The sequence below is a fragment of the Nonomuraea sp. NPDC048901 genome (assembly GCF_040649695.1).
Lineage (GTDB): Bacteria > Actinomycetota > Actinomycetes > Streptosporangiales > Streptosporangiaceae > Nonomuraea.
On the sequence record NZ_JBEZFW010000002.1, the window covers coordinates 56,980 to 112,705 of the forward strand.

53 protein-coding genes, 2 tRNA genes and 1 pseudogene (1 of these 56 cut by a window edge) are annotated in these 55,726 nt (G+C 69.3%); 33 read left to right on the forward strand and 23 right to left on the reverse strand.

Features of this window, described 5'->3' with window-relative positions; genetic code table 11:
- The 5 genes from AB0C30_RS05325 to AB0C30_RS05345 all read left to right on the forward strand — a co-directional run.
- A protein-coding gene (locus AB0C30_RS05325) for a hypothetical protein (protein ID WP_357939861.1) crosses the window boundary here: on the forward strand, positions 1-77 show its final stretch. Its footprint begins 286 nt before the window's first position; 77 of the gene's 363 nt are visible here — the last part of the coding sequence; its start codon lies off the left edge, out of view; it ends in the stop codon at positions 75-77.
- Entirely contained in the window at positions 74-454 is a 381-nt protein-coding gene (locus AB0C30_RS05330; RefSeq protein WP_357939863.1) for a hypothetical protein, read from the forward strand. The genes AB0C30_RS05325 and AB0C30_RS05330 overlap by 4 nt, the downstream gene beginning before the upstream one ends.
- A gap of 29 nt (positions 455-483) precedes the next feature.
- A complete protein-coding gene (locus tag AB0C30_RS05335; RefSeq protein WP_357939865.1) occupies positions 484-1,170 on the forward strand; it encodes an SRPBCC family protein in 687 nt (228 codons plus the stop codon).
- Positions 1,171-1,295: 125 nt separating this feature from the next.
- Positions 1,296-2,543: an MFS transporter gene (locus AB0C30_RS05340; protein ID WP_357939866.1), complete on the forward strand. Its 1,248-nt coding sequence runs from the start codon at positions 1,296-1,298 to the stop codon at positions 2,541-2,543.
- Positions 2,540-3,361 (forward strand): metal-dependent hydrolase, encoded by an 822-nt coding sequence (locus AB0C30_RS05345; protein WP_357939868.1) that lies wholly within the window; start codon positions 2,540-2,542, stop codon positions 3,359-3,361. Before AB0C30_RS05340 ends, AB0C30_RS05345 begins: the two co-directional genes overlap by 4 nt.
- Positions 3,362-3,364: 3 nt before the next feature.
- Here the strand turns inward: AB0C30_RS05345 and AB0C30_RS05350 are convergent, their stop codons facing one another.
- The gene (locus tag AB0C30_RS05350; protein WP_357939870.1) at positions 3,365-4,102 is read right to left on the reverse strand and encodes a dienelactone hydrolase family protein; all 738 of its coding nucleotides are present in this window, start codon (positions 4,100-4,102) and stop codon (positions 3,365-3,367) included.
- A gap of 90 nt (positions 4,103-4,192) precedes the next feature.
- On the opposite strand from AB0C30_RS05350, the gene AB0C30_RS05355 reads away from it, so the two are divergent.
- Positions 4,193-4,408 (forward strand): helix-turn-helix domain-containing protein, encoded by a 216-nt coding sequence (locus tag AB0C30_RS05355; protein ID WP_357648152.1) that lies wholly within the window; start codon positions 4,193-4,195, stop codon positions 4,406-4,408.
- 4 nt (positions 4,409-4,412) lie between these two features.
- A complete protein-coding gene (locus AB0C30_RS05360; protein ID WP_357939872.1) occupies positions 4,413-4,943 on the forward strand; it encodes a Clp protease N-terminal domain-containing protein in 531 nt (176 codons plus the stop codon).
- Between the two features lie 68 nt (positions 4,944-5,011).
- On the opposite strand, the gene AB0C30_RS05365 is transcribed toward AB0C30_RS05360, so the two are convergent.
- Entirely contained in the window at positions 5,012-5,905 is an 894-nt protein-coding gene (locus AB0C30_RS05365) for an RNA polymerase sigma-70 factor (protein WP_357939874.1), read from the reverse strand.
- 76 nt (positions 5,906-5,981) lie between these two features.
- On the opposite strand from AB0C30_RS05365, the gene AB0C30_RS05370 reads away from it, so the two are divergent.
- Positions 5,982-6,054, forward strand: a tRNA-Ala gene (locus AB0C30_RS05370).
- Positions 6,055-6,372: 318 nt separating this feature from the next.
- Here the strand turns inward: AB0C30_RS05370 and AB0C30_RS05375 are convergent.
- The 5 genes from AB0C30_RS05375 to AB0C30_RS05395 all read right to left on the reverse strand — a co-directional run bounded on the left by AB0C30_RS05375 (position 6,373) and on the right by AB0C30_RS05395 (position 14,782).
- On the reverse strand, positions 6,373-6,948 hold the full coding sequence (locus AB0C30_RS05375; protein ID WP_357939876.1) for a dihydrofolate reductase family protein: 576 nt from the start codon (positions 6,946-6,948) through the stop codon (positions 6,373-6,375).
- A 129-nt stretch (positions 6,949-7,077) separates the two neighbouring features.
- Positions 7,078-7,905, reverse strand: a complete 828-nt coding sequence (locus tag AB0C30_RS05380) for a trypsin-like serine protease (RefSeq protein WP_357939878.1) — start codon at positions 7,903-7,905, stop codon at positions 7,078-7,080.
- Positions 7,906-8,133: 228 nt separating this feature from the next.
- Complete coding sequence (locus tag AB0C30_RS05385; protein WP_357939880.1) at positions 8,134-11,457, reverse strand: NucA/NucB deoxyribonuclease domain-containing protein; 3,324 nt, start codon at positions 11,455-11,457, stop codon at positions 8,134-8,136.
- A 12-nt stretch (positions 11,458-11,469) separates the two neighbouring features.
- Entirely contained in the window at positions 11,470-13,785 is a 2,316-nt protein-coding gene (locus AB0C30_RS05390) for a hypothetical protein (RefSeq protein WP_357939882.1), read from the reverse strand.
- An 82-nt stretch (positions 13,786-13,867) separates the two neighbouring features.
- On the reverse strand, positions 13,868-14,782 hold the full coding sequence (locus AB0C30_RS05395; RefSeq protein ID WP_357939884.1) for a DUF2690 domain-containing protein: 915 nt from the start codon (positions 14,780-14,782) through the stop codon (positions 13,868-13,870).
- Positions 14,783-15,092: 310 nt separating this feature from the next.
- Here AB0C30_RS05395 and AB0C30_RS05400 point away from each other — a divergent pair, with 310 nt between their 5' ends.
- Both AB0C30_RS05400 and AB0C30_RS05405 read left to right on the forward strand, forming a co-directional pair.
- Positions 15,093-15,905 (forward strand): hypothetical protein, encoded by an 813-nt coding sequence (locus tag AB0C30_RS05400; protein ID WP_357939886.1) that lies wholly within the window; start codon positions 15,093-15,095, stop codon positions 15,903-15,905.
- Positions 15,902-16,516 (forward strand): hypothetical protein, encoded by a 615-nt coding sequence (locus AB0C30_RS05405; protein WP_357939888.1) that lies wholly within the window; start codon positions 15,902-15,904, stop codon positions 16,514-16,516. Before AB0C30_RS05400 ends, AB0C30_RS05405 begins: the two co-directional genes overlap by 4 nt.
- 4 nt (positions 16,517-16,520) lie before the next feature.
- On the opposite strand, the gene AB0C30_RS05410 is transcribed toward AB0C30_RS05405, so the two are convergent.
- Both AB0C30_RS05410 and AB0C30_RS05415 read right to left on the reverse strand, forming a co-directional pair.
- Entirely contained in the window at positions 16,521-17,327 is an 807-nt protein-coding gene (locus AB0C30_RS05410; RefSeq protein WP_357939890.1) for an SAM-dependent methyltransferase, read from the reverse strand.
- Positions 17,328-17,572: 245 nt separating this feature from the next.
- Positions 17,573-17,878: pseudogene (locus AB0C30_RS05415) on the reverse strand (transposase); the annotation flags it as partial.
- On the opposite strand from AB0C30_RS05415, the gene AB0C30_RS05420 reads away from it, so the two are divergent.
- A complete protein-coding gene (locus AB0C30_RS05420; protein WP_357939893.1) occupies positions 17,847-18,107 on the forward strand; it encodes a hypothetical protein in 261 nt (86 codons plus the stop codon). The pseudogene AB0C30_RS05415 and the gene AB0C30_RS05420 sit on opposite strands and share 32 nt — an antisense overlap.
- Here the strand turns inward: AB0C30_RS05420 and AB0C30_RS05425 are convergent, their stop codons facing one another.
- Entirely contained in the window at positions 18,108-18,638 is a 531-nt protein-coding gene (locus AB0C30_RS05425) for a hypothetical protein (RefSeq protein WP_357939895.1), read from the reverse strand.
- A gap of 94 nt (positions 18,639-18,732) precedes the next feature.
- Here AB0C30_RS05425 and AB0C30_RS05430 point away from each other — a divergent pair, with 94 nt between their 5' ends.
- On the forward strand, positions 18,733-19,452 hold the full coding sequence (locus AB0C30_RS05430; protein WP_357939897.1) for a phytanoyl-CoA dioxygenase family protein: 720 nt from the start codon (positions 18,733-18,735) through the stop codon (positions 19,450-19,452).
- A 26-nt stretch (positions 19,453-19,478) separates the two neighbouring features.
- Here AB0C30_RS05430 and AB0C30_RS05435 read toward each other — a convergent pair whose 3' ends face one another.
- From AB0C30_RS05435 to AB0C30_RS05465, 7 genes are all read right to left on the reverse strand, one after another.
- Entirely contained in the window at positions 19,479-20,861 is a 1,383-nt protein-coding gene (locus tag AB0C30_RS05435; RefSeq protein ID WP_357939899.1) for an amidase, read from the reverse strand.
- Positions 20,862-21,027: 166 nt separating this feature from the next.
- Positions 21,028-21,228: a DUF4236 domain-containing protein gene (locus AB0C30_RS05440; protein ID WP_357939902.1), complete on the reverse strand. Its 201-nt coding sequence runs from the start codon at positions 21,226-21,228 to the stop codon at positions 21,028-21,030.
- 60 nt (positions 21,229-21,288) lie between these two features.
- Positions 21,289-25,308: an Ig-like domain-containing protein gene (locus tag AB0C30_RS05445; protein ID WP_357939904.1), complete on the reverse strand. Its 4,020-nt coding sequence runs from the start codon at positions 25,306-25,308 to the stop codon at positions 21,289-21,291.
- An 18-nt stretch (positions 25,309-25,326) separates the two neighbouring features.
- Entirely contained in the window at positions 25,327-27,435 is a 2,109-nt protein-coding gene (locus tag AB0C30_RS05450) for a beta-L-arabinofuranosidase domain-containing protein (RefSeq protein ID WP_357939906.1), read from the reverse strand.
- The gene (locus tag AB0C30_RS05455; protein WP_357939908.1) at positions 27,428-28,195 is read right to left on the reverse strand and encodes a carbohydrate ABC transporter permease; all 768 of its coding nucleotides are present in this window, start codon (positions 28,193-28,195) and stop codon (positions 27,428-27,430) included. Before AB0C30_RS05455 ends, AB0C30_RS05450 begins: the two co-directional genes overlap by 8 nt.
- A gap of 81 nt (positions 28,196-28,276) precedes the next feature.
- Positions 28,277-29,191, reverse strand: a complete 915-nt coding sequence (locus AB0C30_RS05460; RefSeq protein ID WP_357939909.1) for a sugar ABC transporter permease — start codon at positions 29,189-29,191, stop codon at positions 28,277-28,279.
- On the reverse strand, positions 29,188-30,462 hold the full coding sequence (locus AB0C30_RS05465) for a sugar ABC transporter substrate-binding protein (RefSeq protein WP_357939912.1): 1,275 nt from the start codon (positions 30,460-30,462) through the stop codon (positions 29,188-29,190). Before AB0C30_RS05465 ends, AB0C30_RS05460 begins: the two co-directional genes overlap by 4 nt.
- Before the next feature lie 125 nt (positions 30,463-30,587).
- On the opposite strand from AB0C30_RS05465, the gene AB0C30_RS05470 reads away from it, so the two are divergent.
- The 9 genes from AB0C30_RS05470 (at position 30,588) to araA (ending at position 41,228) form a co-directional block, all read left to right on the forward strand.
- Complete coding sequence (locus AB0C30_RS05470) at positions 30,588-31,595, forward strand: LacI family DNA-binding transcriptional regulator (protein ID WP_357939914.1); 1,008 nt, start codon at positions 30,588-30,590, stop codon at positions 31,593-31,595.
- A 226-nt stretch (positions 31,596-31,821) separates the two neighbouring features.
- Positions 31,822-32,805 (forward strand): LacI family DNA-binding transcriptional regulator, encoded by a 984-nt coding sequence (locus AB0C30_RS05475; protein WP_357941456.1) that lies wholly within the window; start codon positions 31,822-31,824, stop codon positions 32,803-32,805.
- Positions 32,806-32,876: 71 nt separating this feature from the next.
- Entirely contained in the window at positions 32,877-33,842 is a 966-nt protein-coding gene (locus tag AB0C30_RS05480; RefSeq protein ID WP_357939916.1) for an ABC transporter substrate-binding protein, read from the forward strand.
- Between the two features lie 67 nt (positions 33,843-33,909).
- Complete coding sequence (locus tag AB0C30_RS05485) at positions 33,910-35,433, forward strand: sugar ABC transporter ATP-binding protein (RefSeq protein WP_357939918.1); 1,524 nt, start codon at positions 33,910-33,912, stop codon at positions 35,431-35,433.
- On the forward strand, positions 35,430-36,443 hold the full coding sequence (locus tag AB0C30_RS05490; protein WP_357939920.1) for an ABC transporter permease: 1,014 nt from the start codon (positions 35,430-35,432) through the stop codon (positions 36,441-36,443). The genes AB0C30_RS05485 and AB0C30_RS05490 overlap by 4 nt, the downstream gene beginning before the upstream one ends.
- A complete protein-coding gene (gene yjfF, locus AB0C30_RS05495; protein ID WP_357939922.1) occupies positions 36,440-37,423 on the forward strand; it encodes a galactofuranose ABC transporter, permease protein YjfF in 984 nt (327 codons plus the stop codon). The genes AB0C30_RS05490 and yjfF overlap by 4 nt, the downstream gene beginning before the upstream one ends.
- A gap of 42 nt (positions 37,424-37,465) precedes the next feature.
- The gene (araB, locus tag AB0C30_RS05500; protein ID WP_357939925.1) at positions 37,466-39,118 is read left to right on the forward strand and encodes a ribulokinase; all 1,653 of its coding nucleotides are present in this window, start codon (positions 37,466-37,468) and stop codon (positions 39,116-39,118) included.
- Entirely contained in the window at positions 39,115-39,777 is a 663-nt protein-coding gene (locus tag AB0C30_RS05505) for an L-ribulose-5-phosphate 4-epimerase (protein ID WP_357939927.1), read from the forward strand. The genes araB and AB0C30_RS05505 overlap by 4 nt, the downstream gene beginning before the upstream one ends.
- Positions 39,774-41,228, forward strand: a complete 1,455-nt coding sequence (araA, locus tag AB0C30_RS05510; protein ID WP_357939929.1) for an L-arabinose isomerase — start codon at positions 39,774-39,776, stop codon at positions 41,226-41,228. Before AB0C30_RS05505 ends, araA begins: the two co-directional genes overlap by 4 nt.
- Here araA and AB0C30_RS05515 read toward each other — a convergent pair.
- Complete coding sequence (locus tag AB0C30_RS05515; protein WP_357939931.1) at positions 41,225-41,578, reverse strand: PLD nuclease N-terminal domain-containing protein; 354 nt, start codon at positions 41,576-41,578, stop codon at positions 41,225-41,227. The genes araA and AB0C30_RS05515 overlap by 4 nt on opposite strands.
- Before the next feature lie 151 nt (positions 41,579-41,729).
- On the opposite strand from AB0C30_RS05515, the gene AB0C30_RS05520 reads away from it, so the two are divergent.
- Together AB0C30_RS05520 and AB0C30_RS05525 are read left to right on the forward strand one after the other, a co-directional pair.
- Complete coding sequence (locus AB0C30_RS05520) at positions 41,730-42,893, forward strand: FAD-binding protein (protein WP_357939933.1); 1,164 nt, start codon at positions 41,730-41,732, stop codon at positions 42,891-42,893.
- A 36-nt stretch (positions 42,894-42,929) separates the two neighbouring features.
- Positions 42,930-43,322 carry a DUF3224 domain-containing protein gene (locus tag AB0C30_RS05525; RefSeq protein ID WP_357939935.1) on the forward strand — a complete coding sequence of 131 codons (393 nt, stop codon included), beginning with the start codon at positions 42,930-42,932 and terminating at the stop codon, positions 43,320-43,322.
- On the opposite strand, the gene AB0C30_RS05530 is transcribed toward AB0C30_RS05525, so the two are convergent.
- On the reverse strand, positions 43,310-44,284 hold the full coding sequence (locus tag AB0C30_RS05530) for a hypothetical protein (RefSeq protein ID WP_357939937.1): 975 nt from the start codon (positions 44,282-44,284) through the stop codon (positions 43,310-43,312). The two genes, AB0C30_RS05525 and AB0C30_RS05530, sit on opposite strands and share 13 nt — an antisense overlap.
- A gap of 130 nt (positions 44,285-44,414) precedes the next feature.
- On the opposite strand from AB0C30_RS05530, the gene AB0C30_RS05535 reads away from it, so the two are divergent.
- On the forward strand, positions 44,415-45,953 hold the full coding sequence (locus AB0C30_RS05535) for a carboxyl transferase domain-containing protein (protein ID WP_357939939.1): 1,539 nt from the start codon (positions 44,415-44,417) through the stop codon (positions 45,951-45,953).
- Positions 45,954-46,076: 123 nt separating this feature from the next.
- On the opposite strand, the gene AB0C30_RS05540 is transcribed toward AB0C30_RS05535, so the two are convergent.
- Entirely contained in the window at positions 46,077-46,766 is a 690-nt protein-coding gene (locus tag AB0C30_RS05540) for an SDR family NAD(P)-dependent oxidoreductase (protein WP_357939941.1), read from the reverse strand.
- Positions 46,767-46,846: 80 nt separating this feature from the next.
- Between AB0C30_RS05540 and AB0C30_RS05545 the strand changes: the two genes are divergently transcribed.
- Positions 46,847-47,380, forward strand: a complete 534-nt coding sequence (locus AB0C30_RS05545; protein WP_357939943.1) for a helix-turn-helix domain-containing protein — start codon at positions 46,847-46,849, stop codon at positions 47,378-47,380.
- Between the two features lie 48 nt (positions 47,381-47,428).
- Here AB0C30_RS05545 and AB0C30_RS05550 read toward each other — a convergent pair whose 3' ends face one another.
- Entirely contained in the window at positions 47,429-47,839 is a 411-nt protein-coding gene (locus tag AB0C30_RS05550; protein ID WP_357939945.1) for a hemerythrin domain-containing protein, read from the reverse strand.
- 50 nt (positions 47,840-47,889) lie between these two features.
- Here AB0C30_RS05550 and AB0C30_RS05555 point away from each other — a divergent pair, with 50 nt between their 5' ends.
- From AB0C30_RS05555 to AB0C30_RS05580, 6 genes are all read left to right on the forward strand, one after another.
- Complete coding sequence (locus AB0C30_RS05555; RefSeq protein WP_357939947.1) at positions 47,890-48,588, forward strand: helix-turn-helix domain-containing protein; 699 nt, start codon at positions 47,890-47,892, stop codon at positions 48,586-48,588.
- Positions 48,572-49,657, forward strand: a complete 1,086-nt coding sequence (locus AB0C30_RS05560) for a class I SAM-dependent methyltransferase (protein ID WP_357939949.1) — start codon at positions 48,572-48,574, stop codon at positions 49,655-49,657. The genes AB0C30_RS05555 and AB0C30_RS05560 overlap by 17 nt, the downstream gene beginning before the upstream one ends.
- A 114-nt stretch (positions 49,658-49,771) precedes the next feature.
- Positions 49,772-50,791 (forward strand): 3-oxoacyl-[acyl-carrier-protein] synthase III C-terminal domain-containing protein, encoded by a 1,020-nt coding sequence (locus AB0C30_RS05565; protein WP_357939951.1) that lies wholly within the window; start codon positions 49,772-49,774, stop codon positions 50,789-50,791.
- 5 nt (positions 50,792-50,796) lie between these two features.
- Positions 50,797-51,327, forward strand: a complete 531-nt coding sequence (locus AB0C30_RS05570; protein ID WP_357939953.1) for an isoprenylcysteine carboxyl methyltransferase family protein — start codon at positions 50,797-50,799, stop codon at positions 51,325-51,327.
- A 94-nt stretch (positions 51,328-51,421) separates the two neighbouring features.
- Positions 51,422-52,945, forward strand: a complete 1,524-nt coding sequence (locus tag AB0C30_RS05575) for a von Willebrand factor type A domain-containing protein (protein ID WP_357939955.1) — start codon at positions 51,422-51,424, stop codon at positions 52,943-52,945.
- Positions 52,946-53,052: 107 nt separating this feature from the next.
- Positions 53,053-53,125, forward strand: a tRNA-Ala gene (locus AB0C30_RS05580).
- 255 nt (positions 53,126-53,380) lie between these two features.
- On the opposite strand, the gene AB0C30_RS05585 is transcribed toward AB0C30_RS05580, so the two are convergent.
- Both AB0C30_RS05585 and AB0C30_RS05590 read right to left on the reverse strand, forming a co-directional pair.
- On the reverse strand, positions 53,381-53,599 hold the full coding sequence (locus AB0C30_RS05585; RefSeq protein WP_357939957.1) for a type II toxin-antitoxin system VapB family antitoxin: 219 nt from the start codon (positions 53,597-53,599) through the stop codon (positions 53,381-53,383).
- A 528-nt stretch (positions 53,600-54,127) separates the two neighbouring features.
- Positions 54,128-54,433: an ArsR family transcriptional regulator gene (locus AB0C30_RS05590; RefSeq protein WP_357939959.1), complete on the reverse strand. Its 306-nt coding sequence runs from the start codon at positions 54,431-54,433 to the stop codon at positions 54,128-54,130.
- Positions 54,434-54,491: 58 nt separating this feature from the next.
- Between AB0C30_RS05590 and AB0C30_RS05595 the strand changes: the two genes are divergently transcribed.
- Positions 54,492-54,845, forward strand: coding sequence for a putative quinol monooxygenase (locus tag AB0C30_RS05595; protein ID WP_357939961.1), 354 nt, complete (start codon positions 54,492-54,494; stop codon positions 54,843-54,845).
- A 213-nt stretch (positions 54,846-55,058) separates the two neighbouring features.
- A complete protein-coding gene (locus AB0C30_RS05600) occupies positions 55,059-55,706 on the forward strand; it encodes a 2'-5' RNA ligase family protein (protein ID WP_357939963.1) in 648 nt (215 codons plus the stop codon).
- Positions 55,707-55,726 lie beyond the last annotated feature (20 nt).

Here is a 55,726-nt window from a genome sequence, read left to right on the forward strand (position 1 = left end):
CGATCCTGGTCGTGGCCGGGTTCGCGATCGCGGTGATGACGGGCCGGCTGATGCAGATCTGGCAGGGCCTCCCGTGAGCGGGCCGGCGATCGGCAGCGGGCCGGGCCGGGCGCTCGTCGCCGTCTACGGGCTCTTCGCGCTCGCCGCAGGCGCGCGGGCCACCGTGCAGATCCTCACCAAGTTCGGCGAGGCGCCGCTGGCCTACACGTTGTCGGCGCTCGCCGCACTGGTCTACATCCTGCTCACCGTCGCGCTGGCCCGTGGCGCGCGCACCCTCGCGCTGGCGGCGCTCGGCGTGGAGCTGGCGGGCGTGCTGCTCATCGGCACGGCCAGCGTCCTCGATCCGGCCGCTTTCCCGGAGGCCACCGTCTGGTCGGTCTACGGGAAGGGTTACCTGTTCATCCCGCTGGTCCTGCCGTTCGTCGGCCTCTACTGGCTGCTGCGCAGGCGTTAACGGGCCGAGGGCTCGGGCAGGGGCCCCTCATGAGCACGATCGAGCACTCCGTAGATGTCCAGGTCCCCGTCAGGGTGGCATACAACCAATGGACGCAGTTCGAGAGCTTCCCCGAGTTCATGGAGGGTGTCGAATCAGTCAAGCAGCTCAGCGACACACGTACGGCATGGGTCACCGAGATCGCGGGAGTCAAGCGCGAATTCGAGGCCGACATCACCGAGCAGCACCCGGACGAGCGGATCGCCTGGCGATCGGTCGACCGGCCGCACCAGGCGGGCGTGGTGACCTTCCACCACCTCGACCCGAACACGACCAAGGTCACGCTCCAGATGGAGTACGACCCTGAGGGCTTCGTCGAGACGGTCGGCGACTGGCTGCAGATCGTCCGCCTGCGCATCAGGAACGACATGGAACGCTTCAAGTCGTTCATCGAGGCGCGCGGCGGCGAGACCGGCGGCTGGCGCGGCGACGTGCCCGGGCCGCACCAGAGCGGCTCCGGTTACGACCAGGGCGACCAGCCGGTACCGCCCGTGACCGGGGACCGGCCGACGCCGCCCGGTGGTGGTGATCGGCCGATGCCGCCCGGCACCATCGGCGGTGGCGGCGAGTTCCCCGGCGGCGCCACGCTCCCGCCGCCCGGCCCCGTGCCGAGCCCCCCGCCCGGCCCGGTGCCTCCGCGTGACGAGCCGCCGCAGGAGCCGCGCCCCATCCTGTGATGGCTTTACCGCAAACCCCCCGGGTGTTCTCGGGGGGTTTGCCATGTTTAGGAATAAATGCGGGTTTCGGGCCTGTTAACATGGCGATTCATCCCATGACTTGATGAGTGGAGGACCGTCCCCGCATGAGCGTGCTCGTCCAAGAGACCGACCAAGAGTCCAAAGGCAGATCCCTTGTCTGGCTCCTCGTGCTGGGAATCGTTCTCGCGGCGCTCAACCTGCGTACCGCCGTCACCAGCGTGGGCCCACTGCTCGACCAGCTCGCCGGCGCGCTCGGCATGTCGAGCGTCGGCACCGGACTGCTCACCACGCTACCCGTGCTGGCCTTCGCGACGGTCGGCGCCGTCACGCCCACGCTGGCCAGGCGCGTCGGCGAGCACCGGCTGCTGCTGCTCGCGCTCGTCACGCTCGGCGTGGGCCTGCTCGTACGCTCGCTGGTCGACTCCGCGCCGGTGTTCCTGCTGAGCAGCGCGGTCGCGCTGTCGGGCGGGGCCGTCGGCAACGTGCTCATCCCGACGCTGATCAAGCGTCACTTCCCGGGTCGTACCGGGGTCATGACCACCGTCTACACCGTGGCGCTGGCCGTCGGCACCATGCTCGCCGCCGCGGCCACCGTGCCGATCGAGCGCGCGTCAGGTGACTGGCACATCGCGCTCGGCGTGTGGGCGGCCCTGGCCGCCGTCGCCGTCATTCCGTGGCTTGCGCTCCTGCGCAGTGAGCCGGAGCGGCGCATCGGCCAGGAGGACGCGGGCATCCGCCGGCTCGTCAGGAGCAAGCTGGCCTGGATGGTCGCGATCTACTTCGGCACCCAGTCCATGATCGCTTACATCATGTTCGGCTGGCTCGCCACCATCCTCACCGACGGCGGCTACACCACCGGCCAGGCCGGGCTCCTGCTCGGCGTGTTCACCGCGTTGAGCATCCCGGTCTCGATCCTGGTGCCCGTCCTCGCCTCCCGCTTCCGCGACCAGCGGCCGGTCGTCGTCGGGCTCGTCGCCTGCTACGCCATCGGGTTCGCCGGGCTGTGGCTCGCGCCGATCTCGACGGCGGCGGTCTGGGTGACGTTCGTGGCGATCGGCATGGGGTCGTTCCCGCTGGCGCTGATGATGCTCGCCCTGCGTACGCGTACGCCGGAGACCACCGCCGCGCTGTCGGCGTTCGGGCAGAGCGCCGGCTACCTGATCGCGGGTGCGGGGCCGCTGCTCGTGGGGGTGCTGCACCAGATGACCGGTGGGTGGACGCTGCCGTACGCGCTGATGTTCGCGGTGCTGGTCGTGCAGCTTCTCACCGGGCTGTACGCGGGACGTGACCGGTATCTCGAGGACGAGTCCCTGCCGGTGAACAAGCCCGTCCCTGCCAGAATGGGCGGATGAACTCGACAGTTGTCACCTTCCCCGACGGTCATGTCAGTGGCCGCTCGGAAATCGTCGGGGCCGTGCCGGCGGGGGGCCGGCACGGTCTCGTCGTCGCCGAAACACCGTTCCACCCGCTCGATCACACCTGGCCGGACCAGCCCGCCGACCGGGGCACGATCGGCGGGCTGCCGGTGGCCGACTGCGTCACGGGGGCCCAGTCGGGCACCGGCGAGATCTTCCTCGGCCCCGACATCCCGGTACGCCGGGGCACCGAGGGCTGGGCCTGGCTGGTCGTCCACGTGACCGAGACCCCGCTGCCCGTGGGGACCGAGGTCGCGCTGGAGGTGGACCCCGGCCACCGGGCGGCCCTGTCGGCCGGGCACACCGCCTGCCACCTGGCCGCGCTCGCCCTGAACGCCGCCCTGGCCGGGCACTGGCGCAAGCCCGCGGCGCCCGACGGGCTCGGCCACCCGGACTTCGACCAGAGCGCGATCACCTCGTCGCGGATCTCCCCCTTCGGCAGCGAGGACGTCTACCGGCTCGGCAAGTCCCTGCGCAAGAAGGGGTTCTCCGCCGAGGGACTGGACCTCTCGCAGGTCACCTCGGAGGTGAACGACCGGCTCAAGGCGTGGGTCGCGGCCGACGCGGCGGTCTGGCTCGACGTGCCGGGGCCCGGGCTGACGGCCCGCCGTACGTGGCACTGCGCGCTGCCGGAAGGGGAGACCTCGATCCCGTGCGGCGGCACGCATGTCCGGGGTACGGCGGAGCTCGGGGTCGTCACGGTCGAGCTGGATCTGGCGGATGCCGCGCTGACCATGCGTACTACTTGTCGCTGAGGACTACTTGTCTCTGAGGAAGGCGAGCACCCGCTGCCAGGCGTCGGCGCAGGCCTCCTCGTGCCCGGCGGCGGTGGCGTCGAAGAAGCCGTGCGGGGCGCCCGGGTACGTGATCAGCTCGTGCGCCACCCCCGCCTCCGTCAGCGCCTCGCCGAACTCGCTCACCTGCTCACCGGTGATCTTTTCGTCGGCGCCCCCGAACAGGCCCAGGATCGGCGCGCCCAGCTCGGCCGCGTGCTGCGTCGGCCCGGGACCGTACGGGCCCACGATGCCCGGCGCGCCGTAGAAGCCGATCACGCCCGCCAGCCCGAAGCGCGGCGCCGATGCCAGGAACGCGTTGCGCCCGCCCGCGCAGAACCCGAGCGCCACCGCCGGCCTGCCCAGCCGGTCGGCCGCGGCCATGATGTCGTCCTGGATGCTCTCCCTGCCGAGCTTGGAGACGTGCTCCATGAAGGGGAAGTCCTCGCCCCGATCGTCGTCGGTGGCGGTCCTGCCGTAGTAGTCGATGGCGATGGCCGGGTGACCCTGCTCCGCCAGCCGTACGGCCAGCTGCTTGTAGAAGTCGTGCAGCCCGCGCAGGTCGGGCAGGATGACCACGCCCGGCCCGCGGACGTCGTCGGGACGAGCCTCGTAGGCGGCGAACACGGTGCCGTCGGCCGAGGTCAGCCTTATGCCGGAGGCGCTCGTGCCGGTGATGGGGGCGGTGGGGACGGGTGGTTGCGCATCGTCGTCGTAGCACATGATGGGGCGAAATTACCAAAGCACCGACTCGGCCGACAGGCGTGTCAGCATGTGTTGACAAGCGGATGCTTGTCAGCGCATGCTGACACCATGAAGGTCAACGAGCTGGCCGAGGCGGCCACCGATCGCGATCCCGGCGTGGGTCTGGCGGCCGTGGCCGCCCTGAGAGCTCTGCTGGAGGAGCTCGAGGCCACGCACGTGTCCAACGCCCGGGACCAGGGGTGGTCCTGGGAGCAGATCGCCGACGCCCTCGGGGTCAGACGGCAGTCCGCGCACCGCAAGCACGCCCGCCGAGTCGGAAGGTAGCCACATGCTCGCCAGATTCACCGACCCCGCCCGCCGCACGCTGATCAGGGCCGGCACGCTGGCCCTCGACGCGGGGCGTCCGGCGCTCACCCCTGACCTCCTGCTGCTCGCCCTGGCCGAGATCCGGCCCTTCTCGCTGGAGCGGTTCACCGTGACGGCTGAGGATGTACGGGGGCAGGTGGATCTCGGTGACGCCCGTGAACTGCTCGCCACCCTGGGGATCGACCTCGACGCCGTGCACCGCCGTACCAGGGAGGGGACCTCCGACCCCGCGCGGTGGCGACTGACGCGATCACGCCTCAAGCCGCTGCGGATGACCCTGTACGGGCCGTTGGGCGCGGTACCACTGGCCATGCACGCGCGCAAAGCGGTGGAGGTGGCGATGTGGCGGCCGGGGGCGGTGACGGGGGAGCGGCTGCTTTGGGGGTTGTTGGCCGACTATTCGAACGGAGTGGGGCGGATTCTGCGGGACGGCGGGGTGGACTTGCGGGCGCTGGTGGAGGAGGCGGGGATACCGGTGGCTCGGACGGCGTAGCGCGGGGTTATCGGTGACCCGGACGGTGGAGGCGGGGATGCTGGTGGCACAGGCGGCGTAGTGCTGCGTCAGGACGGGGCGTCGATGTGGGTGATCTTGTCTGGGTTCGCGATGAGGTAGATCGTGTCGATCTTGCCGTCCGTGACGAGCAGGGAGATGACGGTGACGACCCGGCCCGCGGCCGAGGCGACTATGGCGGGTGCGCCGTTCACGTTCGCCAGATCGTACGACAGGGTGACCAAGTCGCTTACGCCGATCGAGGCCATGAACTTGGCGATGCCGCCGGGGGTAACGATGGACGTCATGAAGCGCGTCACGTTCGCGGCGCCGGTCAGGGCGCGCAGCGGGGACCGGGCCTTGCCGCCGCCGTCGCTCACCAACGTCACGTCGGTGGACAGCAGCTCGATCAACCCGTCCAGGTCACCGCTGGTGGAGGCGCGGATGAAGCGTTCGGTGATGCGCCGCCGCTCGCCGCGGTCCACATCGAAACGGGGCCGCTTCTCCTGTACGTGATCGCGGGCGCGCCTGGCCAGCTGCCGCGTGGCGGGCTCGGCCCGGCCGATCACCTCGGCGATCTCGGAGAACGGCAGATCGAACGCCTCCCGCAGCACGAACACCGCCCGCTCCAGCGGCGAGAGCGTTTCGAGCACCACGAGCAGCGCGAACTCGACGGAATCGGCCAGCTCCGCGTGCTCCGCCACGTCGGGCGCGGTGCTGATGGGCTCGGGCAGCCAAGGGCCGACGTACGACTCGCGCCGCGACTTCGCCCACCGCAGCCGGTCGATGGCCAGCCGCGACGTGATCCTGACCAGGTACGCCTTGGGGTCGGCGACGGTCGTCTCATCCACGCCGGACCAGCGCAGCCACGCCTCCTGCACCACGTCCTCGGCATCGGTCACGCTGCCCAGGATCCGGTACGCGACGCCGGTCAGCAGGCCGCGGTGGTCTTCGAAGGTCGACATGAGACTTAAGACGTATCACGGGGGATCGTGTGTGACACAGCCGCCGCAGGATTCCTATACACTGAGATCGCACCAAGGGGCTATAGCGCAGCTGGTAGCGCACCTCCATGGCATGGAGGGGGTCTGGGGTTCGAATCCCCATAGCTCCACTCGATCGGCGGGGTTTTCGTGGTTGCTCGCCCCCTACGGGGGCTTCGCTTCCCCACGGCGACTTTGTCGAGATGGCGCGCCTCGCCAAGTGATCCACGATCTCGTTGTACGGCTGCTCCGCTGTGTGGCCGAGAAACCGCACCGCTCTGCGGGACGTCATCTCGGTTGATCGTGTGACTACGTTCGCCCGCATGGGCGCAAGTCGCGGGAGGCCGTTTCCCCGTGTTGGGGCTTCTTCGGCCCCAGCGGCTTCACGGGTTCTAGGCGTTCGTGGTCGGCGAGGTTGCGGAAGCCCAGGGCGGACGCCCCGTCGCCGATCAACCGTGTCGGGTCGGCCGGTAGGTCAGTACCTGCGTGTGGCCGTCGAAGGTCCGGGCCTCGAGCAGTTCGAGGTCGAAGTCGTCCGCACCGTCGAAGATCCGGTCCACGCCGGTCGTCCCGGAGATCACTGGGAAGACCGTTACCTCGATGGCGTCGATCAGGCCGGCGTTCAGCAGTGTCCGGTTGAGGGTCAGGCTGCCGTGGGAGCGCAGCGGCACATCGGATTCGGCCTTGAGGCGCGTGACCACCTCGACAGGGTCGCCGGACTCGATGGTCGTGTCCGGCCAATCGAGCGGCTCGGTCAGCCGGCTGGAGAGCACCGTGACCGGGGAGTCGAACATGCGCGTGATCCACCCGTCGAACAGGCTGCGGTCGAAGCCCGCGTCAAGGAACGGCGCGTTCGACGAGTAGGTCTTGGCCCCGAGCACCATGCGCAGCGGGTCGCGGTAGGCGGCGGCGCGATGGGCGAGGAATTCGGGGCCCTGCTTGCTCCAGTAGCCGCCCCAGTCGCCGTTGTGGTTGGCGAAGCCGTCGAGCGTGGAGAAGATGTCGAAGGTGTACGTGGCAGTCATGGGTGTCTCCTTGCGGGAAGTTGGCCGCGCCTGCTTTGTCGCGGCCTCACCCTTGCTACGAACACCACCGCCCCGATCCGACACGTCTCCCGGATTTGTGGCAAAACTTTCCGGGCTCATCCAGGGGCACTACCGGAGGTCGGCAGAAGCGCTGGCAGCTTCGGGAAGAGGAACGTACTTGCCGAGGAACTGCCGGGCTGTCGGCTTGTCCAGGCGGTAGTCGTAGTTGGTTCCCTTGCAGGCGTCGTCGGCCCCGCTGATCGACGTGGCCACGAGGAGGTGCGAGTCGGGGCCGCCCAGGAAGTTCGGGCCGCCTGAGTCGCCGAAGCAGGTGCTGCCGTCCCCATGGGAAGCCAGGGACAGGTCCAGCCATTTGGCGGACAGGTTCTCGAAGGAGATGGACGCTTGGCGGCGCGTGTCGGTGTAATGCCACTGCTCGCCGTGCCCTCCCTTGTCCTGGGCGCCGTGCTCACCCTTGGCCGGGGAGAGGGCGCCGTACCCGACGGGGGTGAAATGGGCGGACTTCAGCTTGCCGTCGGCCTTGAGGCGGTCGAGCATGCCCACCTCCGGCAACTGGGCCGGGCGGATGCCCGTGACGGGCTTGTCGAAGACGACGACTGCCATGTCGTGCAGATCCGAGTCCGTCGTGAACCGCGGGTCGGGGATGTACCGGCCGGAGTAGAGCTGGTCGCCGCGCGTGTAGTGGTGGGCGAAGGAGACCTGGGCCGTCTTCTGATTCCGCTCCCCGCAGTGCGCGGCGGTGAGGAAGACCGTCGGCGAGACGAGGGTGCCGGTGCAGTACGCCCAGGTACCGTCGGAGTGCGGCTTCTCGGCGACGAGGGCCCCTACTTCCGGGTGGGCGTCACCGTCGTCCGAGCCGTTGGTGATGGCTGCCGCGGGCGTAGCTGAATAAGCAACCGTGGCCGCAATAACTAGGACAAAAGGGACGTAACGCATCTGAGGAGTGTAGGCGGAACATAGCCTCCGCATGGAATACCGTGCAAAAAATTTACCTCCGCCAGGGCTGATGTGACGCTTGTGAGTGCGGGGACGCGGGATTCGGCGATGCTGCGCGCATAGACGGGTGATCTATGCGTGGTGACTCTGCTCCGCTGGGTGCCATCACGCGATCTCCAGATGATCGCGTGATGGCCGTTCACCTGCGATTTCAGTCCCGAGCGCCGATCAGCCGGAGTTGTCCGGCCATGATGACGGCACGTTGTTCAGGAACAGGGACTTGCCGCTCATCGGCTCGCACCACACGCCACGATTGCCCGTGCAGAAGTCGTCCCGCTCGTAGCCGGCCCAGTTGGCGATCGGGCCGCCGTCCGGCCCCGTGAGGTGCTTCCAGGTCGGCAGTGTGCCGTCGATGAGCGTGCTGCCGAAGGAGTACATCTTTGTGCGGTCGGGGTAGTAGGTGATGGATGCGTTATTGCTGGAATCGAGCTGCTTTTTCATGATGTTGTTGAAGAAGATGTTGTTGTAGCCGGATGATCCGGACCACTTCACCGCCTTCTTTCCCGCGGCCCACCAGATCGGGAACCATTGCGAGTCGTCCGGTGGGCTCCCGCCCTCGTCACCGCAGTTGCTGTAGCAGCTCCCCGGCCGGTGCCCGTACGGCGTGTTGACGCGGTTGAGCTCGAAGATGTTGTTGCGTTCCCAGCCGCCGTGCAGGTTGAGGTCGGAGTCGAAGTCGTTGCCGATGGCCACGTTGCCGGAGGCCGACCACTGGAAGGTGAAGTGCCGCAGGTTGCGGGTGGCGTTGCCGGCGTACACCGAGTCCCAGACGCGGGAGCCGCGGAAGTAGCCGTTGCCGCCCTTGCCCTTGTTCCATGAACCTTCCAGGTAGTTGTTGATCACCGAAAGGTTCTTGGCCTCCTCGGTCACGATGGCGTGGGAACCCGTCATGTACGACCGGACCCCCTTGACCCAGCCGTTGATCGCCCACTTCAGCACGATGCCGTGCATCTCCCCGGCCGGATCCATGTTGCCGTAGTTGTGGCTGGCCGAGACGGCCTCCTCGGAGGGCATGTCCTGGGTGAAGTACAGGTTCTCGATCCCCACCCCCAGGACCGGATCGACGATCGGCGAGGCCTTGGAGTCGAAGGGCTTGTCGAGCCCGGGAATGGGGTCCGAACCGTCGGAGGTGGAGTTGACCGGCACGTCGTACTCCAGCGGCTTGTCCAGCGTGATGGCCTTGCCGTTGACCGCCGTGATCTTGAAGATCTGCTGCCGCATGTGCAGGTTCTGGAGTTCGTGCTCGGTCGGCACGGCCTCCATCTGCTGGTAGAACTTCATCGTGTTGGCGGCGCGGATGTTCACGTACGCGCCGGCCTTGAAGTTCGCCATGATCTTGCTGTTGGTGCTGTCGGCCAGGGTGATCGTCATGTCGCCCGTCCGGGCGGCGAGTCCCTCGCCCCACTTCGCGCTCTCCTCGAGCTTCGCGCCGACCTTCCAGTGCACGTTCACCGTGCCCTCGAAGATGTCCTTGCGGTTCTGCGGCGCCGCCTTCCAGCCGTTCTCGTAGTCGGGATGGCGCTCTCTGGCCTGCACCCGGAACAGGCCGCGCCCCGGCCAGATCCATCCGCCGGGAGCGGGTTCGGCATTGCCGTCCCCGCGGTCGACGGTCATCGCGTCCTCGTCCCAGTCCGCTCCGTCGGCGGTGAGTTTGTCGTAGCGGGTGTTGGCATCGGGGGTGTAGACGACGCGGGTGCCGGTGCCGGGGTCGGAGCCCTCGCCGCGCAGCACCATGTAGTCGGCGTCCACGTAGATCTGGTGGGTCACGTTGAGCGTTCCGGCCGGCAGGGTGATCTGGCTGAGGCTGTGGTATCCGGCGCTCGGTGAGCACGTGCCCTTGATGTGGTCGATGGCGTTCTGGATGCCGCCGGTGTCGTCCTGCCCGTCGTTCGGCCGCACGCCGTACTGGCTCCGCATGGCGGCGGAGGTGATGGCGCACGCGCCGTTCGGGTTGAAGTCACCGGCGCCGGGCAGGTCGCCGCCGTCCAGATATCCGGCCTTGGTCCAGTCGCGCAGGCCGATCTGGAGCCCGCGGCGGTTCCCCGCGGACAGGTCCAGGTCCTTCAGCGGCGCGGGCGGGGGAATGTACAGGTCGGGGTAGCCGCACGTGTGCTCGGCGTTGGGCGACCAGGCGCGTGGCGACACCGCGTTGTACTTACCGGTGATCTGGACGTAGAACGCGTCGCCCTTCTCCGCCGGATCGGCGGGATTGTCGATCTTCAGGACGTGGTGGTTCTGATAGAAGCGATTCAGATCGGTACCGCCCTGGCTGTTCTGCGCTGCGTTGATCATCCGGCACGAGACCCCCTTGCCCGCGGCCGCGCCCTCCGCCGTGGAGTTGAAGGGATATTCGTCGCAGCTGTCGAGGTCACCCGGGGGACGCGGCAGGCTGCGGGGGCAGGCGATGTCCCGGTTGTCGCCCTCCTTGGCGCCCCGCGTCAACGGGACGCCGCCCGGCTCGCCGGGGGCGGGGCCGCCGTCCTTCATGCCGGGTACGCCGCGCCGTCGCTGAGCGTCGCGGATGTGCAGCGCGTGTTCCTGCACCTCTCTGTTGTCGAGGGCGAAGGTCATCGTGTCCGGTTGCTGCGGGAACACGCAACCGGCGTCCTTGATGGTGGAGTCGATCCCGTCGCAGCGGATGTCCGGCTCGGTGGCCAGCACCGACATCGCGGGCTGATCCGGGTGCTCCGGGAAGACGATCTCCACCAGGCCGAGCACCGTCGCCCAGGACACCTCGCCGCTCCGGGCCGACACGACGGTGTCGGTGGTCCAGGTGCCGCGCACCGGAGCGTCGTACACCAGCGGGTGCGTGGGCAGGCCATCACCGCGCGGGAACTCCTTGTAGTCGCTCCCGTCGTCGAGCACCCTCGGGCAGGACGGCTTGACGCCGAGCTTCTCGCAGTAGAACGCCTTGGCCGCGACGCCGGCGCCGTTCACCTCGCCCCAGCTGCCCAGGGGGATCGCGACGACCTCGGCCTCGTAGCTCCAGGTGTTCATGGCCCGGCCGTCGGCGTTGACCTCGGCGTGCCAGTACTGCGTCACGAAGTAGTTGAGCTGGCCCAGCTGCTCGGTGCGGTCCCGGTTGTAGACCTTGGCGGCCTGCAGCGGGGTTCGCGCGCAGACCTCCACCCGGCTGATGAAGTGCCAGGCCCCCTCCGGGGAGGCCGCGCACCCGGCGGGCAGCGACGTGGCGGCCGCACGGGTGGCCGTGCGTGCCTTTCGCGTGGTGAGGTCGGCGGTCTTCGGCTTCGTGCAGCCGTCTTTCCGTCCCCCGAAGAGCTTCACGGCCGCGGCGGAGCAGCCGTCGTGCACCTTGAGCCGGGAACCGGTCAGTGGAGTGTCCCAGTCCGCGTCGGCGGCGGGGACGCTGCCGGCGGGGGTGGTGGTGGGCGGCGGGGCAGGCTCGGCCGCCGCCGAGATTCCGGTCAGAAGGGGGAGGATGACGATGAGTCCAGCGAAAACCGCTAATAACCTCGATAAGCGTTGTAACACCCTGCCAGCTCCTTAGGGGATGACGGTGAGGAAGAGGGACGACTGTGTGTCGGTCCCGGTGGCGTCCACTCCGTGGCCGCCGGTGTAGTCGCGGCGTTCGTTGCCGGCCCAGTCGGTGATCGGGACGCCGCCGACGTCGAGGTGCTGCCAGCCGGTCCCGTTCCAGCCGAAGCGGTAGATCGTCGTGGGGCTCGGGTAGTAGTCCTCGTACGGTGCGGCCGGCCCGTCGGCCTGCTTCTTCAGCACGTTGTTGAACAGCACGTTGTTCGGCCCCGACGAGCCGGACCACTTGACGGCCTTGGGACCGGCCGACCAGTAGACGGGGAACCACGTGCCGTCGTCCGTGCCGCCGCCCTCGCCCCCGCAGCGCGCGGTGCAGCTGCCGGACCTGTGGTCGTACGGCACCGTGCTCCGGTTGAGCTCGAAGAGGTTGTTGCGCTCCCAGCCGCCGTGCAGGTTGATGTCGGAGTCGAACTTGTTGCCGATCGCCACGTTGCCGGAGGCCGACCACTGGAAGGTGAAGTGCCGCAGGCCGGTGGTGGTGTTCCCGGCGTAGACCGAGTCCCACACGCGCGAGCCGCGCAGGTAGCCGTTGCCGCCCTTGCCCTTGTTCCAGGCGCCGTCGAGCGTGTTGTCGACCACCGACAGGTTCTTGGCCTCCTCGGTGACGATGGGGTGCGACCCGGTCATGTGCGTGCGGATGCCCTTGATCCAGATGTCGGCCGCGTGCTTGACGACGATGCCGTGCATCTCGGCGGCCGGTGCCATGTTGCCGTAGTTGTGCACGGCGGCCTGTTCGTCCAGGCCGGGCATGTCCTGGGTGAGGAAGAAATTCGCGAAGCCCACGCCCACCACCGGGTCGATCAGCGGCGCGACCTTGGAGGCGTACACGGTGTTGTCGATGGCCGCGGAGCCGTCCGAGGTCGAGTCGACCGGCACGTCGAATTCGAGGGGCTTGTCGAGCTGTACGGTCTTCGCGGTGGTGTCGACTGCCTTGACCTTGAAGAGCTGCTGCCGCATGTGCAGGTTCTCCACCTCGCCGCTGCCGGCGGGCACGGTCATCTGCGCGTAGAAGTTTCGGGTGTTGGCCGCGCGTACGTTGACGTAGCCGCCCACCTTGATGCCCGCCATCAGCGCCGCCGAGGTGCTCGTGCTCAGGTAGACCGTGTCCTGGCCGGTCTTGCCGGCGAATCCCGGCGTGCCGGGCATGGCGCGCAGCTTGACGCCCGACACCCAGTGCGCGTTGACCGTGCCCTCGAACATGTCCTTGCGGTTGGCCGGGGCGTCGTCGTAGGTCTCGTCGTCCTCGTCGGCGGTTCCTGCGCCGGGGCAGCCGGTCTGCGCGCCGACCCGGTATTGGGCCGCCACGCATCGCGACTCGACCCGGAACAGCCCGCGGCCGGGCCACAGCCAGCCGCCGTTGGCCTTGCCCCACTCCATCGCGGACTGGTCCCAGTCGGAGCCGTCGGAGGTCAGCGTGTCGTACATGGTGGCGGAGCCCGGCCGGTAGACGATCTTGGTTCCGGTGGCCGGGTCGGCGCCGGCGCCGGTGATCACCAGGTAGTCGGCGTCCACCTTGATCTCGCCGGTCACCAGCAGCTCGCCCTGGGGGAGCTGGATGGAGCTGAGCCTGTTCGGGGCCGCGGTGGGGGAGCACTGTGTTCGTACGAAGTCGATCGCCGCCTGCAGGCCCGCGGTGTCGTCGCCGCCGTTGCCGGGGAGCACGTGGTACGTGGCGGCCAGTGTCGCGGGGGTCAGGCGGCACGCGGTGTCGGTGGTGTAGTCGGACGCGCCGGGGAGGGGCGCGCCCTCCCGGTAGCCCGCCTTGGACCAGTCGTAGAGCCCTGCCACGGGGGCACGGCGGTTGCCGGTCGTCAGATCGAGGCCGGTGCGCGCCTCACCGTCGGCGGGCGGCGTGGGGGTGACAGTGGGCGTGGGCGTGGGCGTGGGGGTTGGCGTGGGGGTTGGGGTTGGGGTCGGCGTGGGTGGCTGTGTGGTCACCGTGAACGTGGCCTCGGCGGAGACCGTGGTCCCGGCCGCGCTCCATCTCGCCTTCAGCTCGTGGCCACCGGTCGAAGCGCTCACCGTCCACTGGTACGGCGCGGTCGTGTCCTTGCCGAGGTAGGCGTTGTCCAGCAGGAACTTCACGCCGTCGGTCACCACGCCCGGATCGACGAGGTCCGCGGTGAAGGGCGCGGTCACGCTGCCCCCGGCCAGCGGGACCCCGTTCACCGCGAGGTACGGGCCATCGGCCCAGGCGACCGGAACCATGCCTAAGCCGAAGACGGCCACCAAGGCGGCCACCGGCCGCCAGCGAAACCTGAACACGTGGGAAGTCCTTCCTGTCGGGAAGCGCCGCCGATTCACGGGCGGGTGAATCGTCGCCGCCCCGGCGAGGGAAGTACATGGATCACGCACTACGCGGGAAACCGCGGGAAAGCCCACCTCCGACCTGCGGGGACGCCCGGAAAGCCGGGAAATCCCGGGACGCGCGCCCTGCGGCCGCACACTTCCTGGCGCCGCTGGTGAGCTCGGCGCAGGCGTAACCCACCTCCGGGCCGGCCGCGGCGACCATGGGCGTGGCGGCGGCGGAGCCGGCGCGGTCCTTGCCCTTGGCTTCCGCTCCGGCGTCACCGGTGACGTTGACCCGGTCGTAGCGGCGCGCGCCGGTCAGCACGGCCCACGCGGCCCGGCACACCGCGCTGTAGCGCAGTTCGAGCCGCGCGTAGTCCACCTGCACCGACGCGGTGACGACGGCGTCGCGAGCGCAGCCCAAGGGCTCCGCCGTCCGCCCGGTGCAGTCGCTCGCCTGGCAGCTGCCCGCCGGGGCGGGCGTACGCGGCCCGGTCGGTGAGGCCACCGGGCGGGAGATCGCACCGGTCAGCACCGCGACCACCAACCCGATGGCCACCACCACGACCCCGATGGCGAGGATCGCGAGCCACCGCCGCGTCGGTGAGGAGTCTCTGACCACCCTGAAGGGCATGGTCGACTCCGCGTCATCCTCCTCGTCCACCCCGGGGCCGTCGCCGGTCGCCGTGTACGCCCCTTCGCCGGCGCGCCCGCCGGACTCGGCGGCCAGCTCCCACAGCGCCCGCAGCCGGGCCTGGTCGGCATCGGCCAACTCGCCCAGCGCGGCGACCACCGCGTACGGGGCGAGCGCCTGGCCGTTGAGGTACCGGCTCCAGGCCGACTTGCTGCACGCCGTCTTCTTCGCCAGCTGCCCCAGGCTCAGCGAGGTGCGGTCCTTCATGACGCGCAGTTCGCCGGTGAGGAGCCGCATCTCCGGGCTCAGCGAATCGGCTAACGGTCGCCAGGCGCTCACGCATCCCCCGTCCCCCGCGCGCACGCGGCCGAACTCATGGGCGTCATGGACTGATCTCGAGCCGATGATATTCGGCGAAATCACTCGGTATCTGGAGCGACCAGGCATTCGACCACGAGGATCCGGCCGGTCGGCAGGTAGCTGGTCGGCCCGGCGGTCGAAACGCAGCGGGCCGATCTGCCCTCCGTAACCCAATGGTTGCTTTACGTGTGCTTAGGTAGTCCTTTGACAAGTTTGTGGGCCGGAGTGGGGTTGAAGGGTGTCAAAGTACGGCTGGCGTCACTCGGCGTTCGCGCCTGCGGTGGGCCTGATGGTTTCCGCGCTGCTGTTCGTGGCCGGAGCGGTGGAAACGCTGCTGGTGTCCGTGGGTGCGACCACGGCCCCGCCGGCCGCGGAGGTCGTGGTCACGCTGATCATCGCGGTGTTCCTGACCACCGTTCTCCGGCTCGTCAGGGCCGTACCGGATATCCGGCGGGAGAGTGCCGCGACGGCGCGGGCCGTGGCGAACGTGCAGGCGGTGAAGCCGAACGAGGACACGCTGGTGGGGCGGCGGCTCAAGCTGTTCAAGGAGGCGGCCGAGGCCGGGAACGACTGTGAGGCGGTGCTCGGTGCCCGGTCCGCGCTGGACGACAGCGAGATGGCCAACAAGCACCACCTCGACCACGCGCTCATCTGGGCGCTGCCGGTGTTCGGGTTCATCGGCACCGCGCTGACGATGGCCGCGATGGTCAGCTCCTTCTCGAACGCCCTGGACAACCAGGGGGACCCCAGCGTGCTGATCACCGCGCTCAAGCAGCACGTGCTGCCCGAGCTGGCGTCGGCGTTCGGTGTCACCCTGGTCGCACTGTTCCTGAGCGTGCTCGCCTTCGGTGGGATGGCGCTGATCGAGCGGGCGGAGCGGGCCAGCGTGGTGGCCGCCGACGAGGTGTTCCTCATCTACATCGCGCGCCTGCCGGTCAAGCAGGTGGCGCCCGCCATGACGGGGCTCACCCAGGAGCTGTCCCAGTCCAGAGGCAGGACCGAGGAGCTGGTCAAGGGCCTGGACGCGCTGCGTACCGCGGTGGAGCGGTTGAGCGCCGCCGAGAGCCGGCCGCAGAAGTACACGCTGGTGAGGGAGCAGTGAGGAAGCGGGCCGTCAGATCGTTCGCGCCGCCGCTCGACCTGCGCTTCATCGACCTGTTCATGTCCATCGTCCTGGCGCTGTCCTTCGTGGCGATCATGCTGACCGTCGTGGCGCGGATGCTGCCGACCGACGTCCCCACGCCGCCGCGTCAGGAGACGCGTCAGAGCGTGGCCCAGCTGCAGAAGCAGCTCGACGCCGCCATGGTGGCCAAGCGGAAGGCCGAGGCCGAGCTGCGCACCACGCAGGCGCAGATCGCCGAGCAGACCGCCTTCGCGCTGCCGTGGTGGCTGATCGGGTTCTGCGCGCTGCTCGGCGTGCTCACCGTGTTCATGAGCTGGCGGATCCGGCTGTGGAACAACGGGAACCTACCGCGTATACGCAGCTGGCTGATGGTCACCGTGGTAGTGGCCGCGGTGACGGTGGTGATCAGATCGCTGAGTGACAGTGACGGCTATCTGCTGCTCGCCGAGATCCCCTGGTGGGGGGCCGACGCCCTCTGTCTCGGGCTGTTGCTGGTCGCGTACGTGCTGATCTCCGACATCCGGGCCAGCCACGCCGCGCTCGGCCAGATCAGGGCGCGGTCGGCGCGCGCCTCCGTCCCGGAGCGGTAGAGGATCACGGTTTGCGGGCGACTCCGGCCAGGACCCAGGCTCGCTTCGTCTCCTGGTCGGAGACCGGGGTGCTGGCGCGCCACTTACGGACATAGATGAAGCCGGGTTCGACGAGCTCCAGCCCGTCGAAGAAGCGCACCGCCTGATCGCGGCTGCGCGGACCGCCCTTGGGCCGGTTGAGCGCCTCCCGGAAGACGTCGGCGATCTGCTCGGCTATCTCCGGGCGGCCGTCGAAGACGGCGTGGGTGAGGCAGAGGAAGCTCCCGGGCGCCAGCCGCTCGCACAGCCGGGCCACATGCTCGAACGGGCCGTCCTCGTCGGGGATGTACTGGAGCGCGCCAATGATCAGGACGCCGACGGGCCGGTCGAAGTCGATCAGCTGGCTCAGGGTGGGATCGTCCAGCATGGCGTCGGGATGGAGGATGTCCCCTTCGACCACTCCCGTGCGCTCGTTGGTGGCGAGCAGCGCCCGCGCGTGGTTGAGCGCGACCGGGTCGTCGGCGACGTAGACGACGTTGGCCTCCGGGTCGAGTGACTGGGCCACCTCGTGGAGGTTCCGCTTGGTAGGCAGCCCGGAGCTGACATGGACGAACTGCGTGACACCCTGCTCGACCAGGTAGCGCACGGCCCGTTCGCGGAACTCCTGGACGTACTCGCCCATCACCCCGGCGTCGGGGATCAGCGCCAGGACCCGCGCGGCGGCTTCGCGGTCGGCGGCGAAGTTGTCCTTGCCGCCCAGGAAGTAGTCGTTCATGCGGGCGACGCTGGGAGCGTTGGCCGACACCCCTGGCCGTCGGGGCGTGTCATTCATTTGTCATCTCCTTCGCTCCCACCCGGCTAAGAGGACAGTAGCAAGCCAAGGGCAGTCCGGGTGGCTTGTCCTGGTTTGTGCTGACAGAGACTCATGAAAAGTTCATCCGCCGCAAATGGCGTCTCAAGGGGTGTTTCTTAACTTTGCTGGCGTAAGGGAAGTTCTGCTCGGGCTGGGCGGCCTGCTCGCAGCCTGCGGCCAGGACGCGCCGGCGGTGATCACCTCGACAGGGGCGAGCGTGTGAAGCCGCACGACGTACAGCGGAAGGTTTCCTGGTTGGGCCGGTTGCGCTTGTCCACGTGCCCGCACGCCGAGCACCCCTGCGAGGTGTACGCGGGGTCCACGTAGACGAGCGCAACCCCGGTGCGGGCCGCCTTGTAGGCGATGAACCGGCCGAGCTGGTGGAAGCTCCACGTGTGTAGCGTGACCCGCTGGGGCTTACGGAGCCGTACCCGGTCGCGGATGCCCTGGAGGTCTTCCAGGGCGATGCCGCGTCCGGTGCGTGCAGCCTCGGTCACGATGGTCTTGGAAATCACGTGGTTGACGTTCCTGCCAGGACAGGCACCGCTCGTCGAACGGCTGGGAGGCGTCCGGGCGGAACCCGATCGGCTTGGTGAGGGGCTTGCGCAGCCTCGCCTTCACATGGGCTTTCACCGTTGTGTAGGCGTCGGAGACCTTCTTGGGGTTCATCGCCATGGATTGCTGAAGATGGCCGAGGAGGACGACGGCTATCTGGGGGCGATCGTCTTCTCCGCCGACTCAGACAAGGACGGCAAGTGATCAGGCTCCGGCCTCGGGCGGGCGCAGGCGCCGCAGGGCCTCGCTGACGCTCTCGCCTTGTCCGGTGGCGATCGGATTGCCGTCGGAGTCGCGGGCGACGGCGGAGTAGGCCGGTCCCGGCAACTGGGTCAGCAGGATGGTGTTGCCGTCGCGCAGCAGGTCCTCCGGTGCGAGGCGGTGTTCGCGCCGGTCGGCCAGGTTGCGGGCGGCGACCAGGGCGGCCACGGGGGCGCGGTGGCGGGTGAGGAGTATCGGGCCGCTGTCGTGCGGCTGGGCGGCCTGTCGTACGAGGTCGCCGAGCTTGCGGCGGACCGTTGACAGCGGCAGGGTGGGCAGGCCGGTCAGCGGCCCGGACACCCCGGAGATGGGGACCAGCGCGGCCCATTCCCAGCGTTCGCGGGTGATCAGCGTCGTCTCGCCGTCCTGGGCGGCGCGCACCAACCGGCCCCAGTGGACACGCGCCTCCTCGACGCCGAGCGGGGGGCCGAGGCGGGCGACGAGCTCTTCATAGACGGTCGGGGTGTCGTACATCCGGAAAATGTAAGCCGCCTTACCGAGAAAATGCAAGCCGCCTTACAAAAGTCGCGCTCGAAAACCGGTTGCGGCCATCAATAGCGTGGGCGGCATGGAGGCACTGGTGGAGTCGTTCGTGCGGGACGGCTTCGTGAAGTTGACGATCGGTTCGCGCGAGCAGGGTGAGGCGGCGCAGGCGCTGCTGTGGAAGCAGATCGGCCTGTCGCCGGACGAGCCCGAAGGATGGCGCGAGCCGGTGGTGTGGGCCGCGGACATGACCGGGCAGGGGCCGTTCGGCGAGTTGGTCAGGTCGCCCGAGCTGGCGGCCGGGTTGGACGCGGTGTGCGGGAAGGGCGGCTGGCAGCCGCGTGGCGCGGCGGGCAACATCCCGATCCGGTTCCCGCGGCGACCGCCGGCCGACGACCGCGGCTGGCACCTGGACGCCAACGTGTCGCGGCCTGACGGCAGCTGGGGGGTGACCGTCCGCTCGACTACGCTCCTGGTGCTGATGCTGTTCTCGGAGGTCGGCGAGTCGGACGCGCCGACCCGGGTCAGGGCGGGGTCGCAGCGAGACAGCTTCCGGGCGCTGGACGAGCAGCAGGTGTACGACCACGTCAGCGCGGGCGCGCTGGTGGACGCGGCCAGCAAGGACCGGCCGGTGGCGCTGGCGACCGGCTCGCCGGGGGACGCCTACCTGGTGCACCCGCTGACCGTGCACGCCGCGCAGGAGCACCTGGGAGAGAGGCCCAGGTTCATGGCGCAGATGCCGTTCATGCTGGCCGAGCCGTTGGACCCGGCGGCCGACACGCCGCTGGCCAGAGCGCTCCGCTGAGACCTGTCACTACCTCGACCCAAGGGTTATCGGGGGTCGATCGGTGTCAGGGGCGGGGTGCCGGCCTCGATGGCGGCGGCCGCGTCCAGGCACAGGTCCTCGCGGAAGCGCGGTCCGATGATCTGTACGGCCTGCGGCAGCCCGTCCGCCAGACCGGTCGGGACGGCGACCGAGGGCAGCCCCAGCAGGTTGGCCACCACGCTCATGCGCAGCGCCGCCGGCCACCCGGCCAGCCACTCGGGATCGAGGTCGGCGCCCACCGGGAACGCCGGGATCGTGCAGATCGGCGCGAGGACCAGCGGGGTCGAGTCCGTCCAGTCGGCCCAGGCCCGCAGGATGGCGGCGCGTTCCATCATCGGGTCGAAGGCGGCGCGCCCGCCCGCTCGCGTCCAGATCTCCTCGTAGGCGGCCCAGAACTGGACGAACCCCTTGGAGGCGACCGTCTCGACGGGCGGCTGCTCCTCGTGGACGCGGCCGTAGGAGGACATGATCTGGGTGTAGATCTCCGAGGCCCGGTCCAGGGCGGGAGGCAGGCTCTCCGTCACCCGATAACCGGCGTCGGCGAGCAGTTTGGCCGCCTGCCGTACGGCGGCGGTGACCTGGGGGTCCGCGTCGAGGCCGGTGACCGCGGCCACCCCGATCGGCGTCGCCGGGGCGGGGCCCCGCAGGGGGACCGGGGCGTACCAGGGGTCGCCGGGCGCGTGGCCGCACATGTGGTCGAAGGCCAGCCGCAGGTCGGCCACCCGCCGCGCGATCGGCCCGTGCACGCCCAGCAACTGGAACGCGAACGGCGACGCCTGCCCTCGCTGGGCGATCCGGCCCAGCGACGGCTTCAGCGCGGCGACGCCGCAGCACTGCGCGGGCCAGCGCAGCGAGCCCGCGCCGTCGTTGCCGATGCCGAGCGGGGTCAGGCCGGTCGCCACCGCGGCCGCGTCGCCGCCGCTGGAGCCGCCCGGCGTGTGGCCGGCCGACCAGGGATTGCGGGTCGCGCCGCGCAGGTCGTTGTCGGTGTGCCAGCGGATGCCGAACTCCGGCATGTTCGTCCGGCCGATCGGGATCGCGCCCGCCGCGCGCAACTGGGCGATGTGCTGGGCGTCGCGCTGGGCGACGGCGTCGCGCAGCGGGACGATGCCGAGTGTTGTCGCCGAGCCGGCCACGTCGACGTTCTCCTTGACCGTCATGGGGACGCCGCAGAGCGGGCCCGGCGCCGTGCCGTCGCGCAGGCCCCGGTCGGCCGCGTCCGCCGCGTCGAGGGCCTGCTCCTCCAGCACCACCGTGATGGCGTTGACCTGTGGATTCACCTCGGCGATCCGCGCCAGATGGGCCTGGACCACCTCACGGCTGGACACCTCGCGGGTGCCGATCAGCCGCGCCAGATCTCCGGCGGCCAATGCCCATAGTTCAGCCACGACATCCTCCTTGAGGGGTAAGCGGTGCCGAGGAATCTAGGGCGAGAATTCAGAAAGAGGCAGTCTTGTCTTTCCCGGCCGCGTCAGCCAGCCGGAGAACGCGCAGGTGGGAGCGGTACGAAAAAAGGGCCGGAGGCGATCGCCTCCGGCCCTTCGGAATATCCGGCTAGTTATGCCGGGTGGTCTTGCGCCAGGTGAAACCACCCGGCAGGTTGACGGATATCGTGCGGCGGCCGTCCGCCGTACGGGTGACACGGAACAACCGGTTGCCCCAGCTGTGCCCGACGCCGCCGCGCGACAGATTGAGCCTGAACGGCCCGAGCTTGATCGACTTTCGGTAGCTCCAGCCCATCGAGGTTCCCTCCATGAGATCGCGAGGGCTCCCAGCTACCCGAAAATTGGCGAAATATCGGGTTTAGTGTGGTGGTCACTCCACGGTCACCGTCGCGTTCGCCGGGACCGTGGTGCCCGCCACCTGCCCGGTCACCGAGAAGGTGCCGGGAGAGGCGTACGAGCTCGGGTCGATCTGCGCCCACGTGACCGCGACCGAGCTGTCCTTGGACCCGTCGTTGTACGTGGCCACGACGGTCGCCGGCAGCGACGGCGCGGTGCCCGCCCGGGTCCGCACCGCCTCCTCGGCGATCGAGGTGATGGTCACCGCCGGACTCGTCCTGACGTACACCGTGGCCTCGACAGGCGAGCGCAGACCCTCGGCGAGCCCGGCGACCTTGAAGCTGGTGCCACCGGTCTTGACCTGGTCGGCGGTCACCTGCTGCCACGTCACCGCGGCCTGACCCCGGCCGCCGTCCGCGTACAGCGTCTCCACCTTGGCCGGAAGCTGGGGCAGCGTGCCGGCCACCGTCGGGACGTACACCGGCCGCACCGAGTCCGGCGGCACCGCGTACGCCTTCCACTCCAGCACCCCGACGGACGCCGGCCCGGACACCAGTTCGGCGCGCAGCTTCGTCGTCGTCACCGTGTCGAACGAGACCGTGTTGTAGGCGTCGGCCGCGGTCGGATAGGAGGCGGCGCCGGTCACGTCCTCGAAGGAGTCGCCGTCCCACGCCTGGATCTTCCACGACGCCGGGACGCGGACGCCGCCGCCGTCGTCGAAGAAGTACAGGTCCGCCTTGTTCACCCGTACCGGCGACGGCCAGTCGAGCTGCACCCACTGCGTGCCCTCCTGCGGCCAGGTGCCCCAGCGCGGGTTGGCGCCGTCGTTGGAGCGCGGCGGCTCGATGCCGTCGTTGATCGCCGTCACCTTCTCCCACGGCGAGGTGTAGGAGGCGGTCGGTGTCGCGTACGGCGCCACGTTCACCTGCGTGCCCAGCGCGCCCACCGTGACGGCGACCGTACCGGACGCCGACTTGGCGCCGTCGGAGGCGGTCAGCTTCAGGTGGTACGTGCCCGCCTCGGTGAACGACGCGACCGTGGCCGGGCTCGCCGGATCGGTGAAGAACGCCTGGCCAGGCCCGTCGACGACGCTCCATGTCATGCTGAGCGTCCCCGACGGCAGCCCGTCGTCCTTGACGACCGCGTCCAGCCTGGCCTGGCCGGGACGGTTGAAGGTCGCGTCCTGTACGGCCAGCACGTAGGGGGCCCGGTTGCTTGTGGACGGCGGCGCCGAGCCGGTCGCGTACGCCTGCACCTCCTTCAAACCCGTCGAGTAGCCCGGCCGGTGGGTGACCAGCACGCGCAGCTTCTGGGCGGTGAGGGACCTGAAGCGGACCTCGTTGAGGTTGGCCCGGGGATAGACCGGGTCCTTGGCCTGGCCGGGCACGTCCTTCCAGGTGGAGCCGTCGAGGTACTGCGCCGAGTACAGGGCGGGCTCGCTGTAGCCCCCGGTCTTGCGGTCGTTGTAGAAGTACAGGCGCAGCCGGTCGACGGGCCGGGCCGAGCCCAGGTCCACCTCCAGCCAGTCCTGCGCCTTGCCGGAGCCCTTGCTGCCCCAGTACGGCTCGTTGATCGTGAACCCGTCCACCGCGCCCGCCGGGTCGCCGTACGAGGCCGTGGCGGACTTGACCAGGTTCGGCCGGGTGGAGCCGAGATCGACCCCGGCCTTCTGGAACAGGTCCTCGACCCGGTCACCCGACAGCTTCACCTCGGCCGGAGCCTTCATCGACCGCGCCGCCTCGGCGTGCACGACCGTGCTCTTCTCAACGCCGCCCTCGACCTTGCCCGTGGCCGGGTCCCAGACCGCGTGCGCGAGCCCGGACAGCGTGACCTTGCGCTTGCCGTCGATGAAGATCGAGTAACCCTCGGGCACGCCCGCGTAGTGCGTTTTTCCGTCGCCGGACTTGTCCCAGACGATGCTCAGGTCGCTGCCGCGGTAGTTGATGCCGTTGACCGTGAAATGGTCCCAGCCGATGTCGACCGGCCACAGCTCGACCTTGCCGTCGGAGCGCGGGCGCAGGCCCATCACGTCCTCGATGACCGTCCAGTTGCTACTACCGAGGATCGTATGGTGGATCCACGACCGGTAGTCGATGGTCTTGGTGGCGGGATTCCAGTTCGACCAGAACTCGTTGGCGTCCGGGTAACGGGTGTCGCCGCCGACGAACTGCGACCAGGCGTTCCAGTACAGCAGTTGCTTGTACTGGTCGGCCGTGATGTACGGCGAGGTGTATTCGCGCAGCGCCTTGGAGAACAGCGAGAAGTTCCGGGTCGAATTGATCTGCGAGAAGTTGTTCGACCCCGGATGCCCTGCCGCCGCGGCCTCCGCTTTGTCCTTCTGATTAGCGGTATAGGCCGGGAAAATCGGATATTCAGCGGGGTCGGTCCATAGACGGAGCGCCTCCCGATATTTCGGGTCGTCCGTCGGGACCAGGCCGGTGGCGAACGGGATGTAGTTGTTCGATTCCTTCCACGGGATCAGGTTGCCCGTCTGCAGGTCGCGGTGCTTGAACAGCTTGTTCTGGTCGTCCCAGAGCAGGGTGAGGATGCCGTTCTTCACCTTGTCGGCCACGCCCCGCAGCTCGGCGGCCTTCGCGGTGTCGCCGATCAGCGTGTACGCCTGCGCCGCCGCCATCGCGTTGGCGTAGACATAGGCGCCCTCGAGCCGCTCGTTCGCCCGGTTGTAGTAGTGGAACGACACCGCGTCGGCGTCGTTGCCGGTCATCGCCTCCCAGTCGTACTCGATGACTCCGTTCTTGTTGGAGTCGTAGGCGTTGAGCTGCCCGTAGACGTCCTTTTCCGCGTAGCGGGCGAGGTTGCGCAGGATCGCGGGCTGGCCGCCGTGGAGTTGGTAGCTCTCCAGCGCGGAGGCCGAGATGTACTGGGTGTAGCTGTTCGACCAGTTCTCCGGATCACCCGGGTTATCCGTATATTTCGAGTTACGTGATACCTCGCCGGCCGACACCCACGGGCCGTACGAGTAGATCGGATCCCGCAGATACTTCAGATCCTGCAGGAACATCGGCACGGTCAGCACGATCGCGTTGTTGTAGCCGAGCGCCCCCTCCACCGACGTCGGGAACTGGAAGTCGTTGCCCGGAATGTCGGCGTCGAGGAAGTTGAACCGAATCAACCACCAGCGGTAGTAGACGAACTTCTTGATGTTGGCGTCCGGCACGTCGATGTAGGGCAGATTCTCCGCCCACCAGGCGTTGTAGTCCTGGAGCTGCCGTCGCAGCGCCTTCTCCGGCGAGCGCCCCTTGTAGCCGTCGTACTCGTCGCGCGACCCGGCCAGCTCCTCGGTGACGAAGCCCATCTGCACCTTGGTCCGCACGGTCTTGCCCGGCTCGACCGACAGCGTCCCCTTCAGCGCGCCGTCCGCGACCTTCAGGCCGTCGCCGCTGAGCCGGGGGAAGAGCGTGGTCAGCCGGTTCTTCGCCGCCACCACGCCGGTCAGCTCACGGTCGCCGTCCGCGGTCTTGGTGTACGGAGAGGTCACCGTGACCGGCACCTCCAGCTTCGCGGTGCCCCTGTTCGTGACCGCCAGCGTGGTGACCGCCACGTTCTCGTGCGTGATGAACTTCTTGACGTTCACGGCCAGATCGCCGCCCGCGTACTGGCCGATCCAGTGGCTGGGCATCTGCAACCGCTTGCTCACGTCCTCCTTGAGATCCGTGCCGAGCGAGACGCTGTAGGCGTCGCGGTTGTCGATGCTCTCCCAGTACGCCACGCTGCCGCCGAAGCCGATGACCGACGGGTCGTGCTCCTTCATGAACAGCGCCCGGCCCCGCGACATCAGCCACGTGCCCGCCGGGTCGTCGCCGGGGCGGGCCAGCATGCGGTCGATCCAGTACGAGTCGCCGCCCTTCTCCTTCTTGTAGATCTCCTCCATCATCTTGCGCGGCTGGTAACGGACGGGCTCGGCCGGAACGGGGTCGGCGCCGGTGAACACCGGCATACCGAGATCGTCCTGGACGGCCGTGGCCGGGGAGCCGGCGGCGAGCAGACTACCCGCGACGGCTAACGCGGCCAGGCCGGAGAGGGTTTTGCGCACGGAGTTCTCCATGGGGTGTCAGTCGGCGACGGGCAGCCAGACGCGCATGGTGGCGGGGCCGCGATTGCCCCAGCGGTGGTACGGCACCAGCCGCAGCACGGTGTCCGTGCCATCCGGCGCGTCGGGCGTCGGCCCGTACGGCCAGTCGTCGGTGGCCGGAGTCCCGAGCACGACGGCGACCTCGATCTCCACGACAGGATCGACAGCGGGACCAGCGGCGGGACCGACAGTGTGACCGGCGGCGAGATCGGCGGCGGGGTCAGTGGCGGGCGCGCCCGCGACGGGATCGGGCGCGCCCGCCTCGGAACCGGCCGCCCTCGGTACGGGGACGGCTGCGGACGCCCCTTCCGGAGAGCCGGCCTGGTGGTCGGCCGGATGGTCAGCTGGTTGATCGCCCAGAGGGGCGGCCGGAGGGTCGGCCGGACGCTCGATGGGTGCGGACGAGATGCGGGCGGCCACGTCGGCGAGTGGCGGCTCGTCGGCGACGGACTCCGCGCAGTAGACGAGCGGCCCGCGCTCCACCGCGACACTCCCGCGCAGCGCGTCCACGCGCCGGTCGGGGAAGGTCCATCGGGGAGCCATGGGCAGGTCGAGCCGGATCTCATCACCCGGCCGCCAGTCGCCCGCGACGACGGCGTACCCGGGCTCGACCTCCCGACTACCCGACATATGCGAAATGTCCGACCCACCGGCGTCCGACCCGCGAGCGTCCGACCCACCGGCGTCCGATCCAGCGCCACCGTCCGGCCCGGCCGGTCCGTACGCGAGCGTGGCGCCCTTCGCCCAGGCGGGCACGCGCAGCGAGATCCGCCCACTGCCACCCGAAAGGACCCGCACGCGCACCCCGCCCGACCACGGATACCCGGTCTCCACCCGCAACGCGAGCGGCCCATGGGTGATCTCGCCGGGTGTGAAGTGGTGGATCTGCACCCCGCCCGCGTCACTCGTCGCCACGTAGGCCGCCAGCGAGGCGAGCGTGCGGGCGATGTTGTTCGGGCAGCACGACACGTCGAACCACGGCGAGCGCAGCCCGCCCTCGGCGGCGTGGTTGACCCCGTTCAGCGGCACGGCCGGCACCCGCACGCGCAGCGGGTTGGCGTAGAAGAACGACCGGCCGTCCAGGGCCACCGCGGTGGCCAGCACGTTGTACAGCGTCCGCTCGGCCACGTCGGCGTACCGGGCGTCGCCGGTGGCCAGCAGCAGCCGGTGCGCCAGCATGATCGAGGCGATGCCCGCGCAGGTCTCGGAGTAGGCGCGGTCCGGCGGCAGCTCGTAGTCCTCGCCGAAGGACTCGTCGGTGTGCCGCGAGCCCATGCCGCCCGTCAGGTGGGTGCGTCTGGCGACCGCCCGCTCCCACTGCGCTTCGACGGCCTTCAGCAATTCCTCGTCGCCCGTCTCCACAGCCACGTCGACGACGCCGCTGGCCAGGTAGAGCGCCCGTACGGCATGCCCGCGCAACGACTGCGCGCGCCGTACTGGAAGATCATCCTGGAAGTAGGCGCGGCCGAACGGGATCTCGGCCAGCGCGGGCAGGCCCCGGCGTTCGACGAAGCGGCGGGCCATCTCCAGGTAGCGCTCGGTGCCGGTGGCCCGGTACAGCTCGACCAGCGCCATCTCCACCACCGGGTGGCCGCAGGTCTCCGAGGTGTCCATGAAGCGGCGGCAGATGTGGTCCGCCGCCCGCTTGACCACCTCGGTCAGCCGGTCCTCGCCGTGCATGCGCAGCCTGGCGACCCCGGCCTGGATGAGGTGGCCGTAGCAGTAGAGCTCATGGCCCCACTCGAAGTCGGTGTAGCGGCTGCCGGACCATCGGGTGTTGAGGTAGCCGTCACCCTCCTGGGCCCTGGCCACGGTCTCGGCCAGCTCGGGCAGCGCGGGGTGGTCGGCCCACGCCATCCCCTCCAGCAGCTTGTAGATCTCCGAGTCGCTGAACTCCCTGCCCTTGCGGGGCAGCCGGCCTCGGAAGTTGTCGATCCAGCCTTCGCGCTCCATCCATTCCTGGCAGTGGGCGATGGTGACGTTCCGGTTGAGGGTGACGCGGTCGCCCCAGAAGCCGGGCGCCGGACGTACCGCGTCCAGGCCGAGGGGGGACAGCACACCCGATGAGGGGAGGACAGGATTAGCCACGCAGAGCTCCCGACATGAATCCGCGCACGTAGTGGCGCTGCAGAATGACGAACAGAATGAGACAGGGGAGTGCCATGACCATGACGCCGGCCTGGAGCATGCCGTAGTCGATGGCGCCGAACGTGCCCTGCGTCATGCTGACCACGGCCACCGGCAGGGTGAACGACGCGCCGTCGTTGAGCAGGATGAGCGGTGCGAAGAAGTCGTTCCACGAGGCGAGGAAGGCGAACAGGCCGACCGTGACGAGCGCGGGCCGTACGGCGTGCAGCAGGATCCGGGAGAAGGCCCGGAAGGTGCCGCAGCCGTCGACCAGCGCCGCCTCCTCCAGCTCGCGCGGGATCGCCTCGAAGGCGTTGCGCATCATGAACAGCGCGAACGGCAGCTGGAACATCACGAACACCAGCGACAGCCCCAGCAGCGAGTTCTGCAGGCCGAGGTAGCCGAGCAGCACGTAGAGCGGGATGAGGATCGTCGCGTACGGCACCATGAGGATCGCCAGCGTGGCCAGGAACAGCAGGTTCTTGCCGGGGAAGTCGAACCGGGCGAAGGCGTAGCCGCCCAGCGCGGAGACGATCAGCGTGCCGGCGACGGTCATCGACGACACCAGCACGCTGTTGGTGGCGTAGGTGCCGACGCCCTCGCCGAACTGGGCCATCTTCAGGTAGTTGGACGGCTCCTCCAGCGACGCCCAGCCGCTCCACACCAGCGGGAACAGGAACAGAATGGCCAGCGCCGTGACAGTGGGGTAATACCGCATCATTGGTCGTTCACCGCTCCTCACTCCCTCCGCGGGCCGCTCGTTCCTCGCGGACCGCTCCGTTCGCTGCGTCGGGTTCACTCCTCACTTGAGCCTCCGCATCAGCAGAGTGTTGAACCCGACCAGGGCGACCAGCAGCACGACGGACAGCGCCGCCGCCCCGCCGAGGTCGAAGCGGAAGAACGCGTCGCGGTAGACGACCATGACCATCGAGACCGTGCTGTTGTCCGGGCCGCCGTTGGTGAAGATGAAGAACTGGTCGAAGGCCAGCAGCGAGCCCGTGATGCTGAGGATCAGCATCAGCGCCAGCGTCGGGCGCAGCAGCGGCATCGTGATCTTGGTGAAGATCTGCCAGCGGTTGGCGCCGTCGCTCCTGGCCGCCTCGTACACCTCGACGGGGATCGACTGCAGGCCGGTCAGCAGGATGAGCATGTTGAACCCGGCGAAGCGCCACAGCACGAGCGCGATCGTGGAGAACAACGCCATGTTGGGCGTGCCGATCCACTTCACCGGCTCGTGCGTGATCCCCAGCGTCTGGAGCAGCGGGTCGATCGGGCCGAAGTCGTTGTTCAGCAGGCCGTAGAACAGCAGCGCGGCGGCGGCGAAGCCGACGGCTCCCGGCAGGAAGAACGCGGTACGGAAGAACGCGACGCCGGGGCGGCGCTCCTGCACCAGCAGCGCCAGGCCGAGCGCGACGGCCGACAGCAGGACGGTGGTGATGGCGGTGTACTTCAGCGTGAAGAGCACCGCGTCGAAGAACAGCGGGTTCTTGGGGATCTTGGCGTAGTTGTCGGGGGCGTTGAAGACCGCCTGGCCCAGCAGCGGCCAGCGGTTCAGCGACATCCAGACGACCAGCACCAGCGGTGCGAGGAACAGGACGCCCACGATGACGGCGGTCGGTGCGGCGTACAGCCAGCCTTGGACCTGTCTCCTCCGCCATCGGGCGGACGGCACTGTGTGGGCCGCCCGCCGCTTGGGCTTGCTGAGAGTTGCAATCATTGCTGCAGGGACTTCGTTATCTCGGCGTTCAGTTGGGGCACCTTCGAGGCGTCGCCGAACACCGCTTCGCGAGCAAGCCGCAGCCAGGGTCCCTGCGGGTCGTTGAACGTCTGGCCGAAGCGCAGCGCGTAGGGCGTCTGACCCTTGGCGACCAGCGAGTTGATCAAAACCACACGCGGGTCCTCAGCCGAGTACTTGTTGTTGGCCAGGTCCGTACGCGCGAGCACGTCCTTGTTCTTGGCCATGACCTCGACCTGCGCGTCATCGGAGACGGTCCAGGACAGGAAGTCCCAGGCCGCGTCGGCGTTCTTGGACGTCGAGGAGATGCCGATCGAGTCGCCGCCCACGAACGTCGACTCGCCACCGTCGGGACCGGCGATGGGGGTGACGCCGATCTTCATGTCGGCGGGCATCGTGCCGAGCGTGGTCGACGGCATGGGCATGACGCCGATCTCGCCCTTGGGGAAGAAGCCGGTCCAGGTCGGGCCCTGCTCCTCCTTGGCCGTCGGGCCGGTGACCTTCTTCTCGTACAGGTCGCGGTAGGTCTTGAACACCTCGGTCATCGCGGGCTGGTCGTTGAGCGAGGTGGTGCCTTCGGCGTTCATGACCTGGGCGCCGGCCGCCCAGACCGAGGGCCAGAAGGTGAAGACGTAACAGCCGCCGCAGTTGCCGCCGAAGAACGTACCGTGCACCTTGCCGTCCTTGCCCAGCTTCTGCTGGATCGTGGTGGCCTGCTGGGCGAACTCCTTCAGCGTCTTGGGCCCCTTCTCCGGGTCGAGCCCGGCCTTGGCGTAGAGGTCCTTGTTCCAGAACCAGACCGACAGGTCCAGCGTGTGGGGCAGGGTGTAGAGCTTGCCGTCCAGCGTGCCCAGCTTCATGTGGGAGGGCGCGAGACCGGCCTTGTACGGCAGGGCGTTGACCCGGTCGGTGATGTCCATGAACAGGCCCTGCGAGGTGTAGTTCGGGACGAAGATCACGTCGGCCGCGAACACGTCCGGCAGCTGTTTCGCCCCGGCCGCCGCCGCGATGCGCGGCTGGTAGTTGTCCGTCGGGATGACGGTCAGTTTCACCTGGTTCTTGTGACTGCTGTTGTAGGCCTTCACCAGCCGTTCGCTCTGGGCCTGCGTCGCCGCGCGGGTCCACATGGTGATCGTGACCGGGCCTGCCGCTTGGGGCTGCTTCTCGCTCCCACCGCTCCCGCTGCTGCCGCAAGCGGCGGCTGTGAGCGCTAACAAACCGAGGAAGGCGATCCCAGCCAGCCGTCGTCTCATGGTTGTCTCCTTCGGGACCCCCGTGAACTGAAAGGTTTTCGGAAACGTAGAAGAAACATTGGGGCCTGTCAATGGGTATTATGGTTTGTCCTAGATACCGGGTTACTGAAAAGGGTTTCGAAAATATGGCGGGTAGGCGCGCGACCATCAACGACGTGGCCTCCCTGGCAGGGGTGTCGATCGCCACGGCCTCCAAGGCGCTCAACGGGCGGCAGGACGTGCGGGCCTCGACCCGTCAGCGCGTGCTCGCCGCGGCGGAGGAGCTCTCCTTCCAGCCGAACGCCCTGGCCAGGGGGCTGCTGTCCGGCCAGACGCGGACGGTCGGGCTGCTCACCTCTGACAGCGCGGGCCGGTTCGGCATCCCGGTGCTGCTCGGCGCGGAGGACGCGTTCGGCGCGGGGGAGATGGCGGTGCTGCTCTGCGACGCCCGCGGCGACGCCATCAGGGAGCAGCACCACCTGCGCGCACTGCTGTCGCGCCGCGTCGACGGGCTGATCGTGGTGGGCGAGAGCACCAACCCGCGGCCGTCGGTCAGCCGCGATCTCGGAGTGCCGGTGGTCTACGCCTACGGGCCGTCGGACGATCCGGAGGACGTGTCGTTCGTGCCGGACGACGTGGGCGGCGCGGTGATGGCGGTCAACCATCTGATCGCGCTGGGCCGGCGGCGGATCGCGCACGTCACCGGGCCCGAGCACTACAAGGCGGCCCGTGATCGCGTGGCGGGCGTGGAGCTGGCGCTGTCCGAGGCGGGTCTGGAGCAGGCGGGCGAGACGCTCTGGGGCGCGTGGTCGCAGCGGTGGGGGCGGCACGCGGCGGAGATGCTGCTGATGGCCCAGCCGGAGATCGACGCGGTGTTCTGCGGCAGCGACCAGGTCGCGGCCGGGTTCGTGGAGGCGGTCCGCGAGCGGGGGCGGCGGGTGCCCGACGACATCGCGGTGATCGGCTACGACAACTGGGAGGTGCTGTCGACCGAGACGCGCCCGGCCCTGACGACCGTGGACATGAACCTCGAGCTCCTCGGCAGGACGGCCGCCCAGCACCTGTTCGCGGCCATCGACGGACGGGCCACGCCGGGCATCCATCGCATGCCCTGCCAGCTGGTGATCCGCGACTCCACGGCGTCGTCGGCGTAACCGCGCGCAGAGGGCCTGGCCCTCCTGGTATGTTAGCGTTAACATTTCGAGTGAACTTCCTCTCCAGGCTGGGCGCCAAAGATGAGGAGCGCTCAAGGCAGAGCTCGTGTGACGCGACCGTAATCGGACGACCTCTTGACGAGACCTGTTGTTAACGTTCACAGTCATGCCAAGCCAGGAAGGGAGCACGGCAGTGGGAGCGACCCAGGGGCGTCGACCGCCGGTCATGGCCGATGTGGCCAAAGAGGCCGGGGTATCGCACCAGACGGTCTCACGCGTGCTCAACGAGCATCCCAACGTGCGCAGCGAGACCCGCGCGCGGGTGATGGAGGCGATCGACAAGCTCGGCTACCGCCGCAACCTCGTCGCCCGCGCCCTGGTCACCAAGCACTCCAGGACGCTCGGCGTGGTCAGCTTCGACACCACGCTGTACGGCCCGGCCAGCACGGTCTACGGCATCGAGCAGGCGGCCCGGGGGGCCGGCTACTTCGTCAGCATCGTGAGTCTCAAGTCCATCGACAAGATCGGCGTCAGTGATGCCCTCGACTACCTGGCCGACCAGGGCGTCGACGGCATCGTCGTGGTCGCGCCGCAACGGTCGGCCGCCCAGGCGCTGGGGGAGCTCCCGTTCGGGGTGCCCACGGTCGCCGTCGAGGGCGGCGAGGCCGGTGACGTGTCGGTCGTCTGCGTCGACCAGGTCCGCGGCGGCAGGATGGCCACCGAGCACCTGCTCTCCCTGGGACACGAGACGGTCTGGCACATCCGCGGCCCCTCCGACTGGCTGGAGGCCGAGGGGCGCGTGGCCGGGTGGCGGGCCGCGCTGGAGCAGGCGGGCCGTTCGGCCCCAGAGCCGCTCGCCGGAGACTGGAGTCCGCGCTCGGGATACGAGGCGGGGCGGAGTCTGGCGAGCATGAAGGACGTCACGGCGGTGTTCGTCGCCAACGATCAGATGGCGCTGGGCGTGCTGCGGGCGTTCACCGAGCAGGGGGTGAGAGTGCCCGACCAGGTGAGCGTCGTCGGTTTCGACGACATCCCCGAATCGGAGTTCTTCTCGCCGCCGCTCACCACCATCAGGCAGGACTTCGGCGCGGTGGGCAGGCACAGCATCGAGGTGCTCCTTCGGCAGATCGAGGGCCAAGGCTCCCACGAGCGCGAACGCCTCGTGGTCCCGCCCTCGCTCGTCTCCCGGGCCAGTACGGCCCGGCGGTAGGCCGTACACGATAGGAAGCGCGCACGCACCCACGCGTTCGGTGTTAGCGCTCACATCAGAAGGGACCCCACGTGTTGAAGAGGATCTCGGTGTTGATGCTCGCCGGGTTCACCGCCATGGCGGTGGCCGGATGCGGCAGTGGCGGCGGCGGTGGCGGTGGCGCGATCACCATGGGCTTCTCGCAGGTCGGCGCGGAGAGCGGCTGGCGCACCGCGAACACCAAGTCGGTGCAGGACTCGGCCAAGTCAGCCGGGATCACCCTGAAGTTCTCGGACGCCCAGCAGAAGCAGGAGAACCAGATCAAGGCGATCCGCTCCTACATCCAGCAGAAGGTGGACGTCATCGCCTTCTCGCCGGTGGTGGAGTCGGGCTGGGACACCGTGCTCAAGGAGGCCAAGGACGCGAAGATCCCGGTGATCCTCACCGACCGGGCCGTGGACTCCAAGGACACCTCGCTCTACAAGACCTTCCTCGGCTCGGACTTCATCGAAGAGGGCCGCAAGGCCGGCAAGTGGCTGGTGGACGAGTACAAGAGCAGCACCGACCCGGTCAAGATCGTCGAGCTGCAGGGCACCACGGGCTCGGCGCCGGCCAACGACCGCAAGGCGGGCTTCCAGGAGGTCATCAAGGCCGAGCCCAAGTTCCAGATCGTCGCCTCGCAGACCGGCGACTTCACCCGGGCCAAGGGCAAGGAGGTCATGGAGGCCTTCCTGAAGTCCACTCCGGACATCGACGTGCTTTACGCGCACAATGACGACATGGGGCTGGGTGCGATCGAGGCCATCGAGGGCGCGGGCAAGGTGCCCGGCAAGGACATCAAGATCATCACGGTCGACGCCGTCAAGGACGGCATGCAGGCCCTCGCCGACGGAAAGATCAACTACATCGTCGAGTGCTCCCCGCTGCTCGGCCCGCAGCTGATGGACCTGGCCAAGAAGGTCGTCAAGAACGAGACCGTGCCGACCCGCGTGATCACGCAGGAGACGGCGTTCAACCAGGAGCAGGCCAAGGCCGCTCTGCCCAACCGCCAGTACTGACCGCCGACCGGGCCGGCCCTCGCGGGCCGGCCCACCCATACGAGCAAGAGGGAGGAGAGGGGCGCCGATGGCCGTACCCGCGCCGATCCTGCTGATGAGCGGAATCGGCAAACAGTTCCCCGGCGTGAAGGCTCTCGACGGCGTGGACCTGCGACTGCTGCCGGGCGAGGTGCACGCGCTCATGGGCGAGAACGGCGCGGGCAAGTCCACCCTGATCAAGGTGCTGACCGGCGTCCACTCCATCGACGCCGGCTCCATCGAGTTGCTGGGCGAGCCCGTCGCGTTCGGCAGCCCGCTGGAGGCTCAAGGGGCCGGCATCAGCACGGTCTACCAGGAGGTCAACCTCTGCGCGAACCTCTCGGTCGCCGAGAACATCTTCGTCGGCCGCGAGCCCCGGCGCTGGGGCCGGATCGACTGGCCGCGAATGCGGGCCAGGGCCGCGGAGCTGCTGGCCCGGCTGGAGCTCGACCTCGACGTCTCGGCCCCCCTGTCGACCTACTCGCCGGCCATCCAGCAGATGGTGGCCATCGCGCGGGCCATCGACATCGAGGCCCGGGTGCTGATCCTCGACGAGCCGACCTCCAGCCTCGACGCGAGCGAGGTCGAACAGCTCTTCCGCGTGATGCGCACCCTCAAGGAGGAGGGCATCGCGATCCTGTTCGTCTCGCACTTCCTCGACCAGGTCTACGAGATCTCCGATCGGATGACGATCCTGCGCAACGGGCGGCTGGTGGGCGAATACCTCACCGCGGAGCTCAGCCAGGTCGAGCTGGTCGCCAAGATGATCGGCCAGGAGCTCGCCGCCCTGGAGAAGCTGCACGGCGAGGCCAAGGTGTTCGACCGGCCGCTGCTGGAGGCGCGCGGGCTGGGCCGGGCCGGGGCCATCGAGCCGTTCACGCTGACCGTCCATGAGGGCGAGGTCGTGGGGCTGGCCGGGCTGCTGGGCTCGGGCCGTACGGAGGTCGCGCGGCTGCTGTTCGGCGCCGACCACGCGAGCGCCGGTGAGGTGACCATCGAGGGCGCGCCCGTCTCGTTGCGCACGCCGCGCGTCGCGATGAACCACCGGATCGCGTTCTGCTCGGAGAACCGCAAGTCGGACGGGCTGATCCCCGACCTCACGCTCCGGGAGAACATCATCCTGGCCCTGCAGGCCACCAGGGGCTGGACCAGGCCGGTCCCGCGTGAGCAGCAGGACGAGCTGGTCGGCAAGTACATCTCCGCGCTGAAGATCAGCCCGGCCAACCCGGAGCACCTCGTACGCGACCTCAGCGGCGGCAACCAGCAGAAGGTGCTGCTGGCCAGGTGGCTGATCCTGGAGCCCAGACTGCTCATCCTCGACGAGCCCACGCGCGGCATCGACATCGGCGCGAAGACCGAGATCCAGCGCCTGGTCGCCCAGCTCTCCGACGGCGGCATGGCGGTGCTGTTCATCTCCGCCGAGCTGGAGGAGGTGCTGCGGCTCAGCCACAAGGTCGGCGTCCTGCGCGACCGCAGGCTGGTCGCCGAGCTGCCCAACGACGACGACCTCACCACGGACGTGCTCATGGAGACCATCGCAAGTGGCGGCGCGGGCGGAGGGCGAGCGGAATGAGACGCCTGCTCTGGCCGGTCGTCATCCTGGCCCTGCTGCTCCTCGTCAACGTGTTCTTCACCGCGAACTTCTTCTCGATCCAGATGCGCGACGGCCACCTCTACGGCAGCCTGATCGACATCCTGCGGTTCGGCGCCCCGCTCATCCTGGTCTCACTCGGGATGACGCTGGTCATCGCGACCGGCGGCATCGACCTGTCGGTCGGCTCGGTGGTGGCGATCGCGGGGGCGCTGGCCTGCCTGCAGATCAGCGACGACGCCGGCGTGTTCACCGCCGTGGCGCTGGCGCTCGGCCTGTCGGTGCTGCTCGGGGCGTGGAACGGCCTGCTCGTCGCGGTCGTCGGCATTCAGCCGATCATCGCCACGCTGATCCTCATGGTGGCCGGGCGCGGCCTGGCCCAGCTGATCACCGGCGGGCAGATCATCACCGTCAACAGCCCCTCGTACAAGGTCATCGGCGGCGGCTACTGGCTGACCGTGCCCTTCGGCATCCTGCTGGTCGTGGTGGTCCTGGCGATCACCGTCTTTCTCACCCGCAGGCTGGCCCTGGGCATGCTGATCGAGTCGGTCGGCGGCAACGCCGAGGCCAGCAGGCTCGCCGGGATCCGTTCGCGCGGCATCATCATCATGGTCTACGCCTTCGCCGCGCTCTGCGCGGGCGTCGCCGGGCTGATGATCAGCTCGAACGTGTCCAGCGCCGACGGCAACAACGCCGGCCTCTGGGTCGAGCTCGACGCCATCCTGGCCGTGGTCATCGGCGGCACCTCGCTGTCGGGCGGGCGCTTCTCGCTCGGCGGCACCGTGCTCGGCGCGCTGATCATCCAGACGCTGACCACGACCATCTACTCCATCGGCGTGCCGCCGGAGACCACGCTGCTGTTCAAGGCGCTCGTGGTGACCGCGGTCTGTCTCATCCAGTCGAAGTCGTTCCGCGAGAAGGTGTTCGGCCGTCGCCGCCGAGCCGTGCCGCCCAGCCCGGCGGCCGAGGAGAAGGTCAGGGTGACGGCATGACGACCGTGACGCTCAACGGCCTCAGGACGATCCCGGCCAAGTACGTGCCGGTCCTGGTGACCGCCGGCCTGTTCGTGGCGATGTTCGTCGCGGGCGGCATCCGCTACGAGGGGTTCGCCAGCGGGCAGGTGATTCTCAACGTCTTCATCGACAACGCCTTCTTGCTGGTCGTGGCCGTCGGCATGACGTTCGTGATCCTGACCGGGGGGATCGACCTGTCGGTCGGCTCGGTGGTCGCGCTGTCCACCATGATCTCGGCGAGCCTGATGAAGGGGCCCGGGTGGCCGCCGTACCTGGTGATCCCGCTGGTGCTGCTCATCGGCGCCGCGCTGGGGCTGGTGATGGGATACATCATCCACGCCTTCGACATCCAGCCGTTCATCGTCACGCTGGCCGGGATGTTCCTGGCCAGAGGGCTGTGCTACACGATCGGCACCGACTCGATCCCCATCGAGGACCCGACGTTCACGGCGTTCGCGCAGACCAGGATCGACCTGTTCGCCGGTCTGTGGATCTCGCCGAGTGTGATCATCGCTGCCGTTGTGGTGCTCGTGGCGGCGTACGTGCTGCACTACACGCGCCTGGGCCGCGCCGTCTACGCCACCGGGGGCAGTGAGCAGTCCGCGCTGCTGATGGGCCTGCCCGTGGCCCGGACGAAGATCACGGTCTACACGGTCAGCGGGTTCTGCTCGGCGCTCGGCGGGGTGCTGCTGTCGTTCTACATGCTCTCAGGGTACGGGCTGCACGCCGTCGGCATGGAGCTCGACGCGATCGCGGCCGTCGTGATCGGCGGCACACTGCTGACCGGCGGCTCGGGGTTCCTGCTCGGCACCGTGCTGGGCGTGCTCGTGCTGGGCCTGATCCAGACGGTCATCAGCTTCGAGGGCACGCTCAGCTCGTGGTGGACCAAGATATTCATCGGACTTCTGCTCTTCGTCTTCATCCTGCTCCAGCGTCTATTCTCGGCGCGCCGGACCTGACCTCCGGCACGGCCTCCGCCGTACCGGATCAAGGGAGATTGTGTGAACGCTAACAACAACAACACATACGTGATCGGTGTCGACTTCGGCACGCTGTCCGGCCGCGCCGTGGTGGTGCGGGTCGGCGACGGCGCCGAGGTCGGCACCGCCGTGCACGAGTACGCCCACCGCGTCATCGAAGACCGGCTGCCCGGCTCAGAGGTCCGGCTGGGACCCGACTGGGCGCTGCAGTCCCCGCAGGACTGGCTGGACGTGCTGCGTACCGCCGTGCCCGAGGCCGTGGCCGCGGCCGGGATCGACCCGGCCCAGGTCGTCGGGCTCGGCACCGACTTCACCGCGTGCACGGTGCTGCCGACCACCGGCGACGGCACGCCGCTCTGCTTCCAGACGCCCGAGCGGCCGCACGCCTGGCCCAAGCTGTGGAAGCACCACGCGGCGCAGGCGCACGCCGACCGGATCAACGAGCTGGCTGCGCGGCGCGGGGAGAGCTGGCTGCCGCGCTACGGCGGCAAGATCTCCTCGGAGTGGGAGTTCGCCAAGGGCCTGCAGGTGCTCGAAGAGGACCCGGAGACCTACGGGCGGGCCGAGCGGTGGATCGAGGCCGCCGACTGGATCATCTGGCAGCTCACCGGGGTCGAGACCCGCAACGTCTGCACCGCCGGATACAAAGGGATTTTTCAGGATGGGGGCTATCCGTCCGAGGACTTCCTCGCCGCCCTCAACCCCGGCTTCTCCGGGTTTGCCGGCAAGCTGGGGCATGAGCTGTCTCCGCTGGGCGGGCTCGCCGGGCGGCTGACCGCGCAGGCCGCCGAGTGGACCAAACTGCCCGAGGGCATCGCCATCGCCGTCGGCAACGTCGACGCGCACGTCACCTCCGCCGCGGCCGACGCCGTCCGGCCCGGCCAGATGGTCGCCATCATGGGCACCTCCACCTGTCACGTGATGCCCTCCGACCAGCTGGCCGAGGTGCCCGGCATGTGCGGGGTGGTCCGTGACGGGATCGTGCCGGGGCTGTGGGGATACGAGGCGGGACAGTCGGGCGTGGGCGACATCTTCGCCTGGTTCGTCGACAACGCCGTGCCCGCCTCGTACGCGCGGCTCGCGGCCGACCGGGGGCAGTCGGTGCACGACTACCTGACCGAGCTGGCCGCCGGGCAGCGGGTCGGGCAGCACGGCCTGGTCGCGCTCGACTGGCACAACGGCAACCGCTCGGTGCTGGTCGACCACGACCTGTCCGGCGTGGTCGTCGGCCAGACCCTGGCCACCAAGCCCGAGGACGTCTACCGCGCGCTCATCGAGGCCACCGCGTTCGGCGCCCGGGTGATCGTCGAGACGTTCGAGGCGTCGGGCGTGCCGGTGGCGGAGTTCGTGGTGGCCGGCGGCCTGCTGAAGAACCGCTTCCTCATGCAGGTCTACGCCGACGTGCTGCGCCGCCCGCTCTCGATCATCGACTCCGAGCAGGGCCCCGCGCTCGGCTCGGCGATCCACGCGGCCGTCGCGGCGGGCGCGTACGACGACATCCAGCAGGCCGCGGCCGTGATGGGCGCGCGGCAGGAGAACGCCTACGTGCCCGACGCGGACCGGGCCGACGCCTACGACCGGCTCTACGCCGAATACCGCAAGCTGCACGACTACTTCGGGGATGGACGAATGCTGCACACGCTACGCGCGATCAGGAACGAGGCCCGCTCATGACCGAGGCCATGCGGAAGACGGTCTGTGACCTGCACGCCGAGCTGGTGCGCAACAACCTGGTCGTCTGGACCGCCGGGAACGTCTCCGGCCGGGTCCCCGGTGAGGACCTGTTCGTCATCAAGCCGTCCGGCGTCACCTACGACGAGCTGACGCCGCAGAACATGGTCGTCTGCGACCTCGACGGCAACCTGGTGGCCGGCGAGCACGCGCCGTCCAGCGACACCGCCGCGCACGCCTACGTCTATCGCAACATGCCCGAGGTGAACGGGGTGGTGCACACCCACTCCACCTACGCCTCCGCCTGGGCGGCGCGCGGCGAGGCCATCCCGTGCGTGCTGACCGCCATGGCCGACGAGTTCGGCGGCGAGATCCCGGTCGGGCCGTTCGCGCTTATCGGCGACGACTCCATCGGCCAGGGCATCGTGAAGACGCTCAAGGGGCACCGCTCGCGGGCCGTGCTGATGCAGAACCACGGCGTCTTCAGCATCGGTCCGAGCCCCAAAGCCGCGGTCAAGGCCGCTGTGATGTGCGAGGACGTCGCCCGTACCGTGCACGTGGCCAAGCAGCTCGGCGAGCCGCTGGCCATCGCCCAGGACGACATCGACCGCCTGTACGACCGCTATCAGAACGTCTACGGACAACAGAGGAGCCCGCGTTGAAGATCTGGTTTCTGACCGGCAGCCAGGGGCTGTACGGCGAGGACACGCTGCGCCAGGTCGCCGAGCAGTCGCAGCGAATCGCCGCGGCGCTCCCGGTGCCCGTCGAGTGGAAGCCCGTGCTCACCGACGCGGCCGCGATCAGGCGGGTGATGCTGGAGGCCAACGCCGACGACTCGTGCGCCGGCGTGATCGCCTGGATGCACACCTTCTCCCCCGCCAAGATGTGGATCGCCGGGCTGGACACGCTGCGCAAGCCGCTGCTGCACCTGCACACGCAGGCCAACGTTGAGCTGCCGTGGAGCTCCATCGACATGGACTTCATGAACCTCAACCAGGCCGCGCACGGCGACCGCGAGTTCGGCCACATACAGACCCGGCTGGGCGTGCCGCGCAAGACCGTGGCCGGGCACGTCAGTGACCCGTTCGTGGCCGACCGGGTGCTCGCCTGGTCGCGGGCGGCGGCGGGCCTGGCGGAGGTGCGTACGCTCAAGCTCGCCAGGTTCGGCGACAACATGCGCGACGTCGCCGTCACCGAGGGCGACAAGGTCGAGGCGCAGCTCCGCTTCGGCGTCTCGGTCAACACCTACGGCGTCAACGAGCTGGTCGAGGCCGTGGACGCCGCCTCCGAGGCAGACGTGACGGCGCTGGTCAAGGAGTACGCCGAGCTCTACCGGGTGGCGCCGGAGCTGCTGGGCGAGCGGAACGACTCGCTGCGCTACGCCGCCAGGATCGAGCTGGGCCTGCGCGGCTTCCTGGAGGCGGGCGGGTTCCGCGCGTTCACCACGAACTTCGAGGACCTCGGCGGGCTGCGCCAGCTCCCCGGGCTGGCCGTGCAGCGGCTGATGGCCGACGGGTACGGCTTCGGCGGCGAGGGCGACTGGAAGACCTCGGTGCTGCTGCGCACGCTCAAGGCCATGGCGCCCGGCGGCACCTCGTTCATGGAGGACTACACCTACAACATGACGCCGGGCGAGGAGCTCATCCTCGGCGCGCACATGCTGGAGGTCTGCCCGTCGATCGCCACGGGCACCCCGTCGTGCGAGATCCACCCGCTGGGCATCGGTGGCCGGGAGGACCCGGTGCGGCTGGTGTTCGACGCCGAGCCGGGTCCCGGCGTCGTCATCGGGCTCGCCGACATGGGGGACCGGTTCCGGCTGGTGGCCAACGAGATCGACATCGTCGCGCCGCCGCACCCGCTGCCCAACCTGCCGGTGGCGCGCGCGGTCTGGCGGCCCCGGCCGAACCTGCGTACCTCCGCCGAGGCGTGGCTGACCGCGGGCGCGCCGCACCACACCGTGCTCTCGACGGCCGTGGGCACCGAGGAGCTGACCGACCTGGCCGACATGCTCGGGGTCGAGCTGCTGGTCATCGACGCGGACACGACGGCTCGGGGGTTCGCCAAGGAGCTGCGCTGGAACCAGGCGTACTACCGGCTGGCGCAGGGCTTCTAGTCGCCCTTGGGGGTGTCGTCAGGCGGCTTCGGGGCGTTCCTGCGTTGTTCCTCTGCCCGCTCGCGGAGGCGGCGCAGGAACTCCTCGTCGTCGTCGGGGTTGCTCGCGGTCGCGCGCCCCGGCCGGTCGTACTCGGGGTACCCGGTCGGCCGCGCCGGCGGGAGCGCCTGCGGGCGCCCGGCCACCAGCCAGATGATGGAGCCGACCAGCGGGAACAGCAGGACGATGAGCACCCAGAGGATCTTCGGCAGGTTGCGGCACGCCTCTTCCGGCGTGGTGATCGCGTCGAAGAGGCAGTACAGCCAGAGCACGAGCGTGGCCAGGCCGAGGGCCTCGGACAGGTAGAGCACGGAATTCTCCTCGGCGGCGCCCAGAGCGCCTTTGTCGTCGGCGCTTTCGTCGGCGGCACCCGAAACTAGCGCCCCCTCGCGGCGCTGACAAGAGCTATGGAACTGTAGGGCAGTGACGTTGAAGAATTGGGCGGGAAACATCGCCTTTCAGATGAAAAACGTGCATCATCCCTCCGCCCTCGACGAGCTCCAGAGCCTTGTCGCCGGCACCACCTCCATCCGGGCGTTAGGCAGTGGCCACTCCTTCAACGACGTCGCCGACTCGACGGGTGACCTGGTCGCCCTGGACCGCCTGCCGTACGAGATCGAGATCGACAGCGCCGCGGCGCGCGTGCGGGTCGGTGGGCGGGTGACGTACGCGGAGCTCGCGCCCGTGCTGCACGCGAGCGGTTTCGCGCTCGGCAACCTGGCCTCGCTGCCGCACATCTCGGTGGCGGGTTCGGTCGCGACCGGCACGCACGGCTCCGGCGGCGGCAACCAGAGCCTGTCGGCGGCCGTTTCGGCGCTGGACCTCGTCACCGCCGACGGCTCCCTGATCACCCTCGCGCGGGGTGAGGCCGACTTCCCCGGCGCGGTCGTGGCGCTCGGCGCGCTCGGCGTCGTCACCTCGGTCACGCTCGACCTCGTGCCCGCCTTCGAGCTGCGCCAGTACGTCCGGGAGGGGCTGCCCGACGACTTCGACTTCGAGGCCGTCATGTCGGCCGGCTACAGCGTCAGCCTGTTCACCAACTGGCTGGCGACCACCGTGTGGCTCAAGCGCCGCAGCGAGCTGCCCCCCGGCGACTGGCACGGCACCCGCGCGGCCGACGGGCCCCGCCACCCGGTGCCGGGCATGCCGGCCGGGAGCTGTACCGAACAGCTCGGCGTGCCGGGGGCGTGGCACGAGCGGCTGCCGCACTTCCGGGCCGACTCGCCGCCGAGCAGCGCGGGCGACGAGCTGCAGTCGGAGTTCCTGCTGCCCAGAGGGCGGGCGGCCGAGGCGCTGCGCGAGCTGCGGGCCATCGGCGACCGCCTCAGGCCGGTGCTGCAGATCTCCGAGGTGCGCACGATCGCCGCCGACGACCTGTGGCTCAGTCCGTATCTCGGCCGTGACACCGTGGGTGTGCACTTCACCTGGGTCAAGGACACCGAGGCGGTGCTCCCGGTGATCGAGCTGGTGGAGGAGCGGCTGGCGCCGTTCGATCCCCGGCCGCACTGGGGCAAGCTGTTCACCCGCTGGCCGTCATGCCCGGAGCGCTTCCGGGACCTGGTGGGGCGCTACGACCCGGCGGGCAAGTTCCGCAACGACTTCGTTGGGACGCTGCTGGATACCTGACCGGATCTGACAGGTATGACCCGCACCATGGGACGCATGACAGCCAAGGGAACCTTCGACACCGCCGACTGGACGCCCCAGCCTCCGTACGAGGAGGGCGACGGCGTGTCACTCGCCCACGTCACCCTGGGCAAGACCTTCCACGGCGACCTGACCGGCACCAGCACGGTCAGCATGATCATGGCGTTGACACCGGTAGAGGACTCCCGTGCGTACGTGGCGATGGAGCGGGTCGTGGGCACGTTGGCAGGCCGGTCGGGCAGCTTCGTCCTGCAGCACTTCGCGGTGGGCGACCGGGGCGAGCAGTCACTGCGCGTCTCGGTCGTCCCGGACTCCGGCACCGGCGGGCTGAGCGGTCTCAAGGGGGAGATGGACATCCTCATCGCTCCTGACGGCTCGCACTCGTACGTCTTCGACTACCGGCTCTGAGGAACATTGGCGTCCACGGCGACGCGGCGGGCGGCGAACGCGAGCAGGACCAGCGCGCCGAGGCCGAACACGATGTGGCTGACCAGGTTGATCAGGGGAGTCGCCGGCACGACCGGGCCGGAGAAGAAGGCATGCCACACGTAGGTCAGCAGGGCGCCGCCCGCCAGCGCCATCCGGTGCCTGCCGTCCCATCCGCGCCGGGCCGACCAGAACAGGGCCAGGGCCGTCATCCCCACCTCGACCCCGGCCAGCAGGGCGATCCCCAGGCCGACCTGGTCGCCCAGCAGGAGGTTCGGCGCCTCGAACAGCACGCCCGCCACCAGCGTCACCACAAGGACCAGCCAGGGCGCGGGCGCCTCGCCCGCCCGGTCAGCGTTGGTCCGGTGGGGCAGGCGGAAAGCCAGCACGACGAGGGCCGCCACGATCACCACGATCGACACCAGCTGCGGCACCGACGCCAGGAAGTGCCCGTTCATGTAGCTGAACACCGTCATCAGGGCCGCGCCCAGCACGGCCAGTACGGCAGTGACGGTCAGCCCGACCTTGCCGAGCCACGGCGTGGTGCGCCGCGCACCGGTCAGCTCCTCGACCAGGGCGATGGGCACGCTCATGCTCCACACGATGTGCAGCGCCAGCACGAACAGCGTCCACGGCACCCCGATCCCCAAGGCCGGGACGAACCCGGGATCGAGCAGCCGCTGACCGGCGTAGTCGGGGTTGAACAGCGACATCGTCATGATCCCTTCCTCGAACACGCCGTAGGCGAGGGACATGAGCACGATGCCCGGCCAGCCGATCCCCGCCCTGCGCGCCACCTCGCGGATCAGCAGCGCGGCGCCGCCGTACGTGGGGGCGAGCAGGACCAGGAAGTACAGCGAGGTGAGCGGGAAGTCGCCGAGCAGGAACTCGGCCACGAGCGGAGACAGGAGCACGAGCCCGAAGGCCGGCAGGATGCGTCGCATGAAACCGATGCTCCCGAGAACCGGGCACGACGGGAGGTGCCATCCATCCTGACCTCTCTATGACAATCGTCCTATTCGGCCCTTAGGTTCAAGGGATCGTTACCGATCAGCCGGTGAAGGGACGAACGCCGTGTGGGACCCCGAACTCGCCGAACTGGAACGCCGCAAGCGGCTGGCCGAGCGCATGGGAGGCGAGGAACGGGTCGCCCGCCAGCACGCGACCGGGCGGCTGACGATCCGCGAGCGCCTCGCCGCCCTCACCGACAGCTGGCGCGAGGTCGGCGCGCTGACCGGCCAGGCCGAGTACGGGAAGGACGGGCTGGAGAGCTTCACCCCGTCGAACGTGATCATCGGCAGGGCCGTGGTCGCCGGTCGGCGGGTGGTTGTGGCGGGCGACGACTTCACCGTGCGCGGCGGGGCCGCTGACGCCGCCATCCATGAGAAGCAGGTGCTGGCCGAGCGCATGGCGGGGGAGATGCGGGTCCCGCTGCTCAGGCTGATCGACGGGACCGGCGGCGGGGGCAGCGTCAAGCAGCTGGAGGATCTCGGGCGTACGTACGTACCGCACAACCCCGGCTGGGACCAGGTGGTGGCGAACCTGGGCCGGGTGCCGGTGATCGCGCTGGCCCTGGGTCCCGTCGCCGGGCTGGGCGCGGCCCGCCTGGTGACCTCGCACGTATCGATCATGGTCAAGGAGCTCTCCCAGGTGTTCGTCGCCGGGCCGGCCGTGGTGGAGGCCGGGATGGGGGAGCGGGTCGGCAAGGAGGAGCTGGGCGGGTGGCGGACCATTTCGGCGGCCGGGACCGTGGACCTGGTCGCCGAGTCGGAGGAGGAGGCGTTCGAGCTGGCCAGGCGGGTGCTGGGGTACCTGCCGCAGAGCGCGTGGCGGCTGCCGCCCGTGGCGAAATCTGATGATATTTCCGGCAGGGAGGCGTCGGAGCTGCGGGACATCGTGCCCAGGGACCGGCGCCGGCCGTACGACATGCGGCGGATCATGGACCTCGTCTTCGACACCGGGAGCGTGCTGGAACTCGGCAGGCGGTTCGCACCCTCCACGATCACCGCGCTCGCCCGCCTCGCCGGGCACCCGGTGGCCGTGCTGACCGCCGACCCGCGCGTCTACGGCGGCGGTATGACGGCGCAGGGCGCGGACAAGACGGCCAGGTTCGTGGACCTGGCCGAGACGTTCCACCTGCCGGTCGTCCACCTCGTGGACCAGCCCGGCTTCGTGATCGGCAGCGCCGCCGAGCGGGCCGGCACCATCAGGCACGGCGCCCGCGCGCTGGCCGCCGTCTACCAGTCGACCATCCCATGGGCGTCCGTGCTGGTCCGCCGCGTCTTCGGCGTCGCGGGCGCCGCGCACCGGCCCCACGACAGGTACGGCCTGCGGGTCGCCTGGCCGTCGGGTGACTGGGGCTCGCTGCCGATCGAGGGCGGGCTGGAGGTGGCCTTCAAACGCCTGCTCGCCGAGGCGGGGCCGGAGGCGGAGACGCTGAAGGCGGAGATCGCCGAGCGGCTGGAGGCGGTCAGATCACCGTTCAGGACGGCGGAGGCGTTCCTCGTCGAGGACATCATCGATCCGGCGCAGACGCGGCCGGTACTCACGGAGTGGGTCCACGACGCCTACGCCGTCCTCGACCCGGGCCCCCGACACACGACCCGCCCGTAACCGGACCTCTGGCACACGACCCGCCCGTAGCCGGACCTCTGGCACACGACTCGCCTGTTACCGGGCCTCCCGTCCGCCGCCTGCCCGTGACCGGGTCGGCGGGTCTTGGGCCCTGCGGTCTGGTCAGGGGGCCGGGGCGGTGCTCAGTTGGTTGATCGCGGCTTGGACCGTGGCCAGGTCGCCCAGGATCACCTCGTTGCGGTCGCGGTCGGTGTGCAGGCGCCAGTGGGTCTCGGCCACCGCCTCGGGGGAGGCCGGGGAGCCCGGGGCGACGGCGGCGCCGATGGGGACATGGCCCACATGGACGCCACGGTGTGACACCGCCTGCGCCAGGGCGAGGACGTAGTTGCGCAGCCCCGCCACGGCGATGCCGATGTTGCCCAGGAAGTCGATCGGGTGGACGGCCGAGATGCCCGAGGTGAACAGCAGCGTGCCGAAGCCGCGTTCGAGCATCCCGGGCAGCACCGCGCGGACCGCTGTGACCGCGCCCAGCACTGCTCCGTCGAAGGCGTCCAGCGCGCTCTCCCGCGTCACGTCCAGCGCGGAGGTGCGGGAGGCGGCGGTGCCGCCGCCGTTGTAGACGAGGACGTCGACCGGCCCCATGCCATCGAGGGCCGTCGTCAGCGAAGCGGGATCGGTCAGGTCGCCGGGATGCGCGGACGCCGTGACGCCTTCGTGGGCGAGCGTGCCGGTCAGCGCGGTGAGGCGCCCGGCGTCGCGGGCGGTCAGTGCCACATCGAAGCCTTCCCGGCCGAACCTGCGGGCCACGGCCAGGCCGATGCCGGGCCCCGCGCCGATGATCGCGATCTTCATGTCTGGCTCCTTAAGTCGAGGGTGGCCCTCAGGTTAGCAGGAAAGTGAGGGTATGCCTCGACTTCTGTAGGATGGCCGGTGTGATTCGCCGCGACGCCCAGCGCAACCGTGAGGCCTTGGTCACGGCGGCCCGTGAGGTGCTGGCCGAGCGGGGCGTGGACGCGCCGCTGGAGGCCGTGGCCAGGCGGGCAGGCGTCGCGATCGGCACCCTCTACCGGCACTTCCCCGAGCGCGGCGATCTGGTCGACGCGATTCTCGACGAGAAGATGGCGGCCTGGAGCGACCTGGCCCGCGAGTCGCTCGCCGCCGACGACCCGTGGCTTGGGCTGGCGGGTTTCCTGGAGCGCACCTGCGAGCTGCAGGCCGCCGACCAAGCCTTCACCGAGCTGGCCTGCGCGTCCCACCAGGACGACCAGGCCGAGATCAATCAGCTGATCCGCCGGCTGGTGGAGCGGGCGCAGGCGGCGGGGGTGCTGCGGCTCGACGTCGGCCCGCTTGATCTGGCGTTCTTCATCATGGCCAACTCGCGCGTGGCGCAGGCCGACGCGAGCCGGTGGCGGCGCCACTTCACGCTCATGCTCGACGCCTTGAGACCCGCGCCGCCGGTCGGTTAGAGCTCCTCGGGGAAGTCGGTCTTCGCGTTGAGCGACGGCGCCGACTGCTTAGAGACCCTCAGGGAAGTCGGTCATCGCGTTGAGCAGCGGCACCAACTGCTCCTCCTCGTAGTCGAGGTGCGCCTCCAGTTCGCGGGACAGCTGATCGAGCTCGGCGCCGACATCGCCCTCGTCGGGGAGCTCGCGGATCCGGGCGAGCAGCCGCGCCACCACCTCGTGCTCGGCGCGCAGCCGGGCCAGCACCTCCACCAGCTCGGGATGCGCGCCCGCCAGGTGCGGGAACAGGACGCCGTCCTCGCCGGTGTGATGGGCGTGCAGCGCGTCGCAGAACGTCAGGCAGTGCTCCCGCAGCTCGGGCCGCGAGCCGGGTGCCCGCCGCAGCTCCGCGAGCTCCCGCCGGAAGCCGTCGTGCAGCTTCACCAGCTCGTCACCCATGGCGATGAGTCGTTCGGCGCTCATGTCATACCCCTTCTGAGTTTCTATACGCGTATAGAAAGTAGCATGACAAGATGCCCGCACGTACTGGACGGCCGCCCAAGATCTCCCGGGCGGACATCGTGTCCGCCGCCCACCGGCTCATCGAGGCCGAAGGGACGGAGAGCCTGACGATGCGCAGGCTGGCCCGTGAGGTCGGCACCACGCCCATGGCCCTCTACCACCACGTGCACGACAAGGAGGAACTCCTGCTGCTGCTGCTCGATGACTACGCGGCGGCGATGCCCCGGCCCGAGCTCCCGGACGAGCCGGGCGAGCGGATGGCCGCGGCGGCCATCGCCATGCACGACGCGCTGGCGGGCGTCCCGTGGATCGTGGACGTCCTCAGGGCGGACGACCTGCTCTCGGTCAACGCGCTGTGGTATCCAGAGATGATCATCGACGCGGCCGTACGCGCCGGGCTGCCGCTGGAGCGGGCCGTGGCCGCGTACCGGATCATCTGGCACTACACGGCGGGGGAGATCACCGCGCGGGCGGCGGCGTTGCGCAGGCGGGAGCAGGGCGGGCCGACGTACCGGCGGCAGGTGTTCGCCGCGCTCGACGCCGAGGCGTTGCCGCGGCTCGCGGCGGTGGGCGAGCGGTGGGAGGAGCTCACCGCGCGCGACACCTACGGCGAGGGGCTGCGCGCTCTCGTGGCCGGGCTGCTGCCAAAAGGGTTGGCCATGGGCCGGTCGTCCGTGAAACGGTCTGAGCCTGATGATCACATGGACTGAGGCGGGCGAAGAGTATTCGGCGGCGTGGCGGTCCGCGCTGGAGGCGCCGCCACCGGCTCGGGTGGTGATCGCCGACGACCGGATGAAGGCCGACACCGCCTACCGCCTGGCTCGCGAGGGCACCGCTCTGCTGTGGCGCGGCGACTTCCAGAACGCCCGGCAGCTGCTTCAGGCGATGGGCCGCCGGTGCGAGCCGGTCGAGCCCGGCGCCACGTTCGACCGCTACCGCCAGGCCCAGGGCCGGCGGGCGCGGACGCTCGGCCTGCTGCTGATCCCGTACGACGATGGCCACGTCATCCCGCTCACCCGCGCTCCCGACGTGCGGCAGGCGTGCGAGGAGGTCTACGGGCCGGCGGAGGGTCCGTACGTGGGGTCGTTGCGCGAGCTGCTCGGGCTGATCGGCGCGCACGAATGGCGCAAGAAGGGCGTTGAGGTCCCGGCGCTGGGTGCCCGGATCCATCCGCATTACGGAGTGTTCTCCCCGATTCGCGGCGAATACATTGATCTGGTGGCCCAGGCGCCGCTGCCCGGCAAGCGGCTGGCCTTCGACCTCGGCACGGGCACCGGAGTTCTGGCCGCGGTGCTGGCCAGGCGCGGCGTCGAGCGGGTCGTGGCCACCGACCTCGACCGGCGCGCGGTGGTCTGTGCCCGCGACAACATGGTGCGGCTGGGTCTGGCCGATCGGGTCGAGGTGGTGGCGGCCGACCTGTTCCCGGCGGGGCGCGCGTCGCTCGTCGTGTGCAACCCGCCCTGGCTGCCCGCCGAGCCGTCGTCGCCGCTCGACCGGGCGGTGTACGACCCCGGTGGGTGCATGCTCCGGGGCTTCCTCGACGGCCTGGCCGAGCATCTGGAGCCGGGCGGTGAAGGGTGGCTGGTGCTGTCGGACCTGGCCGAACATCTTGGCCTGCGGTCCCGTGCCGACCTGATGGCGGCGTTCGACGGCGCGGGGGTGCGGGTCATGGATCGGCTCGACACGCGGCCGCGTCACCGGCGCGCGTCCGACGGCACCGACCCGCTGAGGGCCGCGCGGGCCGCCGAGGTGACGTCTTTGTGGCGGCTCGCCTGCTGAAAGGCTGTGGCGTTTGAGCGGTGTACTCCGGCTCGAACGGCTCAGAAGCTCGGCGCGTACGGGCATGAGCGCGGCGGCAGGTTAGCCGGCCCTTCTCCGCGGCAGAAGAGATACATGCACATTTCGGGGGTACAGACCGTTTTGCCCGATTACCGCTACGCGCAGGCGGAGATCACCGAGGCGTTCTCCCGGCTGACCGAGGCCGACCTCGATCAGCTCGAACGCTTCCACGCAGCAACCGGCGTCCAGAGCCGGAACCTGGCCCTCCCGCTGGACGACTACGCCAAGCTGGACTCGTTCGGCCGCGCCAACGACATCTACCTTGAGATCGCGCTCGACCTGAGCGAACGGGCACTCCGTGGTGCGCTGGACAAGGCCGGCATATCACCCCGGCGGGTGGATCACCTGGTGTTCTGCTCGACCACCGGCCTCGCCACGCCGTCCTTGGACGCGCGGCTGATCCAGCGCGTGGGGCTGCGGCCGGACGTCAAACGGGTGCCGGTGTTCGGGCTCGGCTGCGCGGCGGGGGCCTCGGGCCTGTCGCGGCTGAACGACTACCTGCGCGGCTGGCCCGAACAGGTGGCGGCGCTGGTCTGCGTGGAGATGTGCTCGCTGACCACTCAGCGCGACGACACCTCGATCGCGAACCTGGTCGCCAGCGGCCTGTTCGGCGACGGCGCGGCGGCCGTGATCGCGGTGGGACGCGGCCACGGGCCGGAGGTGGTGGCCACGCGCAGCAGGCTGTACTCGGGCACGGAGCACCTCATGGGCTGGCAGGTGAGCGAGCGGGGCTTTCGCCTCGTGCTGGACGCCGAACTCACCGCCTTCGTGGAGAAGGTGCTCGCGGGCGACATCAAGGGCTTCCTCGCCGACAACGGACTCACCCCCGAACAGGTCGGCACCTGGATCTGCCACCCCGGCGGCCCGAAGGTGATCGACAAGATCGTGGAGCGGCTGGGCCTGGATCCGGCGGCTCTGGAGGTCACGTGGCGGTCACTGCGCGAGCACGGGAACATGTCGTCGGTCTCGGTACTGCACGTCCTGCAGGAGACGCGCGGCCGCCCGGGCCAGCCGGCCGTGCTGCTCGCCCTCGGGCCCGGCTTCTCGGCCGAGTTGCTCCTGCTGCACTGGTGACCTCTTTGACTTACACGAGCCTGATCGGGCTGATGAGTCTGTACACGCTGCTGATCGGGTTGGTCGTCGCCGAGCGGCTGGCCGAGCTGGCCGTGGCCCGCCGCAACCTGGCCTGGGCCAGGTCGAAGGGCGGCATCGAGTACGGCCGGCGGCACTATCCCTGGATCGTCCTGGCCCATACCGGGCTCCTGCTGGGCTGCCCGGCCGAGGTATGGCTGCTCGACCGGCCCTTCATCCCGGCGCTCGGCTGGCCGATGCTCGCGATCGTCCTGCTGGCCCAGGGGCTGCGCTGGTCGTGCATCGCCACCCTGGGCAGGCAGTGGAACACCCGCGTCGTCGTGGTGCCAGGGATGGCGCTGGTCGGCGCCGGGCCGTACAGGTGGCTGCGTCATCCGAACTACGTGGCGGTGGTCGCGGAGGGGGTGGCTCTGCCGCTCGTCCACACCGCCTGGCTCACCGCGCTGGCGTTCACGCTGGTGAACGGGGTGTTGCTGACGATTCGCATCCGGGTGGAGGAGGCGGCGCTGGTCGGCTGACCGGATCACGTGTTGATCGCGGTTTGCGCTCGCTTGCGTCACCGGCCCGGCCAGGCCATTTCCGGGAGCCGTCATACGGCCGGAGGTGGTTGCGATGAAATTTCGTCCTTTGGCGATCAGCGTCGGAATTGCTGGACTCCTGGCACTGGCCGCTTGCGGCGGCGGTCCCGGGGGGAACAAGGGAGACTCCGGCCTTCGGGCGCCCGCTTCGTCCAGGGCCGCACCGTCGGCTTCGTCCAGGCCCGAACTCCCCGCGGATGCCAAGCCCGAGGCTCGGGCGAGCGCGTCCGCAAGCGCCGCTCCCGAGGAGCAGAAGGACACGTCGGCGGAGCAGATCTCGACGTTCGCCTTGGACGTGGACACCGCTTCGTACACCTATGCCCGCCGTACCCTCCAGGAAGGACGCTGGCCCGAACCGGGGCAGATCCGGCCGGAGGAGTTCGTCAACGCGTTCCGGCAGGACTACGAACAGCCGCGGGACGACGGGTTCACCGTGCACGTCGACGGCGCCATGATGCCGTCACGCAACCAGGCCGTCCTGCGCGTCGGCCTGCAGACGCGCGCCTCCGACGCGGCGGCGCGGCGCCCCGCCAACCTCACCTTCGTGATCGACGTGTCCGGGTCGATGGCCGAGCCCGGCCGGCTCGACCTGGTGAAGCAGTCCCTGCACACGCTGATCGACCAGCTCGCGCCGGGCGACCAGGTGTCGATCGTCTCCTTCAGCGACGAGGCCACGGTGCTGGCCTCGATGACGCCGCTGGCCGCCCGTACCGAGCTGCACGCGGCGGTCGACCAGCTGACCGTGGCCGGCAGCACCAACCTCGAGGCCGGGCTGGTCACCGGCTATGAGCAGGCGGCCAAGGCGTTCCGCCCCGCGGCCACCAACCGGGTCATCCTGCTCTCCGACGGCCTGGCCAACCAGGGCAGCACCGAGTGGCGTTCCATCCTGGACCGGGTCAAGGAGTACGCGGGCCGGCAGGTCACCCTGCTGACCGTCGGCGTCGGCCGCGACTACGGCGACCAGCTGATGGAACAGCTGGCGGACAATGGAGACGGCGCCGCCGTCTACGTCAGTACGCAGGAGGACGCGGACAAGGTCTTCGCCTCCCAGCTCCCGGCCACGATCGAGCTGCGGGCGCGCGACGCCAAGGCGCAGGTGGTGTTCAACCCCTCGGTGGTGGAGGGCTACCAGCTCATCGGGTACGAGAACCGCGCGCTGTCCACCGAGGAGTTCCGCGACGACAACCGGGACGGCGGCGAGATCGGCCCCGGCCACTCGGTCACGGCTCTCTACGCGGTACGGCTCAAGTCAGGCGCGACGGGGCAGCTGGCCCAGGCGACCGTACGCTGGCAGAACCCCGACACCAGGAACCCCGCCGAGACGAGCAAGTCGGTGGACGTGGGGGCGCTGACGGAGTCGGTATGGGAGAAGGCGCCGGTGCGGCTGCAGGTGGACGTCGTGGCGGCGGCTTTCGCGGTGTACATGCGGGACCGGGAGGCGTTCGGGCTGACCCTGCCGACGCTGGGGGAGCAGGCCAAGCGGCTGGCGGAGGCGGCGGAGGACCCGATGGTGACTGAGCTGGCAGGACTCATCGACAAGGCCCGCTCGGTGGGGTAGCCGTTATCCAGGCATTTTCCGGCTGGGCCGCTTCCTTGAGAGGCGGCCCAGTTGCTTGGGGGCGGCTGCCCGGGGCTGGGAGTCGGATACACTTGGGGACGGTTCAAGGGGCTATGGCGCAGTTGGTAGCGCGCCTCCATGGCATGGAGGAGGTCTGGGGTTCGAATCCCCATAGCTCCACTTCCCCTCAAGGGCTTCATAGGGGGCGCTTCGCGCTCAAGGGCCTCAGGCGTTGCCCAGTCGCGCTGTAGCCGCGACCCCTGTAGGGCCTCCGTTTCGCTCCGGGCGCTTGTTTTGGGCGTGGGCTTCGCCCGCGCGTTGCCCGTTGATCGATCGGACCATCGGAAAATCTTGTCGGCCGGACATCGATCATTTCCGGCATCCGCTGAAGAGGCCATGATGGTTAGCCGCTGAGGAGTGAATGCAGTTGGTGTGTCACAGGCGATAAGCCGCCTTGTTGCCAACGAACTCATCGAATTCTCCACGGTCGGCCATCTCGGCAAGCGCGGCCAGGGCCCGCAGCCGCACCAACCGCTGCCCCACCTCGCGGAGGGCTGCGTTGACCGTGTCCTTCTTCGTCTTGGTGCCGAGAACTTCGGCGGCTATCGCCAGGGCCTCCTGGTCGATCTCGATCGCGGTCTTCACCATGCTCATGGGATCACCGTCCTTCACGCTTGCGGGGGGTGTCATGGACATCGTGATGGATGTCCAGGACGTCTCGCTCTTGGATCAGTGGTCCACTCGCTCAATTACTCCACCATTCCGCTGATCAACCAGGAAATGCGCGCCATCGATTCGCTCGGATAGGGCTGCAGGTAGATCATGGAGCAGACGCGCTTTCTCCAGGCGGTCTGCAAGTGATCGCGCGGAAAGGAGAACACCACCGCGCCCGAGACCAGTGGATCGCCCGCAGCGCCACCTCGAGAAGGCCGCCACGCTCGGCCTGCCTCAGGGCAGCCAGGTCATGCACGGGTGCCGAGGACAAGAGCATCCTGGAGGCGTCGGAATCCATCTAGTGCTGTGACCGGAAAGGTTCACCGGCTCGAGTGCCTCGACCGTCAGGCCGGCGAGACTGTCGGCCCCGCGAATATCGTGGTCCGATGTCACGCCGTTGAAGGCGAGGTCACGTTGCTTGTCACCCTCGACGAGACACATGATGCGGAATACGGTGCTCACCTTGTGTCATGACGTGGCGTCGTCTTCACCCGACTGGCCGAGCTCGACGACGAGTAGCTGTAGTAGGCCGGGATAGTGCTGCTCGATGTCCTTCCTGAGCAGCCTCAACGTGCTCCCGTTGCCATGATCGCGCTGCGCGACCAGGCCGGCCTCCCGCAGAACCCGGAAGTGATGGGTTCGTGTGGCCTTTTTCACCGGCAGGTCGAAGGATCCGCATGCCCGCTCCTGATCCTTGGGATCGGCCGCGAGCTCGGCCACCATGCGCCGCCGGGAGTCGTCGGCGAGCGCGGCGAGCACTTTGCCGAGCTCCATATCTCCTCCTTCAGGTACGGCTTGCATCATACCTCGGGCATGGCTAACCTCCTCAGGTATGAATATCGTCATACCTGAGGGAACCGGCCCCATCGGCATCTACGGATACGCCCGCCCCCGCCCGGAACGCGCCCAGGAGCTGGAAAGCCTGCTCCTTTCGTTCGTCGAGTCGACTCGTGCCGAGCCGGGCGCCTGGCAGTACCAGGTCCATCGCGATGCCTCCGACCCCACCACGCTGGTCTTCTACGAGCTGTGGCGTTCGGGGGACGACCTGCGCAATCACCTCGCCCAGCCCAACCTCGTCCAGTTCCAGAAAACTCGCATGAACTACCTGCGCGAGGACCTGGAGATCCACTGGTTGACGCCTCTCGCCGCGAACGCTCCGGCCGAGTCACCACAGCAGGACGCGTAGCGCGCTCGCTTCTGGAACGCGCAGGCCGCCAACGTGGTCCCCCTGAACGCTCACCGAATCGAACACCCAAGGGTGGATATTCGCCGTCCCCCAACCCGGTGAACCTTTCCGGTCACCGCACTAGCCGCCGACCGCGTCACAATCATCGACGAGTACACAATCGAGCAGGACGAGCAAGCTCCCGACGTTCCCTCACAGATCTGAGGCGGTTCAATGAGCATGCATGACACCGACGAGGTGCGCTCGCACTGGTGGCCTCGGGAAGGGTGGCGGCCGGGGCGCCTGGTCTACACCTGGCACCTGACCTTCGAGCACGCGCCACAACTGCATCAGCTCGCCGAGCGCTACCAAGCGGCCCTCGCAACGATCGAGGAGCACAACCCGATACCCGCGCGATGGCTACATCTCACCGTGCAAGCGGTCGGGTTCGTCGACGAGGTGTCCGAGGAGCAGCTTGACCAGATTACCGAGGCCGTACGGGTCCGTCTGGGCGGGTTGACCCCCGTTGAGCTGACCTTCCACCGGCCGGCCTTGCTCGGTGAGGGAGTTGTACTGGCTCCGACTCCCACAGGGCCACTGCATCAGATGTGGGGCGAGATCAGGAGCGGCATCGCCGAGGTGCTGGGGAACGCGCCCACGGCAGCAGAGCAAGCCAAGGGCTTTCACCCGCACGTCAGCCTGACCTACATCAACACACCAGGACCGGCCAGGCCGTACATCGACGCCCTGAGCGCGGTCGAAGCCGCGCCGGTCATTGTGGACGTCGAGCAGGTTGCGCTGATCGTGCAGAACCGGGTTCTCGATCCCGAGTGGCTCTATCGCTGGACCACCCGCACGACGGTGCCTCTCGGGGCTCGATAGAGAATAGTTGGTCAGTTTGA

Bases quoted from the DNA above. Each gene is read 5' to 3' on its own strand.
- AB0C30_RS05335 (WP_357939865.1), top strand. From the start codon at position 484: ATGAGCACGATCGAGCACTCCGTAGATGTCCAGGTCCCCGTCAGGGTG.
- AB0C30_RS05340 (WP_357939866.1), top strand. From the start codon at position 1,296: ATGAGCGTGCTCGTCCAAGAGACCGACCAAGAGTCCAAAGGCAGATCC.
- AB0C30_RS05345 (WP_357939868.1), top strand. From the start codon at position 2,540: ATGAACTCGACAGTTGTCACCTTCCCCGACGGTCATGTCAGTGGCCGC.
- AB0C30_RS05350 (WP_357939870.1), bottom strand. From the start codon at position 4,102: ATGTGCTACGACGACGATGCGCAACCACCCGTCCCCACCGCCCCCATC.
- AB0C30_RS05355 (WP_357648152.1), top strand. From the start codon at position 4,193: ATGAAGGTCAACGAGCTGGCCGAGGCGGCCACCGATCGCGATCCCGGC.
- AB0C30_RS05360 (WP_357939872.1), top strand. From the start codon at position 4,413: ATGCTCGCCAGATTCACCGACCCCGCCCGCCGCACGCTGATCAGGGCC.
- AB0C30_RS05365 (WP_357939874.1), bottom strand. From the start codon at position 5,905: ATGTCGACCTTCGAAGACCACCGCGGCCTGCTGACCGGCGTCGCGTAC.
- AB0C30_RS05375 (WP_357939876.1), bottom strand. From the start codon at position 6,948: ATGACTGCCACGTACACCTTCGACATCTTCTCCACGCTCGACGGCTTC.
- AB0C30_RS05380 (WP_357939878.1), bottom strand. From the start codon at position 7,905: ATGCGTTACGTCCCTTTTGTCCTAGTTATTGCGGCCACGGTTGCTTAT.
- AB0C30_RS05400 (WP_357939886.1), top strand. From the start codon at position 15,093: ATGGTTTCCGCGCTGCTGTTCGTGGCCGGAGCGGTGGAAACGCTGCTG.
- AB0C30_RS05410 (WP_357939890.1), bottom strand. From the start codon at position 17,327: ATGAATGACACGCCCCGACGGCCAGGGGTGTCGGCCAACGCTCCCAGC.
- AB0C30_RS05420 (WP_357939893.1), top strand. From the start codon at position 17,847: ATGGTCTTGGAAATCACGTGGTTGACGTTCCTGCCAGGACAGGCACCG.
- AB0C30_RS05425 (WP_357939895.1), bottom strand. From the start codon at position 18,638: ATGTACGACACCCCGACCGTCTATGAAGAGCTCGTCGCCCGCCTCGGC.
- AB0C30_RS05430 (WP_357939897.1), top strand. From the start codon at position 18,733: ATGGAGGCACTGGTGGAGTCGTTCGTGCGGGACGGCTTCGTGAAGTTG.
- AB0C30_RS05440 (WP_357939902.1), bottom strand. From the start codon at position 21,228: ATGGAGGGAACCTCGATGGGCTGGAGCTACCGAAAGTCGATCAAGCTC.
- AB0C30_RS05455 (WP_357939908.1), bottom strand. From the start codon at position 28,195: ATGATGCGGTATTACCCCACTGTCACGGCGCTGGCCATTCTGTTCCTG.
- AB0C30_RS05460 (WP_357939909.1), bottom strand. From the start codon at position 29,191: ATGATTGCAACTCTCAGCAAGCCCAAGCGGCGGGCGGCCCACACAGTG.
- AB0C30_RS05465 (WP_357939912.1), bottom strand. From the start codon at position 30,462: ATGAGACGACGGCTGGCTGGGATCGCCTTCCTCGGTTTGTTAGCGCTC.
- AB0C30_RS05470 (WP_357939914.1), top strand. From the start codon at position 30,588: ATGGCGGGTAGGCGCGCGACCATCAACGACGTGGCCTCCCTGGCAGGG.
- AB0C30_RS05475 (WP_357941456.1), top strand. From the start codon at position 31,822: ATGGCCGATGTGGCCAAAGAGGCCGGGGTATCGCACCAGACGGTCTCA.
- AB0C30_RS05485 (WP_357939918.1), top strand. From the start codon at position 33,910: ATGGCCGTACCCGCGCCGATCCTGCTGATGAGCGGAATCGGCAAACAG.
- AB0C30_RS05490 (WP_357939920.1), top strand. From the start codon at position 35,430: ATGAGACGCCTGCTCTGGCCGGTCGTCATCCTGGCCCTGCTGCTCCTC.
- yjfF (WP_357939922.1), top strand. From the start codon at position 36,440: ATGACGACCGTGACGCTCAACGGCCTCAGGACGATCCCGGCCAAGTAC.
- AB0C30_RS05505 (WP_357939927.1), top strand. From the start codon at position 39,115: ATGACCGAGGCCATGCGGAAGACGGTCTGTGACCTGCACGCCGAGCTG.
- AB0C30_RS05520 (WP_357939933.1), top strand. From the start codon at position 41,730: ATGAAAAACGTGCATCATCCCTCCGCCCTCGACGAGCTCCAGAGCCTT.
- AB0C30_RS05525 (WP_357939935.1), top strand. From the start codon at position 42,930: ATGACAGCCAAGGGAACCTTCGACACCGCCGACTGGACGCCCCAGCCT.
- AB0C30_RS05530 (WP_357939937.1), bottom strand. From the start codon at position 44,284: ATGCGACGCATCCTGCCGGCCTTCGGGCTCGTGCTCCTGTCTCCGCTC.
- AB0C30_RS05540 (WP_357939941.1), bottom strand. From the start codon at position 46,766: ATGAAGATCGCGATCATCGGCGCGGGGCCCGGCATCGGCCTGGCCGTG.
- AB0C30_RS05550 (WP_357939945.1), bottom strand. From the start codon at position 47,839: ATGAGCGCCGAACGACTCATCGCCATGGGTGACGAGCTGGTGAAGCTG.
- AB0C30_RS05555 (WP_357939947.1), top strand. From the start codon at position 47,890: ATGCCCGCACGTACTGGACGGCCGCCCAAGATCTCCCGGGCGGACATC.
- AB0C30_RS05560 (WP_357939949.1), top strand. From the start codon at position 48,572: ATGATCACATGGACTGAGGCGGGCGAAGAGTATTCGGCGGCGTGGCGG.
- AB0C30_RS05565 (WP_357939951.1), top strand. From the start codon at position 49,772: ATGCACATTTCGGGGGTACAGACCGTTTTGCCCGATTACCGCTACGCG.
- AB0C30_RS05575 (WP_357939955.1), top strand. From the start codon at position 51,422: ATGAAATTTCGTCCTTTGGCGATCAGCGTCGGAATTGCTGGACTCCTG.
- AB0C30_RS05585 (WP_357939957.1), bottom strand. From the start codon at position 53,599: ATGAGCATGGTGAAGACCGCGATCGAGATCGACCAGGAGGCCCTGGCG.
- AB0C30_RS05590 (WP_357939959.1), bottom strand. From the start codon at position 54,433: ATGGAGCTCGGCAAAGTGCTCGCCGCGCTCGCCGACGACTCCCGGCGG.
- AB0C30_RS05595 (WP_357939961.1), top strand. From the start codon at position 54,492: ATGAATATCGTCATACCTGAGGGAACCGGCCCCATCGGCATCTACGGA.
- AB0C30_RS05600 (WP_357939963.1), top strand. From the start codon at position 55,059: ATGAGCATGCATGACACCGACGAGGTGCGCTCGCACTGGTGGCCTCGG.